The organism is Rheinheimera sp. MM224, assembly GCF_947090785.1.
Lineage (GTDB): Bacteria > Pseudomonadota > Gammaproteobacteria > Enterobacterales > Alteromonadaceae > Pararheinheimera.
Window position 1 is genome coordinate 576,716 of the sequence record NZ_OX352320.1, and the last position, 57,240, is coordinate 633,955.

General features: G+C 46.0%; 56 protein-coding genes and 1 riboswitch (2 of these 57 only partly in view). Of the genes, 31 read left to right on the forward strand and 25 right to left on the reverse strand.

Going from position 1 to position 57,240, the window contains the following annotated elements:
• The 4 genes from OM978_RS02795 to OM978_RS02810 form a co-directional block, all read left to right on the forward strand.
• Nucleotides 1-2,396, forward strand: partial view of a TonB-dependent receptor gene (locus OM978_RS02795; RefSeq protein WP_264345421.1) — the 3' portion only. Its footprint begins 310 nt before the window's first position; 2,396 of the gene's 2,706 nt are visible here — the last part of the coding sequence; the start codon falls outside the window, past its left edge; its stop codon occupies nt 2,394-2,396.
• 68 nt (nt 2,397-2,464) lie between these two features.
• On the forward strand, nt 2,465-3,484 hold the full coding sequence (locus tag OM978_RS02800) for a cupin-like domain-containing protein (protein ID WP_264345422.1): 1,020 nt from the start codon (nt 2,465-2,467) through the stop codon (nt 3,482-3,484).
• Nucleotides 3,485-3,690: 206 nt separating this feature from the next.
• On the forward strand, nt 3,691-4,410 hold the full coding sequence (locus OM978_RS02805) for a SapC family protein (protein ID WP_264345423.1): 720 nt from the start codon (nt 3,691-3,693) through the stop codon (nt 4,408-4,410).
• Between the two features lie 197 nt (nt 4,411-4,607).
• Nucleotides 4,608-5,573 (forward strand): Gfo/Idh/MocA family protein, encoded by a 966-nt coding sequence (locus OM978_RS02810; RefSeq protein WP_264345424.1) that lies wholly within the window; start codon nt 4,608-4,610, stop codon nt 5,571-5,573.
• Nucleotides 5,574-5,663: 90 nt separating this feature from the next.
• On the opposite strand, the gene OM978_RS02815 is transcribed toward OM978_RS02810, so the two are convergent.
• Nucleotides 5,664-8,231, reverse strand: coding sequence for a family 20 glycosylhydrolase (locus tag OM978_RS02815; protein WP_264345425.1), 2,568 nt, complete (start codon nt 8,229-8,231; stop codon nt 5,664-5,666).
• A gap of 348 nt (nt 8,232-8,579) precedes the next feature.
• Between OM978_RS02815 and nagK the strand changes: the two genes are divergently transcribed.
• From nagK to OM978_RS02840, 5 genes are read left to right on the forward strand one after another with little or no spacing between them, the layout of a single operon-like run.
• Complete coding sequence (nagK, locus tag OM978_RS02820) at nt 8,580-9,488, forward strand: N-acetylglucosamine kinase (protein WP_264345426.1); 909 nt, start codon at nt 8,580-8,582, stop codon at nt 9,486-9,488.
• A gap of 37 nt (nt 9,489-9,525) precedes the next feature.
• Nucleotides 9,526-10,524, forward strand: a complete 999-nt coding sequence (gene nagB-II, locus OM978_RS02825; protein WP_264345427.1) for a glucosamine-6-phosphate deaminase NagB-II — start codon at nt 9,526-9,528, stop codon at nt 10,522-10,524.
• Between the two features lie 10 nt (nt 10,525-10,534).
• Nucleotides 10,535-11,647, forward strand: a complete 1,113-nt coding sequence (nagA, locus tag OM978_RS02830; RefSeq protein ID WP_264345428.1) for an N-acetylglucosamine-6-phosphate deacetylase — start codon at nt 10,535-10,537, stop codon at nt 11,645-11,647.
• 57 nt (nt 11,648-11,704) lie between these two features.
• A complete protein-coding gene (gene nagP, locus OM978_RS02835; protein WP_264345429.1) occupies nt 11,705-13,009 on the forward strand; it encodes an N-acetylglucosamine MFS transporter NagP in 1,305 nt (434 codons plus the stop codon).
• A gap of 18 nt (nt 13,010-13,027) precedes the next feature.
• Entirely contained in the window at nt 13,028-14,119 is a 1,092-nt protein-coding gene (locus OM978_RS02840) for an acyltransferase family protein (protein ID WP_264345430.1), read from the forward strand.
• Between the two features lie 44 nt (nt 14,120-14,163).
• On the opposite strand, the gene OM978_RS02845 is transcribed toward OM978_RS02840, so the two are convergent.
• Both OM978_RS02845 and coaD read right to left on the reverse strand, forming a co-directional pair.
• On the reverse strand, nt 14,164-15,579 hold the full coding sequence (locus OM978_RS02845) for a capsule assembly Wzi family protein (RefSeq protein ID WP_264345431.1): 1,416 nt from the start codon (nt 15,577-15,579) through the stop codon (nt 14,164-14,166).
• Between the two features lie 204 nt (nt 15,580-15,783).
• A complete protein-coding gene (gene coaD / locus OM978_RS02850; RefSeq protein ID WP_264345432.1) occupies nt 15,784-16,269 on the reverse strand; it encodes a pantetheine-phosphate adenylyltransferase in 486 nt (161 codons plus the stop codon).
• Nucleotides 16,270-16,375: 106 nt separating this feature from the next.
• Between coaD and OM978_RS02855 the strand changes: the two genes are divergently transcribed.
• The 4 genes from OM978_RS02855 (at nt 16,376) to OM978_RS02870 (ending at nt 20,645) form a co-directional block, all read left to right on the forward strand.
• Nucleotides 16,376-17,035 carry a TetR/AcrR family transcriptional regulator gene (locus tag OM978_RS02855; RefSeq protein WP_264345433.1) on the forward strand — a complete coding sequence of 220 codons (660 nt, stop codon included), beginning with the start codon at nt 16,376-16,378 and terminating at the stop codon, nt 17,033-17,035.
• A gap of 138 nt (nt 17,036-17,173) precedes the next feature.
• Nucleotides 17,174-18,370 (forward strand): glycine C-acetyltransferase, encoded by a 1,197-nt coding sequence (locus OM978_RS02860; RefSeq protein ID WP_264345434.1) that lies wholly within the window; start codon nt 17,174-17,176, stop codon nt 18,368-18,370.
• A gap of 10 nt (nt 18,371-18,380) precedes the next feature.
• On the forward strand, nt 18,381-19,403 hold the full coding sequence (tdh, locus tag OM978_RS02865) for an L-threonine 3-dehydrogenase (protein ID WP_233007590.1): 1,023 nt from the start codon (nt 18,381-18,383) through the stop codon (nt 19,401-19,403).
• A gap of 144 nt (nt 19,404-19,547) precedes the next feature.
• Nucleotides 19,548-20,645 (forward strand): 2Fe-2S iron-sulfur cluster-binding protein, encoded by a 1,098-nt coding sequence (locus tag OM978_RS02870; RefSeq protein ID WP_264345436.1) that lies wholly within the window; start codon nt 19,548-19,550, stop codon nt 20,643-20,645.
• A gap of 354 nt (nt 20,646-20,999) precedes the next feature.
• Here OM978_RS02870 and OM978_RS02875 read toward each other — a convergent pair whose 3' ends face one another.
• From OM978_RS02875 to OM978_RS02900, 6 genes are all read right to left on the reverse strand, one after another.
• Nucleotides 21,000-21,995, reverse strand: a complete 996-nt coding sequence (locus OM978_RS02875; protein ID WP_264345437.1) for a hypothetical protein — start codon at nt 21,993-21,995, stop codon at nt 21,000-21,002.
• 316 nt (nt 21,996-22,311) lie between these two features.
• Nucleotides 22,312-23,286 (reverse strand): tRNA-dihydrouridine synthase, encoded by a 975-nt coding sequence (locus OM978_RS02880; RefSeq protein ID WP_264345438.1) that lies wholly within the window; start codon nt 23,284-23,286, stop codon nt 22,312-22,314.
• Nucleotides 23,287-23,352: 66 nt separating this feature from the next.
• Complete coding sequence (locus OM978_RS02885; protein WP_264345439.1) at nt 23,353-24,225, reverse strand: HDOD domain-containing protein; 873 nt, start codon at nt 24,223-24,225, stop codon at nt 23,353-23,355.
• 105 nt (nt 24,226-24,330) lie between these two features.
• Nucleotides 24,331-25,305 carry a hypothetical protein gene (locus OM978_RS02890; protein ID WP_264345440.1) on the reverse strand — a complete coding sequence of 325 codons (975 nt, stop codon included), beginning with the start codon at nt 25,303-25,305 and terminating at the stop codon, nt 24,331-24,333.
• Between the two features lie 70 nt (nt 25,306-25,375).
• Nucleotides 25,376-25,510 (reverse strand): DUF2256 domain-containing protein, encoded by a 135-nt coding sequence (locus OM978_RS02895; protein ID WP_082335703.1) that lies wholly within the window; start codon nt 25,508-25,510, stop codon nt 25,376-25,378.
• Nucleotides 25,511-25,558: 48 nt separating this feature from the next.
• Nucleotides 25,559-26,023: a hypothetical protein gene (locus OM978_RS02900; RefSeq protein WP_127020041.1), complete on the reverse strand. Its 465-nt coding sequence runs from the start codon at nt 26,021-26,023 to the stop codon at nt 25,559-25,561.
• Between the two features lie 237 nt (nt 26,024-26,260).
• Here OM978_RS02900 and glpE point away from each other — a divergent pair, with 237 nt between their 5' ends.
• Nucleotides 26,261-26,587: a thiosulfate sulfurtransferase GlpE gene (gene glpE / locus OM978_RS02905; protein ID WP_264345441.1), complete on the forward strand. Its 327-nt coding sequence runs from the start codon at nt 26,261-26,263 to the stop codon at nt 26,585-26,587.
• A complete protein-coding gene (locus OM978_RS02910; RefSeq protein WP_264345442.1) occupies nt 26,580-27,428 on the forward strand; it encodes a rhomboid family intramembrane serine protease in 849 nt (282 codons plus the stop codon). Before glpE ends, OM978_RS02910 begins: the two co-directional genes overlap by 8 nt.
• A gap of 21 nt (nt 27,429-27,449) precedes the next feature.
• Here OM978_RS02910 and OM978_RS02915 read toward each other — a convergent pair whose 3' ends face one another.
• Both OM978_RS02915 and OM978_RS02920 read right to left on the reverse strand, forming a co-directional pair.
• Nucleotides 27,450-27,860 (reverse strand): flagellar basal body-associated FliL family protein, encoded by a 411-nt coding sequence (locus OM978_RS02915; RefSeq protein ID WP_264345443.1) that lies wholly within the window; start codon nt 27,858-27,860, stop codon nt 27,450-27,452.
• A gap of 61 nt (nt 27,861-27,921) precedes the next feature.
• Complete coding sequence (locus OM978_RS02920) at nt 27,922-29,073, reverse strand: FAD-dependent oxidoreductase (protein WP_264345444.1); 1,152 nt, start codon at nt 29,071-29,073, stop codon at nt 27,922-27,924.
• Nucleotides 29,074-29,205: 132 nt separating this feature from the next.
• On the opposite strand from OM978_RS02920, the gene OM978_RS02925 reads away from it, so the two are divergent.
• Both OM978_RS02925 and ubiA read left to right on the forward strand, forming a co-directional pair.
• Nucleotides 29,206-29,730: a chorismate--pyruvate lyase family protein gene (locus OM978_RS02925; RefSeq protein ID WP_264345445.1), complete on the forward strand. Its 525-nt coding sequence runs from the start codon at nt 29,206-29,208 to the stop codon at nt 29,728-29,730.
• Nucleotides 29,727-30,593: a 4-hydroxybenzoate octaprenyltransferase gene (gene ubiA / locus OM978_RS02930; RefSeq protein WP_264345446.1), complete on the forward strand. Its 867-nt coding sequence runs from the start codon at nt 29,727-29,729 to the stop codon at nt 30,591-30,593. Before OM978_RS02925 ends, ubiA begins: the two co-directional genes overlap by 4 nt.
• Here ubiA and OM978_RS02935 read toward each other — a convergent pair.
• The 6 genes from OM978_RS02935 to OM978_RS02960 all read right to left on the reverse strand — a co-directional run bounded on the left by OM978_RS02935 (nt 30,588) and on the right by OM978_RS02960 (nt 35,143).
• Complete coding sequence (locus OM978_RS02935; protein WP_264345447.1) at nt 30,588-31,310, reverse strand: PepSY domain-containing protein; 723 nt, start codon at nt 31,308-31,310, stop codon at nt 30,588-30,590. The two genes, ubiA and OM978_RS02935, sit on opposite strands and share 6 nt — an antisense overlap.
• An 81-nt stretch (nt 31,311-31,391) precedes the next feature.
• Nucleotides 31,392-32,018 carry a 2OG-Fe(II) oxygenase gene (locus tag OM978_RS02940; protein ID WP_264345448.1) on the reverse strand — a complete coding sequence of 209 codons (627 nt, stop codon included), beginning with the start codon at nt 32,016-32,018 and terminating at the stop codon, nt 31,392-31,394.
• A gap of 113 nt (nt 32,019-32,131) precedes the next feature.
• Nucleotides 32,132-33,058 (reverse strand): hypothetical protein, encoded by a 927-nt coding sequence (locus OM978_RS02945; protein WP_264345449.1) that lies wholly within the window; start codon nt 33,056-33,058, stop codon nt 32,132-32,134.
• On the reverse strand, nt 33,055-33,702 hold the full coding sequence (locus OM978_RS02950) for a hypothetical protein (RefSeq protein ID WP_264345450.1): 648 nt from the start codon (nt 33,700-33,702) through the stop codon (nt 33,055-33,057). Before OM978_RS02950 ends, OM978_RS02945 begins: the two co-directional genes overlap by 4 nt.
• On the reverse strand, nt 33,677-34,240 hold the full coding sequence (locus OM978_RS02955) for an RNA polymerase sigma factor (protein WP_264345451.1): 564 nt from the start codon (nt 34,238-34,240) through the stop codon (nt 33,677-33,679). The genes OM978_RS02950 and OM978_RS02955 overlap by 26 nt, the downstream gene beginning before the upstream one ends.
• A gap of 156 nt (nt 34,241-34,396) precedes the next feature.
• Nucleotides 34,397-35,143 carry a hypothetical protein gene (locus OM978_RS02960; protein ID WP_264345452.1) on the reverse strand — a complete coding sequence of 249 codons (747 nt, stop codon included), beginning with the start codon at nt 35,141-35,143 and terminating at the stop codon, nt 34,397-34,399.
• Between the two features lie 159 nt (nt 35,144-35,302).
• Here OM978_RS02960 and OM978_RS02965 point away from each other — a divergent pair, with 159 nt between their 5' ends.
• The 4 genes from OM978_RS02965 (at nt 35,303) to OM978_RS02980 (ending at nt 41,092) form a co-directional block, all read left to right on the forward strand.
• The gene (locus OM978_RS02965) at nt 35,303-36,436 is read left to right on the forward strand and encodes a sensor histidine kinase (protein WP_264345453.1); all 1,134 of its coding nucleotides are present in this window, start codon (nt 35,303-35,305) and stop codon (nt 36,434-36,436) included.
• Nucleotides 36,433-37,077 carry a response regulator transcription factor gene (locus tag OM978_RS02970; protein WP_264345454.1) on the forward strand — a complete coding sequence of 215 codons (645 nt, stop codon included), beginning with the start codon at nt 36,433-36,435 and terminating at the stop codon, nt 37,075-37,077. The genes OM978_RS02965 and OM978_RS02970 overlap by 4 nt, the downstream gene beginning before the upstream one ends.
• A 125-nt stretch (nt 37,078-37,202) precedes the next feature.
• Entirely contained in the window at nt 37,203-40,463 is a 3,261-nt protein-coding gene (locus OM978_RS02975) for a PAS domain S-box protein (protein WP_264345455.1), read from the forward strand.
• Between the two features lie 56 nt (nt 40,464-40,519).
• A complete protein-coding gene (locus OM978_RS02980; RefSeq protein WP_264345456.1) occupies nt 40,520-41,092 on the forward strand; it encodes a DUF3833 domain-containing protein in 573 nt (190 codons plus the stop codon).
• Here OM978_RS02980 and OM978_RS02985 read toward each other — a convergent pair.
• Nucleotides 41,089-41,487: a DUF2721 domain-containing protein gene (locus OM978_RS02985; protein WP_264345457.1), complete on the reverse strand. Its 399-nt coding sequence runs from the start codon at nt 41,485-41,487 to the stop codon at nt 41,089-41,091. The genes OM978_RS02980 and OM978_RS02985 overlap by 4 nt on opposite strands.
• Nucleotides 41,488-41,650: 163 nt before the next feature.
• Here OM978_RS02985 and OM978_RS02990 point away from each other — a divergent pair, with 163 nt between their 5' ends.
• A complete protein-coding gene (locus OM978_RS02990; protein WP_264345458.1) occupies nt 41,651-42,283 on the forward strand; it encodes a YjaG family protein in 633 nt (210 codons plus the stop codon).
• Between the two features lie 107 nt (nt 42,284-42,390).
• A riboswitch (cyclic di-GMP riboswitch) is annotated at nt 42,391-42,474 on the forward strand.
• 172 nt (nt 42,475-42,646) lie between these two features.
• On the forward strand, nt 42,647-43,015 hold the full coding sequence (locus tag OM978_RS02995) for a DUF3718 domain-containing protein (RefSeq protein WP_264345459.1): 369 nt from the start codon (nt 42,647-42,649) through the stop codon (nt 43,013-43,015).
• A gap of 52 nt (nt 43,016-43,067) precedes the next feature.
• On the opposite strand, the gene OM978_RS03000 is transcribed toward OM978_RS02995, so the two are convergent.
• Both OM978_RS03000 and rsmD read right to left on the reverse strand, forming a co-directional pair.
• Nucleotides 43,068-43,217: an RsmD family RNA methyltransferase gene (locus tag OM978_RS03000; protein WP_264345460.1), complete on the reverse strand. Its 150-nt coding sequence runs from the start codon at nt 43,215-43,217 to the stop codon at nt 43,068-43,070.
• Nucleotides 43,196-43,663 carry a 16S rRNA (guanine(966)-N(2))-methyltransferase RsmD gene (rsmD, locus tag OM978_RS03005; protein ID WP_264345461.1) on the reverse strand — a complete coding sequence of 156 codons (468 nt, stop codon included), beginning with the start codon at nt 43,661-43,663 and terminating at the stop codon, nt 43,196-43,198. The genes OM978_RS03000 and rsmD overlap by 22 nt, the downstream gene beginning before the upstream one ends.
• A 231-nt stretch (nt 43,664-43,894) precedes the next feature.
• Between rsmD and ftsY the strand changes: the two genes are divergently transcribed.
• The 3 genes from ftsY to ftsX are packed head-to-tail and all read left to right on the forward strand — an operon-like array spanning nt 43,895 to nt 46,583.
• Entirely contained in the window at nt 43,895-44,920 is a 1,026-nt protein-coding gene (ftsY, locus tag OM978_RS03010) for a signal recognition particle-docking protein FtsY (protein ID WP_413691213.1), read from the forward strand.
• Nucleotides 44,921-44,922: 2 nt separating this feature from the next.
• Entirely contained in the window at nt 44,923-45,606 is a 684-nt protein-coding gene (gene ftsE / locus OM978_RS03015) for a cell division ATP-binding protein FtsE (RefSeq protein WP_127020082.1), read from the forward strand.
• On the forward strand, nt 45,603-46,583 hold the full coding sequence (gene ftsX, locus OM978_RS03020) for a permease-like cell division protein FtsX (RefSeq protein ID WP_264345463.1): 981 nt from the start codon (nt 45,603-45,605) through the stop codon (nt 46,581-46,583). The genes ftsE and ftsX overlap by 4 nt, the downstream gene beginning before the upstream one ends.
• A gap of 19 nt (nt 46,584-46,602) precedes the next feature.
• Here ftsX and OM978_RS03025 read toward each other — a convergent pair whose 3' ends face one another.
• The gene (locus OM978_RS03025; RefSeq protein WP_264345464.1) at nt 46,603-47,823 is read right to left on the reverse strand and encodes an EAL and HDOD domain-containing protein; all 1,221 of its coding nucleotides are present in this window, start codon (nt 47,821-47,823) and stop codon (nt 46,603-46,605) included.
• A 212-nt stretch (nt 47,824-48,035) separates the two neighbouring features.
• Between OM978_RS03025 and rpoH the strand changes: the two genes are divergently transcribed.
• Nucleotides 48,036-48,890, forward strand: coding sequence for an RNA polymerase sigma factor RpoH (rpoH, locus tag OM978_RS03030; protein ID WP_233007620.1), 855 nt, complete (start codon nt 48,036-48,038; stop codon nt 48,888-48,890).
• A gap of 67 nt (nt 48,891-48,957) precedes the next feature.
• Here the strand turns inward: rpoH and OM978_RS03035 are convergent, their stop codons facing one another.
• From OM978_RS03035 to gpmM, 3 genes are read right to left on the reverse strand one after another with little or no spacing between them, the layout of a single operon-like run.
• A complete protein-coding gene (locus tag OM978_RS03035) occupies nt 48,958-50,007 on the reverse strand; it encodes a divergent polysaccharide deacetylase family protein (protein WP_264345465.1) in 1,050 nt (349 codons plus the stop codon).
• Nucleotides 50,008-50,010: 3 nt separating this feature from the next.
• A complete protein-coding gene (locus tag OM978_RS03040; protein ID WP_264345466.1) occupies nt 50,011-51,141 on the reverse strand; it encodes a murein hydrolase activator EnvC family protein in 1,131 nt (376 codons plus the stop codon).
• A 32-nt stretch (nt 51,142-51,173) separates the two neighbouring features.
• Nucleotides 51,174-52,715 carry a 2,3-bisphosphoglycerate-independent phosphoglycerate mutase gene (gpmM, locus tag OM978_RS03045; protein WP_264345467.1) on the reverse strand — a complete coding sequence of 514 codons (1,542 nt, stop codon included), beginning with the start codon at nt 52,713-52,715 and terminating at the stop codon, nt 51,174-51,176.
• Between the two features lie 177 nt (nt 52,716-52,892).
• Between gpmM and OM978_RS03050 the strand changes: the two genes are divergently transcribed.
• From OM978_RS03050 to gpsA, 4 genes are read left to right on the forward strand one after another with little or no spacing between them, the layout of a single operon-like run.
• Nucleotides 52,893-53,321: a rhodanese-like domain-containing protein gene (locus OM978_RS03050; protein WP_264345468.1), complete on the forward strand. Its 429-nt coding sequence runs from the start codon at nt 52,893-52,895 to the stop codon at nt 53,319-53,321.
• A 19-nt stretch (nt 53,322-53,340) separates the two neighbouring features.
• A complete protein-coding gene (grxC, locus tag OM978_RS03055; protein ID WP_233007625.1) occupies nt 53,341-53,598 on the forward strand; it encodes a glutaredoxin 3 in 258 nt (85 codons plus the stop codon).
• A gap of 52 nt (nt 53,599-53,650) precedes the next feature.
• Nucleotides 53,651-54,124 carry a protein-export chaperone SecB gene (gene secB / locus OM978_RS03060; RefSeq protein WP_264345469.1) on the forward strand — a complete coding sequence of 158 codons (474 nt, stop codon included), beginning with the start codon at nt 53,651-53,653 and terminating at the stop codon, nt 54,122-54,124.
• A 1-nt stretch (nt 54,125) separates the two neighbouring features.
• On the forward strand, nt 54,126-55,124 hold the full coding sequence (gene gpsA, locus OM978_RS03065; RefSeq protein WP_264345470.1) for an NAD(P)H-dependent glycerol-3-phosphate dehydrogenase: 999 nt from the start codon (nt 54,126-54,128) through the stop codon (nt 55,122-55,124).
• A 360-nt stretch (nt 55,125-55,484) separates the two neighbouring features.
• Here gpsA and OM978_RS03070 read toward each other — a convergent pair whose 3' ends face one another.
• Nucleotides 55,485-57,240, reverse strand: partial view of an EAL domain-containing protein gene (locus OM978_RS03070; protein WP_264345471.1) — the 3' end only. Its footprint extends 2,135 nt past the window's final position; only the last 1,756 of its 3,891 coding nucleotides appear in the window; the start codon falls outside the window, past its right edge; its stop codon occupies nt 55,485-55,487.

A 57,240-nucleotide genomic window follows, 5' to 3' on the forward strand; every position in this document is an offset into this window, starting at 1 on the left:
AAGGCGAGAAAATTACAATTCGTGGTGCAAGTTCTGCGACTAACCGTACCTTATTAAATGGCCAGACGGTAGCGACAGCGGATTGGTTTATTCTGGATAACCCGGGCCGCAGCTTTAACTACACCATGCTGCCATCTGCTCTCGTTTCTGATTTAGAAGTATATAAGTCACCTGTGGCCAGCATCGACGAAGGCTCTATTGGTGGTACTGTTTTGTTACGTACCCGTCGCCCTTTGGCCTTAGAGCAAAATACTGTAAATCTGGCGTTAGAAAGCCAATATTCAGATTCGTCGGAAGAGTGGGATCCACAGGTTTCAGGTTTATATTCCTGGAAAAATGATGACGAAAATTTTGGTGTGCTGGTATCGGCTATTAAACAGGATCGTACTGTAGTGCGTCAGGGTATTGAAATCCTTGGCTGGCCAACCAACGCTGATTTAGATCTGAAAGTTCCAAGTCATATAGGTGTGCCTCGTTTTGAACAGGCGCGTGAACGTGAAACTCTTTTTGTGTCTTTGCAGTCCAGACCAACAGACAGCCTCGATATAGTGCTGAACCTGCTTGATTCTAAAGTAGACGCAAACAACCACAACCAAAACTGGCTGATTTTCCCTAACAACCACGCCGCCGATCTAACGAATACCGTCATAGAAAATGGCAGTGTGGTGGCGGGTGAAATGGCAAGTGGTGGCCAGGCGGCTTACAACTTCATCAACAGGGTTTCATCTACTGAAACAAAATCCTTTGATTTGGATTTGAACTATGTTGCTGATGAGTACGAGCTGCATACTCAGGTTGGTCAAACCAAGGCTAAAGGTGGTACTTACCGCGAAACTTCATGGGAATATACACCAATAGGCGGCACTGGTTATTCCTTTGATTTACGTGGAGACAAGCCATCTGCTTCTACTACAGTAGATGCAACAGATCCTACACAATTTCAGGCGGGCTGGATTTGGGGTGGTTCGAAACCAACAACGGATGAAGAAACTTATGGTCAGTTTGACTTCACCATTCCGGTAAAAGCTGGTGTGTTTAATTCAATTAAAACCGGCGCCAAATATCGTGCTGCAGAGCGGACTCAGGACAGACTGGCGTACAGCTGGCACTGGCCTTCCACTATAGATGCAAGCAGTGGATCACCAAACTACATGGCTTATATTTTCTCAGAATGTAATACCTGGGATAAATGTGGTTTGTATTCAGGCAACACCAGTATTGATGCTGTTGTGAACGGTAATATGACGCAACAATTTTTCCATAACCGTGACGCGATGGAGCGTATTGCTTTTGAAGGCCTCAATGGCTACGCAGCAGATTATGCTCAGCATTTGAATCTGGCCGAAATTTGGGCTGTAGAAGAAGATATCTTATCACTCTATCTGCAAGGTGATTTTGAAGGCGAAGGCTTCAGAGGTAATCTTGGTGTTCGTTACGTCAGCACAGATCAAACTTCTGGCGGTTATGAATTTTCCGGAGAGACATGGGGCTTAGCCACAGTGGTCAGTAAACTGGATCCTTCCAACCCTGACTACCTGACTCCTGAAATTCTGGAATGGCGCACTATCGACAATGATTACAGTGAAGTGCTGCCAAGCATGAACCTGGCATTTGATTTGTCAGAAGAGCAGATCCTGCGTTTTGGTGCTGCCCGTGTTATGGCCCGTCAAAACTGGAATGACATTTCTACTGTACAGACTTATGGTTCATTGAATGTGGCTCAGCCAACAGGTAGTGCCAGTAACCCATATCTGAAACCACAAATTGCTGATCAGTTCGATTTGTCCTGGGAATGGTATTTTGATGCGTCTTCTCTGCTTGCCGTCACTTATTTCCATAAAGATATTAAGAGCTATCGTAGCTTCTCTACCTTTGTGGACCAGCGTTACTGGGAAGAAGGTGATGAGTGGAAAGACGTGACATTTACCCGCCCTGAAAACGGTCCTGGTGGTAAGACAGATGGTATAGAGTTGTCATATCAGCAATCTTTTGGTGATTTTGGTGTGACCGCTAACTACACCTACACCAATGCTGAAAGAGATGAAGAACGTGATCTGACGAAGCCTGGTTCTGGCTTAGTGGAAGGTACTTCAGATCAGATGGTGAACTTAAGCGCTTATTATGAGACTGATGTGTTCAGCACTCGTCTGATGTATAACTACCGTACTGAGTGGTACAAAGGTTTGCATTTCAACGGCGACGAGCTGTGGAATGATGCTTATGGCCAACTGGATGCAAGCTTCACCTACAACCTGACTGAAGCTGTGAGTCTGTCGCTGGAAGCAGTGAACTTAACAGATGAGCAAGTGGTTGAATACAATACAGATGAAGCTCGTTTATTTTCTATCTACGAAAATGGTCGCCGCTTTACAGCTGGTATAAGAATGGCGTTCTGATAGACGCTGTTTGGCAAAAGCTAAAAAGGGGTTAACTATGTTAACCCCTTTGTTTTATGGAGAAAGGTATGCCATCACAGATAAAATGCTGGCAGCAGGTGACAGTTGAGCAATTCAAAACAGAGATATTTCCGGCTGGTCAGCCAGCTGTTTTAAAAGGTTTTTTTAATTCCTGGCCATCAGTGCAGTCAGCTCTTCAGGGCGAATCCCGGTTTTACCAATACATGTCATCACTGGATTCAGGTGCACAGCTTGATACCTTACTCTTAGCTCCACAAACCCGTGGACGTATCTTTTATAAAGATGGGTTGGAGGGATTTAACTATGAAAAGCGTCATTACCCTCTGTCCGCTATTTTAACGCAACTGTTCAAAACCAAAGAACAGCCGGATGCGGTGCGTATTGCGGCTCAAAGTGCGCTTGTCTCTGAATGTTTGCCTGGTTTTATGCCTGAGAATCAGAATCCACTGCTTTCAGAGGCTGTGATTCCGAGGATTTGGCTGGGAAATAAGGTTTTGGTTCCTGCTCACTTTGATGATGCAGAAAATCTGGCCTGCGTGATTGCGGGACGCCGTACTTTTACGCTGTTTCCACCGGAACAAGTGGCAAATATGTATATAGGTCCGCTGGATTACGCTCCTACCGGAACACCTATCAGTCTGGTTGACTTTACAAACCCTGATTTTCAGCGCTATCCGAAAGCACGGCAGGCATTGGAACAGGCTCAGCAGGCTGAACTGGAGCCAGGCGATGCTTTGTATATCCCGGCATTGTGGTGGCATCAGGTAGAATCCACTGGTAGTGTCAATGTGTTATGCAATTACTGGTGGGACGGGTCCATTGGTACAGCAAATAGCCGGCCTTCTCCTTTTAGCAGTCTGTTACATAGCCTGCTGAGTTTCAGGCAACTGCCACCGCAACAACGTAAAGCCTGGCAGGCCATGTTCACTCATTTTTTATTTCAATTGGACGATGATGCTTTCACACATATTCCGCAGGATAAAAAAGGCATTCTTGGACAATCCATTTTTTCCAGAGAGACAGCCATAAAACAGTGGCTAATTAAAGAATTAGAGAAAGCTGAGTAGTGCTTAAAACGTTCATAGCGCATCAGGACTGCACTTCGCAGGCAAAACTACTATTAAATTTTGCCAAAAACTCTGTATTTTCTACTAGTCTCGAAGCAGAAACTGGGGTAAGTTGGGCTCTAAATTTAGCATACATCAGTCTGCTGTAAATTGGTCGTTAACCCACAAAAGGGTTAGATTCGTTAATGATGTAAAAGGTACTATTCATGTCACTGCAAATTGCCCCGCTACAAAAAGAAAAACACGCACAAACAAAAATTAATACTGCCAGTCCATTTGCCTTTGCACAAGAGCAGCACATTCTGCCAGTAGTGGTGCAGGAGTTTGTGCGTATTGGTGCGGAAATGCCGATAGTTTTTATCAAAGACGCTGCATCAGATCGTTTTGATGTTGTGGCTATGCTGGGCTTACAAACCGGCGAAAACCTGATGGTTGCTGATGGCAAATGGCAGGGTTTTTATGTACCAAAAGTATTATGGAATCACCCGTTAATTCTGGCTGATGATCCAGGCAAAGAAGGCCAGCTGCTTGTTGCATTAGTAGAATCAAGCCCTATGGTGAACACTGAAACAGGACATCCATTATTTAATGAAGATGGGTCAGAATCCGATTTCCTGAAAGCCCGCGTTGAAATTATGCGTGAGTTTTTCCAGCAGTCTCAAACCACCAGAATTTTTAATAAAGCGTTGGCAGATTTGGATTTATTGGTTCCTCAGACTTTAACTATCAAGCTTGAAGGTAAGCCACGTGAAATCACAGGTATCTACATAGTTGATGAGAAGAAACTGAATTCACTGTCTGATGAGCAGTTATTAGATTTGAACAAACGCGGCATGATGCCAGCGATTTATGCACATTTAATGTCACTGCAGCAAGTACAGCGTTTAGGTGATCGTGTCAATAAAGCAGCAGCTGTTGCCGCCTGATTGCCCTGAACCCGATCAAGCAGCACCGCAAGTGCTGCTTTTTTTTGCCTGAAAATTGACCTCATCAAACTGCGGTTTATCTTCTTTTTTTGCGTTGTGAGCCTAAGTGTGAATTGCTACTCTGAAGCTATTGGCAATCTTTGCTGTGCGCTTTAAAGCGATAATTAATGAAAGTCCGGAGGTATCAAGTGCAGCAGGTGCGGTGGGGAATTATTGGCTGTGGCAATGTCACAGAATTAAAAAGTGGCCCGGCTTTTAACAAAGTTGAGCAATCCAGTTTAGTGGCCGTGATGCGTCGTGATGCTGCCAAAGCTGAAGATTATGCGAAACGCCATCAGGTACCTCGTTGGTATAGCGATGCGCAGCAATTGATCAACGACCCTGACGTGGACGCTGTCTATATTGCTACTCCTCCTGACAGTCATAAAGACTATGCCTTGCTGGTCGCTGCTGCAGGCAAAATTTGTTGTGTCGAAAAGCCGATGGCGCTGAATACCGCTGAATGTATTGAAATGACAGAGGTGTTTGGGCAAAAGCAGCTGCCTTTGTATGTATCTTATTACCGTCGCTCTTTGCCACGTTTTTTAAAAATCAAAGAATGGCTGGAACAGGAACTGATTGGCACACCACGCCAGGTGCAATGGAGTTTTAGCCGCACACCAAATACTGTGGATTTAGCTGGCCAGTACAATTGGCGCACTGATCCATCTAAAGCTGGTGGTGGTTATTTTATTGATTTAGCCAGCCATGGTCTGGATTTACTCTTGTATTTGTTGGGTGATGTGGTGGACGTGCGTGGTATCAGCCTGAACCAACAAAAGCTCTATGCGGCTGAGGATGCGGTATCTGCGGTCTGGCAGTTTCAGTCGGGTTGTTTAGGCACTGGATTCTGGAATTTTGCTGCGGCTGAGCGTAACGACAAAGTGGTTATTTACGGTAGTTTGGGCCGGATTGAGTTTTCAGTGTTTGAAAACGAAGCTGTACAGTTGTTTACCAAAGAGCAGCAGTTAAGTCTGGACATCCCTCATCCGGAAAATATCCAGTTCTACCATATCCAGGCTATGGTGCAGGACTTACTGCATGGCACAGGCCATCCGTCCACAGGCAAAACTGCGTTAAAAGCCAGCTGGATGATGGAGCAGATACTGAGATCAGAGTTTTAACTCTGCCCCCCAAATCCGGCAGTTAAACTTAGGCTGGTTCCTGCTCCATGGCTTAAGTGTGGGTCAGAGCCGAAGCTCAGACCCTGGTAGCTAATCCAGCTTAGTTACTCTGCTGGTGGCTCCATTTTTGGCTTTAGTTCGCAGCAGTAAATTACTGCGGACTTTCACCGCTTCGGAGTAAGGTAACCAGCTTTGGCCTTGATCTTCACTGTATTCGACCACTAAACCAGGCCAGGCGCTGTTTGCCAGCAATAAGCCGTCTTGCAGCACTGCACCTGGTGGCGGCAGATACAAGGCCACACCAGCTTCTGCTAAACGTGGCAATTCCTTTTGGGTTAAGGTCCAGCCAAAACGTTGCCAGTCTTGTTGTCTGCTTTCAGTGTTGGGTTCTGCACTTTCCCAGTCTGCTTTGTGCCAGGCCCTTTCAGCCAAAGCCAATAAACGTGGATACAACATTTGCTCCAGTTGCTGTGGGGTACGAATGGTTTCAGTCCAGATTTGCCCTTGAATACCTAAAATGTTTTCTGGCTTTTCTAAGGCAGGTAGCTCTTTACCTAACAAAGTTTCCAGGTCATCAATCACCTTACCCTCACGGGTTTTGTCAGCATTGGCATATAAATCATCCGGCATATAACCAAAGACTTTGGCGACATCAGTAAAGCGGGACGCCCAGTAGTAACCACGTTCTTCCGGGTGAGCTTCGTAAGGATGGTCAAAATACAAATGGGTACCATGTGATAACACCACCTGATAACCGGCATTGGCTAAACGATAAGCACGATCGGCCACACCCCATTCCCAGATATTATCCCAAACGTTGGCATAGACTTTATCATTAGCAAACTGCTGACGGTTAAAGGGATTTTTGGCGTCATACATCAAACCATCTTCCCAGCCACCTAAAGTAAGTTGTCGATTAGCCGCTAGTTTGGCCACTTTGGCGACAAAATATGGTTTTAAATCTGCGACTCCTGCAACAGCATTGTCCGGTGTTGCTATCAACTGCTGACAAGCAGGAGATGCAGTCCAGGAACCAGCTCCTGTTTCGTCACCGCCCATATGGAAGGTGCTGAGTTTTAAACCGGCCTGACGGTACATTTGCTGTAGCTCGTAAATGACTTTATCAACAAAAGCATAAGTGGAAGGCAGGCAGACATTGATGGAGTTGTCTGTGTAGTTTTGCACTGTGATGTAGTTGGATTGATCCAAAGGATCAGACAATAAATACTGTGTCGCCTCTGCATCTTTCCCTTGTTCTTTTAGTGTCAGATAACGGGCTTGCATGGCTTTTACCGCAGCTCTGGCGTGACCCGGCATATCTATTTCCGGGATGATTTCAATATGACGAACAGCTGCATATTTTAAGATTTCAATAAAGTCCGCTGTGCTGTAATAACCATTGCCGTTGCCTGATGGAAAAGGACCAGTACCGAGCTGAGTCAGTAGACAGTTGCGTTCGGATAAATCAAAACAGCGTTTTGCGCCAATTTGAGTCAATTCGGGCAAGCCAGGAATTTCAATGCGCCAGCCTTCATCTTCGGTTAAATGCAGATGCAGTTTATTCAGTTTGTAGCGCGCTAACTGATCAATCATGCGCAAGGTCACTGCTTTGCCGTGGAAATTACGCGCCATATCGTAATGCAAACCACGCCAGCCAAAACGTGGCCAGTCCTTGATCGTCAGATTGGGTAAAACAGTGCGCTCGCCTTCAACCGGAAGCAGAGCTAACAAGCTTTGTACTGCATAAAAAGCACCTGCATTATCATTGCCACTTAAGGCAATTTGCTCGTCGTGGATCACCAGTTGATAGCCTTCGGCTTGCTCTTTTGCATCCACAAGGCCCACTGCGATAACAGGTTGGTTATCAGCTGGTTTTTTTGTCGTCAAAGCTAAAGCTAAGCCAGTGATTTGTTTTAATTGTTGCTGCAAATAGCTCGCTTCAGAGGTTAAGCGGCCACTATGGTAAATCACCCAGTCTGCGGTTAGTTTAGTTTGGCCACGCTGATAACTGATTTGTTGCGGACTTGGAACTATGGATAACTGCTCTGGTTTTTCAAAGGCAGATAGTTGCTGCTGATTGAGCACAAAACGGCTTTGACTGGTGGCTATAGGGTATAAGTCTGGTGCTGGATTATTAAAGCGTTGTAGCTGCTCAGCTCTGGTGTAGGGCTCAACAAAACGACTGAAATCTTCAGTATCCGTATTGGCAAAGATTTCAGGTTTTAAGCCTTTGGCGGTCATAAAAGCGCGTGGCATCCAGTCGCTGTAACTGACCATCGACGAAGAGGGGGAAAAAGTAAGGCGCAGTTGCTCGCCTGGTTTTAAGCCTTTAAATTTTTTACCCGGAGTCAGGCTGTGTAAATCGCCTTGTACATGGCTCAGTATCAACCCCTGTTGCTCTACAGCTTCCTGTTTTCTGATCGCATGAAAATACAACACCCAGTTGCCTTCTCCTGCGCTCAGGCTTTGAGATGACTTATTACTCAGAATAAGTTCGACCTGACCTTTTGGGACAGTCGCAGAGGTAAAGTTGCTTTTAACCGCAAACTTTAATTCAGTGTTTTTGGCAAATTCGGCCATTTCTGCCTGAGTAAAAGCCTGAACTTGTCCGCTAAAAAAGTAACTAATACAAAGCCATAGTAGTAAAAAATACTTCATCGCACGCTCCCCTAAACAGCGGTACACTGTACCGCAGGTTATTCCCTGATAAACGACTCTGGCATCTGGCATCTTTTTAAAGTGCAAAGTGACAGAACAATGACAAGGTAGACCTTTTTTAATTGATTGATTTTAAATGTTAATTTACTTATTTTTTTGCTTATTTTGAAAAATTAAGCTCGATTTTTAAACAAGGGTCTTGTTATTTGTCAAAATTATTATATGCTGAATTGAAAAAATGACAACGCTGTCAATTCGGTTTTTGATGAAATAATGGGCAGCAACAGGTGAAAGCTTAATCTTAGTGGATTAACGCTGACCAGCGGACAATGTAACGAGGTTGGTAGGATGACTACAGCAGTAGGCTATGATGGCCCGTTTTATTTAGGTGTAGATGGTGGCGGCAGCAAATGCCGGGTCATTATAGTCACAGAAGACAATCAGGTCATAGGTGAAGGCTTATCTGGCCCTGCGAATCCATTGCGCGGCATGAAAGTCGCCACAGATTCTATTCTGGCGGCCACTCAGCAAGCTTTGACTTGCGCTGGTATGGCTTTTAAAGATATGTCCAAACTCATTGTTGGTGCTGGTTTGGCCGGTGTCAACATGCCTGAATACTATCGTATTTTCTCCGAATGGCAGCATCCGTTTCAGGAATTGCATTTAACCAGCGATTTGCATGTGGCCTGTATTGGCGCACATCAGGGCGGCGACGGTGCTGTGATTATTGCTGGCACTGGTTCTTGTGGTTTGGCTGATGTCAAAGGTCAACTGATTGAAGTAGGCGGCCATGGTTTCCCTTATGGTGATAATGGCAGCGGTGCCTGGATAGGTTTGCAGATGGTACATCATGTGCTGTTAGCCAAAGATTTGTTAGGCCCTCAGACTTTACTGACCGATTTGTTATGCAATGAACTGAAGCTCAGTCAGACCTTGGCTTTGGTCGATTTCTTTATGCATGCCACTCCAACTACTTATGCCAAATATGCGCCTCTGGTTTTTACTGCAGCAGAGCAAGGCGATGCTTTGGCGCAGCAAATAGTGCAGCAGGCAGCCGCTCATATCAGTGCCATAGCCCAGCGATTGTTAAGCATCAATCCACCCCGCTTGTCGTTGATTGGTGGTCTGGCTCACAAATTACAACCTTATCTGGCGTCAGAGGTGCAGCAAAAAGTGACACCTGCTTTAGAAGCACCTGAATTTGGCGCCGTCTGGTTTGCCAAACAACGTCAGCAAAAAGCTCAACGAATTTCTTAACTTGTTTCTTAACTAATTAGCTGTGAGTGATACCAAGATGACCCGAACCATTATGGCGCAGGAAGCTGCAGAAGCACCAAGCCGGATCCGCGAACAATTAGCTGCCAATGCCAGTCGTATTGCCGACATAGTGGCGCTTATCAAACAAAAGCAACCCCGTTATGTCTATATGGTTGGTCGCGGTTCCTCTGATCATGCAGGTGTCTTTGCCAAGTATCTGATTGAAATTGAAATAGGTTTACCTGTTGCAGCAGCAGCACCTTCTATTGCCAGCGTGTACAACAAGCAACTGGATTTAACGGGTGCATTGGTGCTGGTCATTTCTCAATCAGGTCGCAGTCCGGATATTCTGGCTCAGGTGGCGATGGCCAAAGCGGCTGGTGCTTTAGTGGTTGCTCTGGTCAATGATGAAAGCTCACCTTTAGCTGAACAAGCCGATCAAGTGATCCCACTGAATGTAGGCGCTGAAAAAGCTGTAGCTGCAACCAAAAGTTATCTTGCGACCTTAAGTGCTTTATTACAGCTGGTCGCGGCATGGTCTGGTAACAGCCAGTTGCAGGATGCGGTGATTAGCCTGCCAGAGTTGCTGGAGCGTGCCATTGAATTGCCTGCTCAGTTAACTGCACAGTCATTGGAAGGTGTTGAGCATTTAGTGGTATTGGGCCGTGGCCCTGGTTACGCCATCAGCCGTGAAATTGCGCTGAAACTCAAAGAGGTTTGTGGCATTCACGCTGAAGCTTTTTCCAGCGCTGAATTTCTGCATGGCCCTGTAACTTTAGTGAAAGATCAGTTTGCCATTGTTGATGTCAGCATAGCGGATGAAGCCAATGCTGCTCATCAGGCACAAATTGCTGAAGTACGCAGCCGTGGCGCCCGTATTGTGCATTTGCATCATGCTGACTTGTTATCGAATCCTCGGGTATTACCACTGGCTCTATTGCAGCGTTTTTATCTGGATGTCGAAGCTGTGGCTCGCAGCCGCGGTGTGAATCCGGATGCGCCTCCTGGCCTGAATAAAGTCACTAAAACAGTCTAACGAGGTCCTGATGCAACAGATTTCAGTAGCCCGGCTTTTTGATGGCCAGAACTGGCAACAGAATGTGACGTTAAAGATTGAAGCCGGTCGCATTCATTCGATTTTGCCTGCTGATGGTCCAGTCATCTCGGGCACTCTGGTGCCTGGTTTTATTGATGTTCAGGTGAATGGCGGCGGTGGCGCCTTATTTAATACAGATACCAGCCTTGAAGCACTGCGTACTATGGTCAAAGCCCATGCTCAATTTGGCAGCACGGTCTTATTGCCCACAGTGATCACTGATTCTGTGGCTGTGATGCAACAAGCTGCTGATGTGATAGCTCAGGCTATTGCCACTAAAGAACCTGGTGTTTTGGGTGTGCACTTTGAAGGCCCACATTTATCCGTGCCAAAACGAGGTGTACATCCGCAGAACTATATCCGGCCTTTATCCGAAGCCGAGTTGGCGATTTATCGGCGCACCGACCTTGGCATCAAGCTGGTGACAGTGGCGCCTGAAACTATCAGCCCGGACCAAATCAAAGAATTAGTCAAAGCCGATGTCATTGTCTGCTTAGGCCATAGCAATACAGATGCAGCTACAGTGCAGGCTGCTTTGGCCGCCGGAGCTACGGGTTTTACCCACTTATATAATGCTATGTCACCTTTAACTTCGCGTGAGCCCGGTGTAGTAGGGGCAGCACTTGCCGATCCACATAGTTGGTGTGGCGTGATTTTAGATGGTTTGCATGTACACCCACTGGCTGTGAAAGTGGCGTTGGCGGCCAAACCTAAAGGCAAGCTGCTGATCGTCACAGACGCAATGTCACCTGTTGGTACCAGTCAAACCGAGTTTGATTTTTTTGATGGCAAAGTGATTCGGGATGGCAACAAGTTAACCAACTTAAACGGCAACCTGGCGGGTTCTGTGCTCGATATGGCCAGCGCGGTTTCTTATGCTGTGAAAGAGCTTGGTCTTGAGCTGTCAGAAGCTGTGCGTATGGCGTCTTTGTATCCGGCTGAGTTTTTAGGCATCAGCGCGGAGCGTGGGCAAATCCTGGTGGGGGCAAAAGCCGACCTGGTGTTACTGAATGACGAAGGTCTGGTACAGCAGTGCTGGCTGGAAGGTCGTCCTTCTATCTAGTCGTAAAAATATCCAATAAATTCAAAATAATAATTATTAAAGCAACAGGAAGGAATTATGGAAATGACAGTTGAGACTCCCAAGGCGCGCAGCAGTATTGTGCCCATGGCTATAGTGGCCATGCTGTTTTTTGTGCTGGGTTTTGCTACCTGGCTGAATGGCTCTTTGATGCCCTATTTAAAACAGATGCTGCAGTTGAGCCCTTTGCAGGCATCGCTAGTGGTGTTTTCATTTTATATAGCCGTGACTTTTACTGCTCTGCCATCGGCATGGCTGATCCGCAGAGTGGGCTATAAAAATGGTATGGCTTTGGGCATGGCGGTGATGATGCTGGCAGGGCTTTTATATATCCCAGCGGCACAAACTCAGACCTTTGGCTTATTCCTGCTGGCTCAGCTGGTGATTGGTGCTGGTCAAACCTTATTGCAAACCGCTGTGAATCCCTATGTTGTTAAAATAGGACCGGAAGACACTGCCGCGGTGCGTATCAGTATTATGGGTATCCTGAATAAAACCGCTGGTGTTGTTGCCCCTTTAGTGTTTACTGCGCTGATTGTCAGTGGTTTTACTGCACCAGTTGGTACAGCCCTGAATGCTGAGCAAATTGACGCCATGGCAGCCAGTCTGGTGCTGCCTTATCTGGGGCTAGCCGTGTTTTTAGGTTTACTTGCACTGGCTGTGAAGTATTCACCTTTGCCTGAACTGGAAAAAGAGTCAGATACTGGCACTGGCATCGACCAGCTAAAAGCTGTGTTGGCCAAACCTGCGCTGGTGTTTGGTGTATTGTCTTTATTTGTTTATGTGGCTGTCGAAGTGATAGCTGGCGACACTATAGGTTTATTTGCTTTATCCCTTGGGGTTGAACGCTACACTGTGATGACCTCTTATACGATGGCATGTATGGTGCTGGGTTATATCTTAGGCATAGTGTTGATCCCCAGAGTGTTATCACAGCAAAAGGCCTTGGCTGTTTCTGCAATGTTAGGCCTGGTACTGACACTGGCTATAGTGTTAGGTGACAGCAGCTCTTATCTGATTGCCAACGCCTTATTGGTACCTTTTGGTGGCACAGCCTTACCAGATACCTTGTTATTTATCGCTATTCTTGGTTTAGCTAATGCCATCGTCTGGCCTGCGGTCTGGCCTTTGGCTTTATCTGGCTTGGGAGCTTTAACCAGTATAGGTTCAGCTTTGTTGATTATGGGCATCGCAGGTGGCGCTTTTGGCCCGCTGTTTTGGGGACTTGCCAGCAGCACTGGCCTTGGACAGCAGGGGGCTTACCTGGTGATGTTGCCTTGTTACGCCTTTATCCTGTTTTATGCGCTGAAGGGGCATAAGTTAACCAGCTGGAAAAGCTCTTAATTTGTTATAGGCACCTTTATGTCTTCACCACGTTTTTATGCGCTGGATGCTTTACGGGGGTTAGCCATAGCTTTAATGATCCTGGTGAATACACCGGGGTCCTGGCAGCATGTGTATAGTCCGCTGTTGCATGCGTCCTGGGATGGTTTTACCTTTGCCGATATTGTGTTCCCTACCTTTTTATTTGTGGTGGGGGCTGCGATGTTTTATTCGCTGAAAACTACAGTGCTTTCTCAACAGAGTTTCTGGCGTATCAGTAGCCGGGCTTTCAAGCTGATTGCTATCGGTGTGCTGTTGAACTACGTACCTTTTAGTGTGGAGTTGGCCGAGCTGCGTTTACCCGGTGTGTTGCAGCGTATAGGTTTGGCTTATTGGTGTGCTGCGTTATTGGTGTTAAGCGTCAAACGCAGTTATTTGCCTTTTATTGCTGTGGCTTTGGTGTTGTTGTATTGGCTCGTTTTGGTACTGGGCGGTGGTGAGCAGCCTTATAGTCTGGGGCACAACCTGGTACGGCAATGGGATCTGGCCATTTTTGGTGCCGCACATTTATATCAGGGGTTTGGTGTAGCTTTTGATCCTGAAGGTCTTTTAAGCACTTTGCCTTGTGTAGTGGCGGTATTGATTGGTTTTGGCACAGCTTCAGCGTTGCAGGGTAAGCAGCACAGTCACGCGCTTCGGCTATTGTTGTTATCTGGAGTAGCTTTGGTGTTTTTAGCTGCACTTTGGCAATTGCTTTGGCCTGTCAATAAAGCCTTATGGTCCGGCAGTTATCTGGCGCTGAGCAGTGGTTTAATTTTGCTGTTATTAGCTATTCTGGTTTGGTGCATTGATATCAAAGGCTGGACTGCTTTGGCAGAACCTTTAAAAGTTTATGGGACTAATCCGCTGTTTATTTATATCTTGTCCTGGCTCTGGGCAGTGCTGATTGGCCAGCTGATCTTTATTCCAACTGACGCAGGTTCAGTATCGCTGTATCAGTGGGGCTTTGAGCAGTTAGCTTTAGTTTTCCCCGCCAAACTGGCGTCTTTTGTATTTGCTGTGCTGCACGTGATTGGGTTTTGGTACCTGTCGTTGCTGCTGTATAAACGCAATATAGTGATAAAGCTTTAAATGAATGGGGTCGTATGACCCCATTTTACTCTGACCCGCATTCGTTAGAACCTGTATTCCCAGGTGGTGGCTGCAGCCACTTCATCAGCCCCTTCAGCCAGTAATGGCGATTTATCCAGATAACGTAGCTGCAAGCTCAGTAAGCCATTAAAGAATGGTCGTCTGTGTTCCGCTTTCGCCTGCCAGCTTTGTTCACTTTCACCGGCATTGTCATAATAATTAGCCAGATACAGATGGCCTGACCAACTAATACCATCATAGGTCTGGTAATGATAACCGGCACTCAGTACCTTGGCATCTTTGCCATAACCACTGCCAATCACTCTGCCGTATCTGCTGTAACCTTGAGGGTATAACTCGCCCTGATAGGCACAATCGCCTTTCACTACTGAATCAGGGCAATCAATATAGGTATCTGAGTACTCCATATTGACCGTATGAATACCTGAACTATTACCCCAATAACTGCGCACACCAGCCAGTAACAAGGGATTATCTGGCAAATCTTCGGCGTTATCGTCATCGGCCAGTTCCACATAAGCGGTCAGAGGCTGGTTCAACAGATTAAAGTGGTAACTTAAATCTATAGCTGCTCTTTGGTCTGAGTTGGCGTCTGATTCATCTTTATTAACAACCACATCCCACCAGTCGCCAAAACCGTTATTTTTACCCTGACCACCCCATTGACTAACACGGGATACACCCAGCTCCAGAGTGGCAGTAGGTCTGAAGTTAAAGCGTCCACCCCAGTAGCGGGTTTGACTGACTGGACTTTGATGTTCACCTAAACCTATAAAGGTGGTGAAACTCCATGGACCTAACCAGTTAAGCACAGGCAAATCTATCGCATCCCAGCCATGACGACTTAAACGCACAGAAGGCAAAGGTCTGGCATTATTGCTTTGTAACAACGCACTTTGTTGACCCGGCCCCCACCAGGTACTGATCTGATCGACGGACACTACCCAATTCCCCAGCAAAGCAGCCAAATAACTGTTGTCGTAAGTTAAATCCTGTTCAGTACTGCCGTCGTGTAATTTGCGGTAATGCACTTCTGAGCGGCCCGCAAAGATATCATTTTGAAATTCACTAAACACAGTGATGCTGGCTTTTTCTGAATAAGTTTCGCCAAAACTCTGAATGCCCATCTCCTCAGAGTTGGCTTTCAGTTTAATACCAGCGGTTTTGTCACTTTCATTGACATTCAGCGCCTTGCGAACATGAGCCAGAGCAAAAGTCACTTCTTCGCTATAACGGCGATTTGGCACCATAGCCAAATCTTTGGCGATATTTTTCCACATCAATGGATAGGTATTCACAGGTCCACTGATTAAACCTGCATGAGACAAGGTTTGTAGGGACTGGCGCAGGTAATTATCCTGCGTATCCATCCAGGGGGTGGCTTGTGCTGATAAGGCCAGAACAGCCAAGGTAAAAGTACTAAGCTGAAGTTTTTTCATTAGGACTAAAATCCGTGTTTTAAACTAAACTGCGATGAACTTAGGCTTCAATGCCTGCCTGGCATCAAACTAAACCGTGATGAACTTAGGCTTCAATGCCTACCGGGCATCAAACTAAACCGTGATGAACTTAGGCTTCAATGCCTACCGGGCATCAAACTAAACCGTGATGAACTTAGGCTTCAATGCCTAACGGGCATCAAACTAAACCGTGGTGAATTTGTGCTTTAATGCCCGTTCAACATGGGGAGCAACAAAACGGCTGACATCGCCACCATGACGGGCTACTTCTTTCACTAAAGTGGAAGAGATAAAGGTATTTTTTTCTGAAGGTGTCATAAATAAACTGTCTAAATCCGGGTTCAACTGACGGTTCATACTGGCCAGCTGAAATTCGTATTCAAAGTCGGCCACAGCGCGCACACCTCGTAACAGCACCTGAGCCTGATTATTTTTGGCAAAATCGGCCAGCAAACCAGAAAAACCTACCACTGTCACGTTAGGAATATCTGCAAAACATTGTTCTGCAAGTTGCACCCGCTCAGCAAGAGTAAACAGAGGTTGCTTACTGGGGTTGGCCGCAACAGCCACTATTACCTGATCAAATAAAAGTGCAGCCCGTTGTACTAAGTCGCTGTGGCCATTAGTTAAAGGGTCAAAAGTACCGGGATAAATCGCTTTGGTTTTCATCGTTTGGTGCTGATCCCTGTGCTGTAGAACTCGAGACTAGAGTTTTTAATCGAATTGGCGTTACTATAGCAAATTAATAAAAAATAAATAAAAAAGAAATACGCGGATGGACAAGAAGCTACGAACCAAAGACAAGATACTGCAGGCAAGTATTGAGTTGTTTAACCAGCAGGGTGAGCGTTGCATCACCACCAATCATATAGCAGCACATCTGGGCATTAGTCCGGGCAATCTGTATTACCACTTTCGCAATAAAGAAGACATAGTGCGGAATATCTTCCGCGAATACGCTAAGTTGCTCGACAACAGACTGCAGCCTCCAAGCCAGCCGTCAGAAGCATTGGACTCGCTAGCTCAATATCTTGATGTGGTGTTTGAGCTGATGTGGCGTTTCCATTTCTTTTACGCCAACCTACCGGATATTTTGTCTCGGGATCAAGCGCTGCAACAGGATTATTTAGCTGTGCAAAAGGCGGTGCTGGCAAAAGTCATTTCAGTATTGAGTGCATTAAAAAAGGCTGAAGTGATAGCGATAGATGATGCAGACATCGCCAATTTTGCTCACACCATCAAACTGGTGGTGACTTTCTGGATCAGTTATCTAAAAACCCAGGAGCCACAAACCACCATGAACAAAGAGCAGGCTTATCTTGGTGTGCTCAAAGTACTGTTGTTATTTAAACCTTATGCCACAGCTCATGCTCTGCCACGTATAGAAAAATTGCAGCAGCATTATCAAGCTTTGTCCGGTGATCAGAGGCTCTAAACTTGTTAGTGGCAACAATTTGCTACGCAACTAATCCGATCTGCAGCCTTTTCTGACAGAAAAGCGCTGCATCCCTTGCGCTTAGTGATTACAATACGGCGGTTTTTACCAAGTCCCTCAGCCTTTCTGGAGAAAGTTATGCGAACGACTCCTTTCCTTGCACACTTACAACAACAAATAGAAGACGTAAAAGTGCAGGGCCTGTACAAAGCTGAACGAGTGATAAGCTCTCAGCAGCAAGCTAGCGTGACCGTAGGTCATGAACAGGTTTTAAATTTTTGCGCCAATAACTACTTAGGTTTAGCCAATAACCCGGAACTGATTAAAGCCGCTCAGCAAGGTCTGGATTCACACGGTTTTGGTGTCGCTTCTGTGCGTTTTATCTGCGGTACTCAGGATATTCACAAAGAACTGGAACAAAAAATAAGCGGCTTTTTAGGCACTGAAGATACTATTTTGTATTCCTCTTGTTTTGATGCCAACGGTGGTTTATTCGAAACCATTTTAGGTGCTGAAGACGCGGTAATTTCAGATTCGTTAAACCATGCTTCTATTATCGATGGCGTGCGTTTATGTAAAGCCAAACGCTATCGTTATGCCAATAACGATATGGCCGAATTAGAAGCTCAGTTGAAACAAGCTGATGCCGATGGCGCCCGTTTTAAACTCATTGCCACAGACGGTGTGTTTTCAATGGATGGCGTGATTGCCGACTTAAAATCCATCTGTGATTTAGCTGATAAATACAATGCACTGGTGATGGTTGATGACAGTCATGCTGTAGGTTTTGTTGGTAAAAATGGCCGCGGCACCCACGAATACTGCGACGTGCTGGAACGTGTTGATATTATCACCGGCACTTTAGGCAAAGCCTTAGGTGGTGCTTCAGGTGGTTATACTTCTGGCAAAAAAGAAGTGATTGAGTGGTTACGTCAGCGTTCACGTCCTTATTTGTTCTCTAACTCTTTAGCGCCTTCTATTGTTACAGCCTCTATTAAAGTGCTGGACTTACTGGCAAACGGTGATGCGCTGCGCGCTAAATTATGGGAAAACGTCAGTTATTTCCGCGAAAAAATGTCAGCTGCAGGTTTTACGCTGGCAGGCAAGGATCACGCTATTATTCCTGTGATGTTAGGTGATGCCAAAGTAGCAGCTGAAATGGCGCGCCGTATGCTCGCTGAAGGCATTTATGTAGTGGGATTCTCTTTCCCTGTAGTGCCAAAAGATCAGGCGCGTATCCGCACTCAGATCTCTGCCGCACATAACAAAGAACACCTGGATAAGGCTATCAGCGCCTTTATTCGTATTGGTAAAGAAATGGGCGTAATTGCCTGAGGACGCCATGATGAAAGCATTAGCAAAATTAAAAGCAGAACCGGGCATTTGGCAAACCGAAGTGGAAATGCCAAAAGTTGGCCCGAATGATGTTCTGATCAAAATCAAAAAAACCGCTATTTGTGGCACAGACGTGCATATCTACAAATGGGATGAATGGGCACAAAAAACTATTCCTCATGGCATGGTAGTGGGGCACGAGTATGTCGGCGAAGTAGTCGACATGGGCTCTGAAGTCCGTGGTTTTACCAAAGGCGACCGTGTATCAGGTGAAGGCCACTTAGTTTGTGGTTTCTGCCGTAACTGCCGCGCCGGTCGTGTGCATTTATGCCGCAACACCATAGGTGTAGGCGTCAACCGTGAAGGTTCTTTTGCCGAATACCTGTCTATTCCGGCTTTTAACGTCTTTAAAATTCCGGACAATATTCCGGATAATATCGCTGCTATCTTCGATCCATTTGGTAACGCAGTGCACACTGCTTTATCGTTTGACTTAGTAGGCGAAGATGTACTCATCACAGGCGCTGGCCCTATCGGCATTATGGCTGTAGCGGTCGCACGCCATGTAGGCGCCCGCCATATCGTCATCACAGATGTGAACCCATACCGCTTAGAGTTGGCGCGTAAAATGGGTGCGACCCGTGCTGTAGACGTCAGCAAAGAAGATTTAAAAGACGTGATGAAAGAGCTTGGCATGACCGAAGGTTTTGACGTAGGTCTGGAAATGTCAGGTGTGCCTTCGGCGTTTCGTGGCATGTTAGACACTATCAATCACGGCGGAAAAATTGCCATGCTGGGTATTCCACCTTCAGATATGGCAGTGGACTGGAACAAGGTGATTTTTAAAGGCCTAGTGATCAAAGGTATTTATGGTCGTGAAATGTTTGAAACCTGGTACAAAATGGCCAGCTTAATTCAATCAGGCCTGGATTTAAGCCCAATAGTCACCCACGAAATGCCAATGGAAAACTACAAGGAAGGTTTTGAGATTATGTGCTCAGGCCAGTCCGGTAAAGTGATCCTTAACTGGTAATTTGACAGGGGCAGAGCTTTGCTTTGCCCCTGTATCCCTCTCTCTGTTTCACTCTATGTTCTGCTATTGATTTCCCACTTGGCAGCCTAAATGCGATCTGTTATCATTTGATAATCATTCTTATCTGAACTCACTACGGCTCCAATGATCGCCCTGACTTTTGCTCTGCTGTTTTTGACATTCTTCTTATTTGGCCGTGGTTATTGGCAGCATATTGCTTTGCCAAAACTACAGAACCAGCGTTTGAAATTGCAATTGGTGCGGGTAAAACGTCAGGGTCAGTATCTGAAGTTATGGCTGCAGCATCCGGATGGTTTGTTATTACCCAAAGCCAAAGCGGGCCAGCATATCCTATTGTATGGCAAAGACTTACAGGGAAAACCTGTCAGTCGGGCTTATTCATTGGCGCAGGATTGCAGCCAGCAGCGTTATTACCAACTGGTGATAAAAGCTGAATCGGATGGCCGTTTAAGTCAGGCATTATTCCAGCATTTAAAAGTGGGTGATTTAGTCGAAAGCTCTTATCCACGTGGACATTTTTTATTAAACCGCTCGCGCCAGCCGCTGGTGCTGGTAGCTGGTGGTGTTGGTATTACGCCTATGCTGGCCATGGCTTATGCCGCTATCCGGCAAAAACGTCAGGTGTTTTTGGTGTATCAGGCGCGTCGTCTGGAAGATATAGTTTTTTATCCGTTACTGCGCCGTTTGCCCCGCTTACAACTTCGTATAGCTTTGACCCAACCGCCAACTGACTGGCAAGGCTTTAAAGGCCGCATTGATGCAGGTTATTTATATAAGCTGGCAGGCCCGCAGGCTCAGTATTACTTCTGTGCTTCTGCCAAAATGGTAGAGCAGCTGATTTATGACTTGGGCATTTTAGGTGCGCAGCATTGTTATGCCGAGTTTTTTAGTGCTTCGGCAAGCGAGCAAAGTTTCCCTATTGAAATCAATGGTGTATTTGCTGACAGTCAGGGCCATAAATCAGTGCTGGACGCTATTCTGGCTGCAAGAGTTCCACTGAATTACGACTGCAAAGGCGGTTCTTGTGGTCTTTGTAAAGTGCGGGTTGTGAAAGGTGAATACCAGCAAGTGCTGGAACCCAGTATCAGTTGTGGTGTCGATGAAGTACTGGCTTGTTGTATTCAGCCTACTTCGGCTTTGGTGTTGAGTGCGGATATTCAGACAGAAGATTTATCGCCAGAGCAGTCGGGTGGCCTGGAACCTGCTGCAACCAGCCATTGATGTATACCGCAAAACTTTTTCCTACTGGCTGTTCTTTCTACCTTGAGATTTAAAGCTTTCGCCTTTGGCGAGATACTTTGCTTTTGCTTCGCCAAAAGAAAGTATCCAAAGAAAAGGCGACCCCAGGTCGCAGCGAAAGCCCGGCCCAAAATCGTGCGTCCAAGGCGGCTGGGTAACTCGCTCGTCGCTACCGACTCCTCACTCAAACACTCCCAGCCTTAAAACCTTGGCCACCCAATTTTGTCCGGCTCGCGCCCTAATGGGGGATTTGGTGCCAGTAGTTGGTATGGCCTTTTCTGATTGGCAGCTAAGAGCGAAAAACTGTAGTTAATTATCGTGATTTTTCTAATGAGATTAGCGAAGATCTACCAAAGTTGCTATGTCAGTCAAAGGGCCAAGAAAAAGCTTACGGTCTTGATTTGACAAGTTTTCACTATTGCGAATAACAAATCGGTATTCTGATTGGTAAGCAAATTTGAAGGATTTACAAAATGGAAGGTCTTCAGCTTTGATAGCGTAACTGTCAAAATAGGGATCTACGTAACGAACATTTCCGCATTCGAGCTTCATTTTGTTTCTTCGCAAATCTTTAGTGGTATGAGTGAGTCGTTTATAAAACTCGTCAGGGTTATGAATAATGACAGCAGCCTCAGCATTCCAATCTGCAATCATTCTGTAATTTATTGCATCAGTTAAACATAGAACCAAGTAGTCTGGTGAAGTCACTGTATATTCAAGTGACTTCATATAACTTATACCTGATAACCCTCTAAGGATTTTTGCGGCATCTTCCGCGTCAGATTTGCTCAGATAGCGTGTAAGCGTTAACTTCAATTCATCATCTTTTATCGAGATATTTTCCTGCATCTTATAAGCTGAAGCACTTTGCAGAAAAAGGCCGCCATCATTTATGAGTTCGTCCATAAATTGATAACTTGAGAACCGTAAAAGTAATTTTTGTGACTCATCGCAAATATGACCTTTCAGTACTTTTATTTTTTCGGCTACCTCCTTGCTTGGTTTTATCATGACATTTTTGGTTGTATCCCAAGGATTCTTATACTGCCCTGAAGATACACTACCGTGCCGCAACGCTGTTTCGGCGAAAACATCAAAAATACGCTTAAACATATTTGGCTGCTCTTTAATACACAGCTGAACCATACTTTCGTGATCAAGTCTTAGGCAGTTGTTCAGCAAATGAACTAAACGTTCCGAAAGGGCGTTGTCGGGCATGGAAGATAGATATCGGCTGCTTTGTAAGTAATGCTTTATTGCGTCACCCAAGGTAAAATTTTTTAAATCCAATTCTCGAATCAGCCAAGTGACAATCCAATTTTTACAGTACATCGATTTCAGTTTAGTTACAATAATTTATAGGTACAGCTAATAACTGAGTACACTGCGAATACGGGCTAACTCGTCCAATAAGTATTAGCAACATCCAGATAGGAACTAGAGATAATCACAGCGAGTATAATCTTGGCAAGGTACGGAATGACCGCTTCTGGCACAAAGTGAAGATACAAAGGATCTCAGGAAACGGCCGGACAACTGCGTTAGCAGACCCTGTCCAGCAGGGAAGCTGGACAGGAGCCTACATGGATGTATTTACGGCGTGTCTGCGTTGTAGTTGACCGCGCCGTTTGAGTCAAATCTCAGCGGGTCAATGTTCGGAGAGATCTGAAATCTGATGTAAAGCCCCACGCAAAGTTGCCACTAAATCCGGTGCTTTTTGTTGTAAACGCAATTGCTGGAACAACACTTCGGCTTCGACATATTGCAACTTCAGGTAGCTAAACCACTGTTTAATCCGGTTGGAGTAATACAGGCCTTTATCGCCTGCTATCTCGTAGTCTGAATACTGCAACAATAGCTCCAGTACTTGGGGCCATGGCATTTTCTGGTGAGTGCCATTGGCAAAATGCTGTTTGATATCGCGGGCTAAGCCAGGGCTGGCTAAAGCACCACGACCTAACATTAAATCCGTACTGCCGGATTGCTCTAAACATAAAGCTGCATCTTCTGGTGTCCAGATTTCGCCATTAGCCACTACATTCAAAGGTATGGTTTGGCGGATTTGTTTGATCCAGGGCCAATACGCAGGTGGTCGATAGCCATCACTTTTAGTGCGGGCGTGTACTGTCAGCTCGCTCGCTCCAGCTTCATAAATCGCGCGGGCGTTGTCGAGTGTCAGGCTGGTATCGTCAAAACCTAAACGGATTTTTGCTGTGACTGGAAACTGGGATGGTACTGCATCACGCACAGCTTTAATAATCTGGTACAGAGTTTCGGTTTCTTTTAACAGCACAGCGCCGCCGCGGCTTTTATTGACCGCTTTGGCCGGACAGCCAAAATTCAAATCGACACCAGGAGAGCCAAGTTGCACTGCACGTACTGCGTTTTCGGCAAGCCAGGCAGGTTCCTGACCTAATAACTGCACTCGCACAGGCACACCGGCTGGTGTCACTCCACCTTGTTTTAATTCAGGGCAAATACGGGTAAAAACCCGGTTGGGCAGCAGTTGGTCCACCACCCGGACAAATTCAGTGATGCATAAATCAAAACCACCAATACGGGTTAACATATCCCGCATTAAATGATCCACCACACCCTCCATTGGGGCTAATACAATACGCATCTTAAATAGAACTCTGATTAGTGGATAAAGGCGTTATAAAAACAAAGGGAGCCTAAGCTCCCTGTCTCAAGCGTGGTATCTATTCGGCACACCTTGCTGCTGCAGGTAGTCGCCTAAATCATGCAGGGCCAGTTCGTCCAGCTCCAGAATATCCAGAATAGTGGCTTTATGGTGCTCCCATTCCTGATCCATATCTAAATCCAGCAAAACTTTGTTTTCATCTGTCATATGCTCAGCCAGTTTCAGTAGAGCAAACAAACGTTTTTCGTAGATATCATTGGACGCCAGAATTAGTGCATGGCTGTGGTGATAGGCAATCACATTGGTCAGCTCAGGTGCTAAACCCCAGGATTGAGCAATCATATAACCCAGCAGTTCGTGGGTGGTCTGGAAATTCTGATCTTCAGCGTCAGACATACTGTAGCCTGCTAAATGAGCTTGTTTCAGCACTTTGGCATAATCTTTAAACTGGCTGCTAATCAACAGCATACCGGCATTATGGAATAAGCCTAAGCTGTAGGCATCGTCAGCACAATCAGTACCATAACGCAGTTGCTGTGCTAACAAAGTCGCAGCATTGGCCACATTGCCGGCACTTTGCCATAGCTTTTCAGTGAAGCGGTCAGTCCGGCCTTCGCTTAAGGTAAAACGCAACACCACAGAGCTGACTAATTTTATCACCCGTGTTAAGCCTAAAAACTTACAGGCATGTTCTACCGAACTGATTTTACGGCGCAGCCCAAAATACACAGAGTTCACCACTTTGAGGGTGAAGCCTGCAATACCCAGATCCTGATTGATCAATTCAGCAATACGCTTGATGTTCGGATCATCACTTTCAATTTCTGCTTTGATACTCAATAAAACAGTTGGCTGAGGAGGAATGGTAAAGCCACTTAACGCTTTTTCTACCTCGGCCATATTAATTGCTTTTGCCATGCTGCTATTCCGGCGAACTGGGTGATGAAATAAAGTGCATATAGTAAAAGGCCTGCGCCTAAAAAGCAAAACGGGATCTGCAGATGCCTATCAGATAAGGCTGTTTTATACCTTTTTCAGTTGTTTTGTCAGCTTCTTCAGCTCGTCCTCAAATCGATCATCATCTTGCTGTGGTTTTTTAATCTGCTGAAACAGATCCTGGGCTTTGCCTTTTTGTTTTTGGATCAGGTAAATCTGCGTAAGGCGCAGCTGTGCCCAACCGAATCTGGCATGGTCGCTGTCCTGATAAAAAGCCAGATATCCTTCTAATGCTTGTTGTCCTGTGACAGGATCTTGTTGCTCTGTGGCTGCAAGCCGACCCAATTGGTAGTAATAACTTTGTTGCTCTGACAAATCCGTCGCTGCAGCTGCGGCTTTTTGATACTGGGTAAAAGCAGTGGCATGGTCTTTATTTAAACTGAGTAAATTGGCATAGGTACCCAGCAGCGTGGCATGGTCTGGCTGCAGCTGTAATTGTTGTTCTAAGAGTTTCAGCGCTTGTGACAACTGATCGTCCTCCAACAACACATCTACTGTGGCCAACGTACCTTCTGGCTGAAGTTTTGCTGCCAAAGCTTTGGCCAGTTTTTCTGCTTCTTCGGTATCACCTCCTGCAATAGCGGGGGCCTGCAAATAAAAGCCGATCAGGGTTTGTTGTGCTGCCAGGTTGGCCGGATCGGCTGCTACCGCCTGACGCAAAAAAGCCAGACCAGCCTTGGCGTATGAGCCTGCAGACAAAAAGCTGCTGTCTTGTGCCAGATTCAACTGATTGAGCCCGGCCAGTCGCAGCAACTCCGCATCATTCGGATACTGCGCCAGTGCTTTATCCGCCAGCAGTTCTGCTTGTTTTGATTGGCGCAAGCCCAGCATGGTTTTTAACTGCAGGACCAGCAGGTCTTTGTTGCTTAGATCGGTGACGGGGCCTAACTGGTGTTGTAACAGAGTAAATTTATCCCGCTCCAGCAACTGCTCATAGGAGCTTAAATCGCTGGCGGTGAGAGTAAAACTGCTTAAAGCGGCAACCAAAAACAACGTTTTCATTTGGAGATCCTGTGAGTAAGTTAACGCTTATTTAACAGGTTCAGGTCGTTGTAACACAATAGGCCGAAGGTCACTTTTTACGTCTACAACGCTCTGAGCAGTACTTCACTTCAGGCCAGTTTTTTTGCCATTTTTTCCGCCAGCTAAAAGCTAAACCACAGCAGGCGCAGATTTTTTGAGGAAGATGTAATTTGTGATGGGTCATACAGGCTCCGTTTTGTCAGATTACGGAGCCCTGAGAGAAAAGGATCGATTAAGAGTCTAAATAAGGACGGCCTGACATCATTTGTTTTGCCAGTTGCGATTCTGCTTCGGCGTCATTCAGTTCCAGTGTGGCAAATTGCACATCAAACTGAATTAAATCATCGTCCGGTAACATCTGGGCTATCAGTTTGTCTGGCACCTGACCCACCTGACGATAAGCGTTTATAGCCACCTGGGCTGCTTGTTCCATCAACTGAAAAAACTGCCCCAAGGGGAACTGTTGAAATATTTCGGCATCCAATTGCGCCCAGCCTAATAAGTCACCACTGATACTGCCATCGGCATGATCGGTAAATAACATAGACACTGCCGGGAAAGGTGGGTTTTCACCCGATTGGTAGTTGTCCAGATCCTGCTCGTCAAATACCAGTATAAAACCAAATCCCGGGCAGCCTTCGGCGTCCATATCATCAAAAGCAGGATCGTAAATTAAATACAAGGGACTATCTGACATGAGTACTCTGTTTCCAAACCAACAAGGCGCGCTATTTTACCTAAGCTTCTGCCTTAGCTAAAGCTGTAATTGTTAACTTGGTGTTTTAATGCGGTATTTAGTAGCTTTGGGCTGTTTATTTCTTCGTCAATTCTCTGCTGTTCAACGGATCTGATGCAGGCTCTGGTACTCAACATAGTCTGGCTAGGCTACAATCGCGGCATTCATTTGAATTTGAAGTTGTAAACGGAGTGACCTATGAGTGAGTTCAGTCGTATTTCAGTAGCGACAGCGCTGGAGCAAATACAGCAGCATAAAGCAGTAGTCGTCGATATTCGTGATGAGCAAAGTTATGCTTCTGGTCATATTGCCGACTCTTTCCATTTAACCAACGGCAGCCTGAATCAGTTTATACAACAAACTGAATTTGAAACTCCGGTGGTGGTAGTGTGTTATCACGGTAATTCCAGTCAGGGCGCTGCTCAGTATCTGGCACAACAGGGTTTTGAAACTGTATTCAGTATGGATGGCGGTTTTGAAGCCTGGCGTCAGCAATTACCTTTTGTCACAGCTTCCCATGATTAAAATTGGTGATTTTGCCTCTTCTGCTACAGCTCTGAGTCTGGCTGATTATTGTAAAAATCAGCAACTGGATGTCAGTGTGGTGGTGCATTCTGCAGAGCAGGCTGAGCTGTGGTGTGCGCCAGAGCACGCGCAGCAGGTGTTGGCTGAGTTAGAGCGATTTTTATTGAATCCTTACGCCGATCGTTATCAGGCTGCGGCATGGGACAGAGCTGAAGTGGTAGATTCTGCTTCGGGATCAGCAGGTTTGGCTGGGTACTGGCAACAGCTATGGGCCAAAGGTGGCTGGTTCACCCATATGGTCTGGTTGTCCACTTTGCTGGTGTATGGCTGGCAACAAATTGATCCCTGGTCTGCTTTAGCTGCGTTGCAGCTTCAACCTGAACTGGGCTTAAGTTTACAGCAAGGCTGGCGTTGGTTTACTCCGGGCTGGTTACATTTTTCAGGCTCTCATTTGGTGTTTAACCTGATTTGGGTCTGGTATTTACTTGGGCCGCTGGAGCTGAAGTTAGGCCGTATTGTGGCTATCAGTCTGACCCTTATTGTGTTGCTGCTATCCAATCTGACGCAGTTTTTAATGGTCGATGCTAACTTTGGTGGTATGTCTGGTCTGGTGTATGGACTCTTTGGTTTTTATTGGATATGCGGTTTATTAAAACCCAATTGGGACCTGCAAATCAGTAATGGTTTAGTTGGCTTTATGTTGATTTGGCTGGTGATTGGATTTTTTGATTTACTGTGGATTTCGATGGCGAACTGGGCGCATCTGGCAGGTTTGTTGGCTGGAATTCTGTGCGCTTTATTGCTTATTGTTGCAAGTAAAGCACTCACCGTACAGCGCTGACAGTACGGTGAGTCAGGTTTGTTAGTGGTACAGGTATTTAGTAAACAATACGTCTTTTAAAATATCCTGACCTGTCTCTTTTTTCAGAGTATCACGCAGCTGATTCAATATTTTTAACCGTATTTCTTCGCGGCCTGTTAAAGACTTAATAGTGTCAGCGTTCTCGCGGCCGAAGGCGGCAACAATTTTATCCAGGATCAGTGGTTCGTGATGCGTCACCACTTCCAGATATTTTTTGTCCATAATCATCAATTCCATGGTTACCCGCACATAACCCAGCTCTTCAGTGGTTGGGGTGACATAGTTAGTGACTATATCCGGGTCAAAACCAAAATAAGCGTAACTCGCCTTCATCGGCGTATTGGCTTCATCCTGAGCCCAAAGATTTTGACTTAACAATAAAAAAACAAAACAAGTCAGCGCTTTTTTCATCCGGTTTACTCTTTCATTTTTATCAAACATTCAGAAAAGGATCTTACCCGAAGGTCGGGCGTTAAGCTATCAATGCTGGCATTTCTTTTGCCAGTCGTAAGCGTTGTGCCACCATTTTTCCGGTTAAGGCAAAACCGAGTAACACCCCTGCTGGGTTTTGAAACTTCGCCACCCAGTCCAGTTCTTGTCCCTCCAGAGTCCATTCACCTTGCTGCTGCGGTGCTGCTGGCCAACTGACAACAGGCAAAGCTGACGACTTAACAATGACAGGCATGACAGGAAGTTGTACTGCAGTGTTTTGTCCTGTAAGAGTTAAAGCCAAAGCTTTAGCTGATAAACTAATAGGCTGAATATACATCAGGTTATAACCACATACTTCAGCACAGTCGCCCAAAGCATAGATATCAGCAGCCGAAGTTGCCAGAGTTTGGTTCACCTTTATGCCTTTTCCACATTTAATACCTGCTTGTATCGCAAGTTGTAAATTAGGCTTTAAGCCGACAGCTGAAAGTATCAGTTCTGTATTCAAACTCCGGCCATCAGCTAATGTCAGCTTCAGTTGCTGTTCGGTGAACTCAGCATCTGCGATAGCCGAACCCCAATAAAATTCAACCCCAAGCTTTGTTAACTGCTGTTGCAACACTTCCCCCAATTGAGCGGGTAACAGCTGAGCCAAAGGCTGTTGCTCAAGGGCTATCACGGACACCTGAAAACCAGCTGCTGCTAAATCATTAGCATATTCGATGCCAACTAAACCTGCGCCTAACACAGTGATTTTTTGTTTGCCTAAGCTTTGCTGCAGGAAATTCTGATAATCGGTTAGGTCATTGACGGACCAGACCAGGCCCGCAGTGGCGGCAGGTAAAGGCAGTTTGACTGGACTGGCACCTGTCGCTAATACCAATTGCCGGTACTTTATAACGCCTTTATCTGTATGCAGTTGGTGTTGTTCGGCGTCAATCTGTTTCGCATGGCAATGCGGCCAAATCTCTATGTTCAGTTCATCTGCCATTTGTCCTGCAGTTTTTTGGATAAAATCTGCGGCACTTTTTTGTTTGCTAAAGCCGTTGGATAACAATGGTTTGGAGTAATAATCTGCGCTGTCACTGCTGACAAGGCAAATACTGCGATCCGGATCCAGCTTACGTAACTCTTTGGCAAGGCTATAACCGGCGTGGCCGGCGCCAATAATTAAGGTATGGCAATAGGTCATAAAGTGAGGAATGGTAACAATATCATATCGCTATGGTAATCAATTTCCCGCCCAAAGGCATTACATAGCTTACGTACCAATACGATGGCAAAATTGTTATGATGCGCGGCAACTTGGTTGCAGTTTAATTTTATGCACAGCACAGACAGTCTTTTTCAACTCAATGCCTTGTGGCAAAACGCCATACAGCTGGAATTACCGGCTGCCCTCGAACCTTGGTTGCTGGGGCAGGGGTCGCTCACGGCTCAGCTTAAAAAACGCTGCCAGGATTTCAGACTGGAGTTGGTGACTGAACATTGGCAAACACTGCCGGATTTTTTGCAGCAGCAATGGCAACAACCCCAGGGTCTAAAGCGGGATGTTGTTTTGTGGTGTGATGGCAAAGCTTGTGTCTATGCGCAAAGCTGGTTTCCTGAGTCCACACTGGAACAAATGGAGGCTTTAGCCCGATTGGGTTCACAGCCTTTAGGTGAATATATTTTTCAGCATGCCAGTTTAGAGCGTGGCGTTATTGAAGTGGCTGTGCTTGACGCAGGACTCTTGTTGCCTGTGGTTGGTCCGCAGCAAGAGTTGTGGGCCAGACGTTCCATCTTTTCGGTGCAGCAACAGCCCTTGTTGGTGCAGGAAATCTTTTTACCCGGAGTGCTTGAGCTATGAAATGGCAGTTGCAATGGCAGAATTGGCCTTATTACCGCCAGTTAATGCGGCTGGACCGACCTATTGGCATTTATCTGTTGTTATGGCCTACCTGGTGGACCTTGTGGCTGGTGTCTTCCGGTCTGCCTGATTTAACTTTGCTCGCTGTATTCAGCGCCGGAGTGGTGCTGATGCGATCCGCAGGTTGTGTGATTAACGACTATGCTGATCGCAATTTTGATGGCCATGTTGAGCGCACCAAAGCGCGGCCTTTGGCGGCAGGATTGGTCAGTAGCGGCGAAGCATTGCAGCTGTTTGGATTACTGCTGCTGTGCAGTGCAAGTTTGCTGCTGTTTTTAAGTCCAGCCACCCAATTGTTATCTTTGGTGGCTGTTGCTCTGGCTATTCTTTACCCTTTTATGAAACGCTTTACTTATCTGCCACAGTTTGTTTTAGGAGCTGCCTACAGCTGGGGTATGCCTATGGCTGCTATGGCCGTTACAGGTAGTATTCCGCTATGGATTTGGTGGTTGTATCTGGCTAATTTAGCTTGGACTGTGGCTTTTGATACCTTTTATGCCATGGTCGATATGGACGATGATAAAAAGATTGGCGTTAAATCCACTGCGTTATTGTTTGCCCCCTATTGCCATCCTATTATCGCTGTATTGCAGCTGCTTTTTTTAACCTTAATGGTCTGGGTAGGCCAGCAGAATGGCATGGGCTTGTTTTATTATGCGGCCTTGTTTTTGGTCTTGCTCAGTTTTGTCCATCAGCATTGGCAGGCTAAAACTCAGGGCAGGGCAGGTTGCTTGCAGGCATTTTTAAATAACCATTACAGTGGTTTATTGCTTTTCGCTGGTATAGGCCTGGATTTGTTATAAGTCGCTGCGCTTTTTTCGTCGCCATGGCAATAACAAAGCCCCAGTCAGGGTAAAAAATAACGCTGTAGCAGAAAACACAATCAGTAGTGGATGGTTAAAATCTTCTCTGTCTTGGTAATCCATAATATGTAGCATCCAGACAAAATCGAAGATACGCCAGTTAGTGGTGCGTACCGACAAAAGTTTGCCTGTGTACTCTTCCAGATAAAAGCTACTGCCTTCCTCATCTGCAAACTGCACTTGCCATAAAGGCGCAGCTAAGTGCCTGACTTCAAAAGGTGCTTGTTGCAGGCGCTGTATTTTGTCTATTTCAGCAGTGCCCTGATACTGACGTCCCGCTAAGTCTTTTACCTGAGCTTCTGTTAATGGAGCTATCACTTCAGCTGTTAAGGCAGAATAATACAACTGTTGATTGCCTTTACTGAATTGATAAACAGGGGTAGTGCCTTGTTGGCTGAGTTTCAACTGATGATCGGGGAGTTGCTGTGCCAGCTGCGCAGGAGATAAAGCCTGACCCCAGGCTGGTATAGGCAGAGCCTGACGCAAATGTTCGCCTCGTACTTGCTCTATAGGTAAAAGGCTCATCACCAGACCACTGCCAAACCAGAAAATCAGTTGCAGCAGTAACACCCAGCCAAGATACTTATGTACTCTGCGCCAGAACGACAAACGAGCCAATGACGAGAGCGGTGACACCCGGGACGAAGATAAGAACACAGGCACTGTTTCCGATTTTTTTTATTATCTTGCCTCGAAGCAAAGCGTAGTGCGAGTGTTTTATGGGATGTTTTATGCTTTTTACTCTGAAGGATCAACCTGGCCCTGAATGCTGCTGTTATGTCGAAACCAGCCAGCAATGCTGTAGCGGGTTTGTGCTGCTGGTAACACTTCATGTGGAAAGCGACAGCTTTCAAAAATCACCAGCGTGCCAGCTTTTGGCTGTACTTTAGTTAACAGTTGATCCTGTTCGTCATAGAGCACCAGCTCGCCGCCTTGCTCTACTGTATTCAGATAACAAACACTGGATAACACACGATTCGAACGACCAACAAAAGCATCCAGATGTTTCTGATAAAAGTCGCCTTGCTGGTAGCGGGCGTAATGCGCTTCAAAATCTATTAAACCTAAAAAGCAGCGTTGGTTCATATCCTGTTGCAATAGTGCCATCTGCTGTAAATACTGCTGCTGCACTGAGTTAGCTGTACTTAGCCATGCCGTATGATCGCGCCTTACTTGCTGATTTAGCTGATGCTGACCCTGACGTCCCACTCCTGCTGCGGTCAAACTTTGCTGTTGCACGTCCTGATACAACTGCCAACATAAGTCAGCCGGAATAGCCTGTTCCAATATCACATAGCCATGCTGATAAAAAGGGCAGGCTATCTGTTCCAGCCAGTGTGTTGAGGTGGGCCATTGATAGGACATAACAACTATTCCGCTCTGTTTCATCATGAAATTGCGGCTTTGTACGCCAGAAGCTGAACAGCTGTCAAGACAACACAGAGCCTCTCTGCTGTGTTGTCTTGAGGAGGAAGTTATTAATACTGGTAGTAGCTGGCTTTCTTCAATAAAGCAGGTGCATCAATTTTTCCTGTAACACACTGGTTAATATCGGATTTTTTTACCACCCAGTAGTGATCTTTGGCATTGTCACGGCCTGATAAGCTCAGTTGAAAAGACACAAACTCCTGCTCTTTTAAATCCCTTAAACTGGCACCGTAATCACACAAGGTATTACTGAATACCTGACCCACTTTAGCCACCAATTCAGTCTGGCGCTGCGCTGCCAGCTTTTGTTGCTCAGCGCGTTTTTTATTGTATTCCAGCTCTTGCTCTGTCAGATTTTTTTGCAACTGTGCCAGCTGAGTTTTCAGTTGTTCTGACTTTTGGTTAATTTCGGTCAGCTTCTTTTGCTGATCTGAATCCAGCTTACTGACTTTGGCTGAGAACTCGATATCGCGTTTTTCCCGCTCGTAATCCCGTAAATCACGCTCTATATCACGGCGCTCTTCCCGCAGATCCCGCAGTTTTTCACTTTGATCCTGCTGTTGTTCTGCCATGGCCTCGGCGGCTTCAGCCATTTCTTCCATAGCTTCTTCATCAAAGCTAAAACTAAAGCTGTTGCCGTTCTCCGAGATGCTGATGGAGTTTGCCACGTTGGCTGCAACCGCTACCCCTGAACCTGGTGCTGGAGCCATAGCTGGCATCGGTGGCATAGGAGGCATGACAAAATGCCTTAACCAGCCACTGTTACTGTCGACCCGAAAGGCTACCCCTTGCCCAAACAGATAGCTGTGCTGAATGCGGCCTATGCTGGAATGTTCTTCGCCGCCTAAGGAGCTTTGCAGTATATCCTGCATAATTTTCAGGTTTTGTCCGAGTTTGGCGTTCACTTCTGTGGCTGCAAAACTGTTGCTTGCGATAATAAGGCCTGCCAACAAGGAGACTTTGCTGAACATCTTCATGGTTTTCTTACTCCACTACGTTGTTGATCCGGGTTATAGACAGCACTGGTATCCAGTCTGGCCTGGCTTGGCTGGTAATTTTCCTGCCAGTAGTGCCAGTCAGACTGACGTTGCTGATTCAGGTATTCCACCAGTTCCAGCATGTCGGTGCGTCTTTCTTTGGTTTGTTGTTCGGTTAAATAATCCTTCAGCAAGATCAGCTGCGAAGCTTGCTGTTGCACATTGCCCTGTAACTGGGTCTGAATATAATCCTGTTGCTCTTTGCGATAGCTTGCGAGCAAGGTTTCCAGTTGTTGTTGCTGCATTTGTTGTCCGCCACGCCAGCTTAATGTCAGGCCACCGTCCTGCATTTGCATTTCCAGCGGCGACAAGCTGACAACTAAGGCCAGTACTGAAAAGGCCACACTTAGTTTGGGCCACCAGTTGTTGCTTTTAGCCGGGCGCTGCCATTGCTGTGCAAACATCGACATGGTGTCGATTTCCGGCACCGGCGCAAAAAACGGTGCTTTAGCCTGACGCTGAATCATCTGCGCTGTCTGGAAACGGCTATACCATTCACTATTCTGGTCCAGTTGCTGTTCGCATTCGCTGGCCGTAATTTTTCCGGCCAGCCAGGCTTCAAAAATTTGCTGACTGTTCGACATCTGTTAACTCCAACTGCGTACGCAGTTTATCTAAGGCCGCATAAAATCTGGATTTGATGGTATTGCTCGACAGCGCCAACTGATCGGCAATTTCATCAAAAGTAAATTGCTGGTAAAACCGCAATTCCACGACGAGTCGTTGCTCAGGCGGCAAGGATCGTAACTGTTGTTGCACCAGCCGCTGTGTATGCTGGCCATACAGTTGTTGTTCAAAGCTTGGTGCTTCATCATCATAAAAATCGTGATCGTCAGTAAACTCTGTGGTCGCTTTACGTCTACGGAGCATATCCATGGCTCTGTAGTTGGCTATGCCAAACAACCAGCTTTTAAACGAGCTGTCACCACGGTACTGCGCCAGATTCCGGCAAAGCACCATCAATACATCCTGCAATAAATCGCGGGCGTCGTCGGGCGAACCCAATAAACGCAGGCCAAAATAATACAGGGGCGCCTGATATCTCGACACCAATTGCTGCCAGGCTTTGGCATCGCCGCCTATGGCTTTTTCTATTAAGCTCTCGTCGCTGCGTTTAAACACTTTTGATCTATTTTGAAGTTGTATTGATGATAAGTCGTATCAGGTCTGAAAATAGTTTGCCTGATTTGACAAAAAAGCAGGAATATTTTTGAAGAGTTTTTAAGTGTATAAATATAAAGGAGAATTTCTGAAGAAATTCTCCTTGGTTTTTTCAGGTTATGACGCTGAGCTTCTTAAGGGCTGTGCTAAGCGGCGTTTAAACCAGATAGTAGCTGGCACACCTATCAGGCTTGGGATCAGCCAGGGCAACATCATCCAGTGGCCTGTTAATAACTCGGCAAATAAAGCACGGCCACCGAAGGCAAAAAATGCGGTGTAAGCAGCAATGCCAGAACCAATCATGGCGGAGGCGTGTTCTATTAACCAGCGGTTGGCTGTGACAGTTTTGGTATGCAGGTAGGCCAGAATACTAAAGCTGGTCACTAGCGAAATACCTGCAAATACCATGACCAGCGGCATATTAAACAGAAAACCTTGCCAGGCTGCATAGGGAGCCACGACCACAAGCAACCAGACCGGAGCCTGATAACTCCAGTGCTTAAGCGCAGCGCGGTTTTGTTTGCATAAAAGACTGCCAGTTGCATGACGTATGGTGACCCAGGTCAGCAGGCTGAGTAGAAACAAAAACAGGTTAATCATGTTAAAAAAAGCCAGTTTTCGCTCTGAGATCTGGCCATCCACCATCAGACCTGCACCTTTAATTCCAATTGGATCAAACCACACCATACTGGTCATCACCAGACCACTTACAGCTACAGCTTTCATAATATGACCATAATAACGGCCTGAGTTGCGATGCAATGAGCTGCCTTTACGGCTTAACATGGGTAACCAGAACAGTAGCAGTGCAATTACACCCAATACAATATGTAGTTTTAATAACAGGCTATGTAGCATTAACATGATCATTCTCCCTTTAGCAGATGCATTCAGACTAAAACTTTGGCTGTGTTTTCGCAGGTGCCATAAGTAAGGATTTTTGACTGTGACTTTTGGCCTATTGAGCCGCCACTGAAATCAGGCATACTTCAAAACAATGTCATCAAGTTCAGTAAAGCGGTAATGAAACTAAAAAATTCAATAGCATGGGATGTAGTGGCCGGGTTATTCACCTGGTTGTTGGTTTTTATGCTGAGTTTATGGCTGATGTGGCCTAATGAAAAACTCTGGTCTTTGTGGCCCTGGGTCATACCGTTATTTTTGCTGAACGGCGCATGTTTTTATTGGGTGACCCGAAGCGACGAACGCAATGGACCTTTACCCCCTCTGGTATTGTGTTGTTACCTGTTGCAGCTGCTGACAGCTTTGGCACTGAACTGGATGCTGCCGCTGGGTTATCTGGCGATCCTGAGCATTATTTGGGTGTCGGTCTTGCCTTATCTGGTGTCGATGCGAAAAGCCGTGTTTATTACTATTGCCGTACTGGGGCTTTGGTATGGTGTGGATTCTGCTCTTGAGCAAAGTTCTATGTGGATCACCGGACTTTTATTCAGCAGCTTTCACTTTTTTGCCTTGTTAATGACTCATCAGGCCCGTTCTGAGCAACGTGCCAGGCAGGAATTACAGCACAGCCATCAGCAATTGCTGGCGACTCAGGATTTGCTGATGATGGCATCACAACAACAGGAACGAACCCGTATAGCCCGTGATTTGCATGATGTGTTAGGCCATCATTTAACGGCTTTAACTATTAATTTGCAGGTAGCGGGGCATTTAACTGAAGGCGAAGCGAAAGCCAAAGTGGATCAATGTCATCAGATTGCCAAACTGCTGCTATCCGATGTGCGTGAATCCGTCAGTGCGTTGCGTGAGCATCAGCAGTTCTCCATTTATCAGGCGTTGGAGAAGCTTCTGACCGCAGTTCCCGGCGTAAGAGTGCAGTGGGATTGTCCGCAGGATGCAGAGCTTGCTGATGTGAAAGTAGCGCAGCAATTGTTGTTGATTGTGCAGGAGGCTTTAACCAATACCTTAAGGCACAGTCAGGCTACTGAGTTTTATTTATCTGTGAAACCTGTAGATGGCTTTTTACAGCTGACTATGTATGACAACGGCAAAGTGGCTCCAGACTGGAAACCTGGTAACGGTTTAACTGGTATGAAGGAGCGGGTTGCTTCTTGTGCCGGTACTCTGGTGTGGCAGATCAAAGACAACCACTTTCATTTACAGGTAATTTTACCTTCAGGATTACAGCTATGACGTTGCGAGTGTTGTTGGTTGACGATCAAATGCTGATCCGTCAGGGCATTAAAAGTTTATTACAGCTGTCCGGTTTGGTTGAGGTCGTGGCCGAGGCTCCGGATGGTTCCACTGTGGTGGAATTAGTGCAGCTGCATCAGCCGGACGTAGTTTTATTGGATTTATCTATGCCTAAAGTCGATGGCATAGCCACACTGGAGTTGTTAAAGCAGCAGCAACTGAAAACACCTGTACTGATTTTAACTACCTTTGAAGAGCATGATCTGGTGTTAAAAAGTATCCAACTGGGTGCCAAAGGCTATTTACTCAAAGACGTGTCGCTGGAGAGCTTAGTGTCGGCCATTCAGACGCTGCAGCAAGGCGGCACCTGTTTTCAAAGCACTATTACAGAGCGTTTATTGTCGGGTCTGAATCCGGTCAGTAATTTTCCCCGTCCAGCTGCTATTGAAGAGTTATCTGACAAAGAGCTGCAAATTTTACAGTTGATGGCGTCGGGTTATGCCAATAAAGAAATAGCCAGTGCGCTTTATAAATCTGAGGGGACAATAAAAAATCAGATCTCCAGTATTTTGGCTAAATTAGGGGTGCGAGACAGAACCCGTGCAGTGTTATTGGCTTTGGAACTAGGCTTGATCCACTAGTGTTGTCCCACACATACGGAGTTGCAGATAAATATAGATAAGTAGCTGATTTAACTTGCAGTAGTTCCAAATAATGCCGCTATACTGGAATTGTCTACAGGTCAGAGCCGGAGTTTTTTGTTTCTATGCGGTTAAAGCGCCCTTCACACAAAGGAATGTCCCTGCGGCTCTTTTTTACAGTGCCTGTTTTATTGTTATTTATCTTCACTGTAGGTTTGGTCAGTTTGATTTCTTATCTCAATGGCCAACAAGCCGCCTTGCATTATGGTCAGAAACTGGCAGACCAAATCAGTCTTCGTATTAACTCCCATTTGCAGTATTTGCTGGAAGTACCAAAAACTGTGCTGGATTCAGCCTTGCAGTCCATCGACACTGGCATGTTGGATTTGAAATCAGAGCAGGATGTAGCCCGCTTTATGGCTGTACAAATCCGTACTGCGCCTTATTTAACTTACGCTTCAGTGGGTTTTGCCAATGGCCGCTATCTTGGTGTCAACCGGGACGCAGCGAATGGTCTGCTCACTTTAATCAGTTCGATGCAACAGCAAGAGTTAATACGGGTGCGGTATACGTTACAGGAGTCGGGACTACCAGGTGCAGCACTCGAGCAGGCGGTACCCTATGATGTCAGAACCCGTAGCTGGTTTCAGCATGCGGTGACGCAAGGCAAACCAGCCTGGTATCCCATCTATAAATACCAGTCTTATGATGGCCTTGGGGTTGGACTGTCGGCTCCGGTGTATGGCAAAGGCGGCCAGCTACAGGCTGTTGTTGCAGCAGATATCAGTTTACGTCATCTGGAGTTGTATTTGCAGGCTCAATCAGTGGAGCAGCAGGGCCTGATTTTTATAACGGACCCTAAAGGCTACTTGATCGCCTCCTCGACAAAGGCGGCTTTATTATCCGATCAGGGTGCGATGGTTCATCAACTGCTGGCCAGTGAAAGTGAAAATTCATTGCTACAAAGCGCCGCACTTATGCTGGATCAGCAAGGTGAATCAAAAGGACAGTTGCAGTTTGAACACGCGAGTCAGCACTATCTGCTGAACGTTACAGAGTTTAATGACCCGCTTGGGTTAACCCTGCGCATAGTAGTAGTGATACCGCAGCAACAATTAATGAGTTTTGTTGATGAAAACTCCTTGCAGGCATTATGGCTAATTCTGCTGGCGGTGATAGTGGGCGCTTTGTTGATTTTTGTTTTAAGCCGCAAGCTGGTACAGCCTATCGAAGCCTTGCACCGACGTGCCGATCTGTTAGCCAGTGGAGACAGAACGGACTTTAATCTTTATCAAACCCCGGTATTTGAACTCAATGGGTTGATCCATTCCTTTGACGTAATGGCGAGCAAGCTCAGCGATGCTTTTGTACAGCTAGAGCAAAAAGTAGAACAAGGTACAGCCTCTTTAGATCGTTTATCACTGGTGGTCAGCCGAACTAGTAACGGTGTTGTGGTGACGGACTCTCAAGGTCATATTGAATGGGTCAACCCTGCTTTTGAGCGCCTGTCCGGTTGTAAAGGCAGTTATTTAAATGGCAAAACTATCACGCAGGTATTAGCTCAACAAAAAACAGAAGCGGCAGCATTGCAACGGATCCATCAAGCGATCACTGCAGGTTCCGGCTACTCCGAAGAGTTATTTTGGTCCAGTGCTTCGGGTCAAACCTGCTGGCTTAGTCTGGAATGTGATGCAGTTTTTGGTGAACAAGGCCAGCTCACAGGCTTTGTGGTGATCTTCCTCGATATCAGCAGCAGGAAAAAGTCCGAGTCGGAAGAAAAAGATAGTCAGAGCCGCACAGCCCGCCAGCGCAGCACTTTAGCTCAACTGGTGGTAGACGATGCGGTTGCAGCAGGGGATGGTCTGGCTTTTGCCAAAAACCTGGTGCGTGCAACATCTTTAGCCATAGTCTGCAGCAGAGTCAGTGTCTGGATGTTGTCCGAGCATGGCGATGAAATGTTTTGCTTGGCACTACACCAAAGCGAGGGGGATCCGCAACTGGGGCAACTGCTGCTAAGGCGAGCCGATTATCCGCATTATTTTGCTGCTGTGGCTTCACGCGGCTGGATATGTGCCAATGACGCTATTCATGATCCAGCAACCAGTGAGTTTGCTGAGGTCTATCTGAAGCCTTTAGGGATCAGCTCAATGCTTGATGCCGGCATTATTATCGCCGGTAAGGTCGTTGGAGTGCTTTGTCTTGAGCATATAGGACCCAAAAGGCAATGGCACTCAGACGAAGAAGCTTTTGTCAGTGCTATTGCTGCTGTGATGGCACAAACCTTATCTGTGGCGCAGCGCAAAGATGCGGAACAAATCAGTAAGGAGTATGCACAGCACACTCAAACCATTTTAAATAATGTGGTCGATGGCATTATTACTATTGATGAAAATGGCCGTATTGCCAGTATGAACCCAGCTGCCCAAAGCTTGTTTCGCTGCAAAGCTGAAGACTTTTTGGGGCATTATGCGACTAACCTGTTGCCACCACTCACCAGGCAATTACAGGATTCACAACAAGCTTATTTGCCAACTCCTGGAATTAAACCTCTGCTGGGGTGTAACCGCGAGCTGGACGGATTACGAGCCGATGGCAGTATCTTTGCTATGGAAATGGCATTGTCAGTGATGCGTCGGCAAGGACGGCTGATTTATATCTGTACTGTGAGGGATATCAGCGATCGTAAACGGATAGAGCGATTAAAAAATGAGTTTGTCTCTACTGTTAGTCACGAACTGCGTACGCCTTTAACCTCTATTACCGGCGCTTTAGGCTTATTACACGGCGGAGCCATGGGCGATATGCCTGATAAAACTACGAGTCTGATTGGCATCGCCTATAAAAATTGTCAGCGCTTAACTTTGCTGATCAATGATTTGCTGGATATAGAAAAAATAGCAGCAGGTAAGATGCAGTTTGATCTGAAAGCGGAGCGGGTGCTGCCTTTAATCCAACAAGCCTTGGATGCCAATAAAATGATGGCGCAAGAGCGGCATATCTATTTAAGTGTTCAGACGATGAGCACTGACGCCAGTATCAGGGTAGACGCCAAGCGGTTTATTCAAGTGCTATCAAACTTTTTAAGTAATGCCATTAAGTTTTCACCTGCTGCTGCCACTGTATTGGTTGAGTTGAGCCTGAGCGACCAAATGGTGCGTATAGCAGTCATAGACCAGGGGCCTGGTATACCTGAAAAATTCCGCGACCGTATTTTTCAGCGTTTTTCTCAGGCTGATGCATCAGATACCAGACAAATTGGTGGCACAGGTCTTGGGCTTGCGATTTCTAAAGAACTGGTGCACGGCATGAACGGCGTAATTGGCTTTGAATCTGTGGAAGGTGAAGGTGCTACTTTTTATTGCTGTTTTGCTTTGGCGCAGGACTGAGCCAGAGTTTGAATCGTCGCGTATAACTCTTATCTATCATTAGAGGAGCTTCTGTTATGCGTTTTATTGCTTTGTTTGCGCCACTGTTACTGTGGGGCTGCAGCCATCAGGTTCAGGACTATCAACAACAAACCCCGACTTTTCATTTACCTGATTATTTCAGTGGCTCACTCAACGCTTACGGCGTAGTAAAAAACTGGCAAGGTAAACAGAGTGTGCGCTTTGAAGCCCAGCTCTGTGGCCAGTGGCAAGGTAATAAAGGCACTTTATTCGAGTTATTTCATTTTAGCGATGGCCGGGTAGAGCAGCGGATTTGGCAATTGGCTGTGGACAAAGAAGGTAAGGTCACAGGTTCAGCGGCAGATGTGACAGGCCAGGCAACAGGTCAACAGGCGGGTAACACCTTATACTGGGAATATGTGCTGCAAATCCCGGATGGGGATGGCGTGATAGAAGTCAAAGTAGAAGACTGGTTGTATCTGGTTACACCAAAACAGCTGATGAACCAGTCCACTTTGTATAAGTTTGGTCTACCGGTGGGCGAAATTATTTTATCCATCCAGCAACAGGACAACAAAGCCAGTTGCAGCGCTTTGGAACAACAGCTGGCAAAACTAAGAGCAAGTTAAGCCTGCTCTTGCTCCATACTTTCCAGTTCTATTTTTATCGCGTTACAGGAAATCTGAATTTCGTATAAGGACACCAATAAACTCAGCATTAAACTGGCCAGACTGGCGCCAAAAGCGATCTGGCCGGCCAGACCCCACTGCATAAACAGAAAAAACATCGACAAGGTACAAAGTACAAAGCTAATAACGCCCCAACGCTGCATAGAGCGAATTAAAAACATCCGTTGTCGTAAGTTTTCAATCTGACGTTTGGCCATATCTCTGACTTGCCCGCCTTCACGGGTATTCAACTGACGAATAAGCTGGGCCAGTACTAAAAACCTGTTGGTATAGGCCAATAACAGCAAAGAAATTGCTGGAAACAACAAAGCAGGGGTAGTCATGGTCATCAGCATAAAGTCACCTGTGTTCAGAGTGGAGAAGGATTGACTAAGATTCTGATCATATTCGCATTAGTGCTGTGCTGGTAGTACACTGGACAAAAATAACAGTGTTTTCTGTCAGCCTGGGCTTGTGTATGATGCGCAGCCAGAGCGACCAGACCAGAACGGATTGAACATGAAACAAAAAGCAAACAACTTCCAGAATATGCGTGAACTAGGTTTTTATCAGCAAGCGGCTATAGCAGCGACTTTGCTGGAACGTATGTTGCCTAATTATCAGCTGTTTAGTGAAGTGACAGGCTTTGGCGACACCAAGTTATGTCGCGATATTCTGAATCTGGTGTGGGAATGGCTTTTTGTTAAGAAGGTCAAAATTAACTTTGAGCGTTTATGCAATGAGTTAGAGCTTGCGACACCAGATCAAAGCCAGTTTGATATGTTTGGTGTTTATCCTGCTATTGATACGGCCACAGCTTTGGATTCTATGCTAAATGGCATTTTGTCACAGGATGCGACTGAGTTTGTCAACGTTGCCAAAATTTCTCAGGCTTCAGTTGCCCGCTTAATAGAATATCAGGCTGAAGATATCGACATCACCACTGAAGCTGAATTGAAAAAGTGGGTACGTGATCATGAACTGATGGAATATGAAATGGATTGTCTGTCCGAATTGATTGAGCTGGTGACACCATTAAATGATGGTTTCCAACGTGAGCAAGTGCAAATGCTGAAAGCCTGGGTACGTGAACAAGGATTAAGCAATCTGGGTATGGAGCTTGTTCCTGAAACTCAAAATTCAGACGGCTAAAAGTCTTGCAGTCTGAATGAATAGTTCTTTTAGAGTCAATACTTTAACTTTGTTAAAAAGCGTTAAAATTCCTCTTGCATAAAAAGCAGTCACTGCTTAAAATGCGCGCGCTCGAAAGGCAAGTCTCCCGAAAGGGAGTACACGCAAAGCTGCAGATCTAAGGGGAAACCTACGATGGCTGGGCTGCCGTAATCTGATGATTACGTAGGACGCATCTACGCCAGTTCGCTGGTATCAAAGCTCCTCCTTTCGTGTTCGCTGATAAATAACAGCAAACATGTTGTTATTGAAGTTTCAGCCTGTTTTTTTACAGACCAATCAGCCTGATCTTTAGATCAGTGTTAGCCAACACCGGAGCTTGTTATGAAATTTAAATTTATTGCTGTAATCGCCATCGCTGCTGTTCAATTTGTTGCACCAACTGCCTCTGCAAATGACCAGATGGTTCAGTCTATCTGTGCATACGTGGCCGATAACAACAAAAACGACCTGCGTAAGGCTTTGTCTGATAACCGTATGCGTTTAAAAAATGTTTATGATGGTATCACCTGCGATGGTTTACCTTTAGTTCGTCATGCTATTAAACACAATGCAGCTGACACAGCTGAGTTCATCATCAAGCAGTTACCTGGTAGCCAGGTTGCTAAATCAGGTGATGTAGAGTGGGCAACCAGCAATGGTTTTGCTGCTTCTCCAATCCTGGAAGCGATCAAAGCCCGTAGCGCAAGCTAATCGAATTTTTATATGGAAAAGGCGCCTGATGGCGCCTTTTTTATTTTCGGGTTTAAGGTTGTTGCCAGAGCCGGTAAGCTAATTGCCCTGCCACTTTCTCTTTTAATAACAGCCAATCTGCAGGCAGTTGATCCAGCGCCAGTTCTTTTTCTGTTTCCAGATAAATCAACGCACCGGGTTTCAGCCAGCCTTGTTCTGCCAAAGCTTTGCAGCAAGGGAGCGCCATGTCTTGTCTGAAGGGGGGTCAATAAATACTAAATCAAACTGACGCTGCGCTGGTTTTTGTAACCACAACAACGTATCTGTCTGCAGAACTTCGGCCTCTGTGCTGCCCAGACTTTTCAAATGTTGTTTGAGTAAGTTCGCTGCTTTGGCTTCTTTTTCCAGCAACAAGACAAAATTAGCATAACGCGATAAGGCTTCTAAGCCCAAACTACCACTACCTGCAAAACAGTCCAGTACAGTGCTGCCTGCCACATCCTGCATCAGCCAGTTGAATAGCGTTTCTTTGACTCTGTCTGAAGTTGGTCTTAGTCCTGCGGCATCTAACACAGGCAAGCGCCGGCCTTTCCATTTGCCACTAATCAGCCTGACAAAACCTGGCCCCTGATGTGCCGGAACTGTACTGCGGCCCTTTGCTGTTTTCATTGAGTATTTTTGTCCTGCATCTTAAAGATGGTACTATATGGGTCAATTTTACCTTAGTTTTCGGATCTTCAGGCAGCGACCTTTATGACAAAGCAAAATAAACTCTTCTCCTGGCTTGGTTTTGGTAAAAAAGCTGAGGCTGCAGCTGTTGAAACTACAACAGAGCAGCAAGTACAACCTGTGGAACAACAGACAGAAGTCGTTCCTGTAAAAGAAGTGTCAGATGTGCCTATGCCTGATCCTGCGCCAGAGGTTGAAGCGACTCTGCCGGTTTCAACTCCAGCAGAGATTGTCACGGCTCCTGTCCCAGCTCTGCAACCTCAGCCTGCCGAACGTCCTGGTTTTTTTGCCCGTTTAAAACAAGGTTTAACTAAAACCAGCCAGAATTTAGGCAATGGTTTAGCCAGCCTGTTTTTAGGTAAAAAAATTGATGATGATTTATATGAAGAATTAGAAACCCAACTGTTGATGGCCGATGTCGGTGTAGATACCAGTCAGAAACTGATTAAACAACTGGTGCAACATGCGGATCGTAAACAGTTAAAAGATGCCGATGCCTTATTCGATAAGCTGCAACAGGAAATGGCATTGTTGTTGGATGAAGTTGAGCAACCTCTGCAACTGAAAGGCGCTGATGGTCCGTTTGTCATTCTGATGGTGGGTGTTAATGGCGTAGGTAAAACCACCACTATTGGCAAAATGGCGCAGCAGTTTAAGCAACAAGGCAAATCAGTGATGTTAGCCGCTGGTGATACCTTCAGAGCTGCAGCTGTGGAGCAGTTGCAGGTTTGGGGGGAACGTAATGCGATTCCTGTGATAGCCCAGCACAGCGGTGCTGACAGCGCTTCGGTAATTTTTGATGCTTATCAGGCAGCCAAAGCCCGTGGTGTCGATGTATTGATAGCCGATACCGCCGGTCGTCTGCAAAACAAAGCGCATTTAATGGAAGAGCTGAAAAAGATTGTCCGGGTGATGAAAAAAATCGATGCCAATGCGCCACATGAAGTGATGCTGACACTGGACGCTGGTACAGGACAAAATGCCTTAAGTCAGGCACGCTTATTTAAAGAAGCAGTGGATATTACCGGTATCAGCTTAACCAAGCTCGATGGCACGGCCAAAGGTGGTGTGATATTCGCAATCGCTGATCAGTTTAAATTACCTATCCGCTACATTGGTGTGGGTGAGGGGATAGATGACTTGCGGGTATTTGATAGTAAAGATTTTATTAAGGCATTGTTTGCCAGGGATCTCTGATTATGTTGCGTTTTGAGCAAGTGACAAAAAGTTATAGCGGTGGTTTTGTAGCGCTCGACAGGGTTAGTTTTCATCTGGAAAAAGGCGAAATGGCCTTTTTAACAGGGCATTCAGGCGCGGGTAAAAGTACCTTATTAAAACTGATCAGCCTGATTGAGCGTCCAAGCACAGGGAAAGTGTTTATCAATGGTGTGGATTTAAGCCGGGTGAACAAAGGTCAGGTACCTTATGTACGCCGTGATATTGGTATGATTTTCCAGAACCATAAGCTGTTGATGAACCATAGTGTGTTCGACAATGTGGCCTTGCCTTTAGTGATTGAAGGTTTCAGCGGCAAAGACATGACCAAGCGAGTGCATGCAGCTTTGGATAAAGTTGGGCTGCTGGATAAGGTGCGTTGCCTGCCTCACACTTTATCTGGTGGCGAACAACAACGGGTTGGTATAGCCCGAGCCGTGGTTAATCGCCCACCTTTATTGTTAGCAGATGAACCCACAGGGAATCTGGATCCTGATTTATCTAAAGACATTATGAACGTATTCGAAGCCTTTAATCAGGTCGGCGTGTCTGTGCTGATTGCCAGTCACGATTTAAGTTTATTAGCCCGGATGCGTTACCGCACCCTGACCTTAAAAAATGGTCGCATGATCAACGATGGCTTAACGTCCTATGGAGCCGACGAATGAGTATTTTATTTCAGGGCCGTGCGACAGGGGCTACCGCGGTGAAGCAAAGCTTGTGGAACAGATTTGTGATGTTTTGGGTGCATCATATTCGCCAGGCTCTGACCAGTTTAGGTGAAATATGGCTGACTCCGGCTTCGTCATTATTAACAGTGGCTGTGCTTGGCGTTAGTTTAACTTTGCCTGTCACTTTGCATTTAATGGTGAAAAACCTACAGCAGGTCAGTACCAGTGTGGATCAGGCTGCGCAAATCAGCTTGTTTTTAAAAGCGGACACCAATGAAACTCAAATTGCAGAACTCATAGCTTTGCTGCAAGCCAACCCTGAAGTGGCAGATGTGCAGTTTATTGATAAAAGTCAGGCTCTGGCTGAATTTACCGCCGAGTCTGGTTTTGGTGATGCGTTAAGTTACATCGAAGACAATCCGTTACCTCATGTGATGCTGGTCAGTCCAAAAAATACCTCCAGCGTAGCAGCTTCGGCTTTGCTGACGGCGCTACAGCAAGAGCGTTATGTTGAATTAGCGAAGCTGGATATCGGCTGGTTAGAGCGTCTGGATGCAATTGTTAGCTTAGTGCGTCAGGTGGCTATTGCTGTGGCTTTGCTGTTGATGGTCGCTGTGCTTCTGGTGGTGGGTAATACCATTCGATTGATGATCCTGAATAAAAAAGACGAAATTGAAGTCATGAAGCTGGTGGGAGCTACCAACAGTTATATCCAGCGGCCTTTTTTATATACGGGCATTTGGCTTGGTTTTTTTGGTGGCATCCTGACGTTTTTAATCGAAGAAGTACTGCTGTGGTGGTTAAAGCAGGCGATCGCCAGTGTGACTCAGTTGTACGAAAGCAGCTTTACTTTACAGCCGCTTAGTCTTGCTGAATTAGGTTACTTATTACTGGTTGCTGTCGCCCTGGGCTTTATTGGCTCATTTTTGGCCGTGCGTCGCAATATCAGCCAGATTGAGGCGACAGGCCTTTAACTGAGTTGAGTAACGGGGGTTAATGCTGCTGCACCGTCAGCAATCGTTGCCCCCATTCCACCGCTTCAAAGTACACCAGATTTAAATCTACAGTCTCCGGTACCATACGGGATGACAGTTCAGTTTGTTGTTGCCACAAGCCATGTTCAAAAGTCCGTTCAACCGTCAGATAATCGGCCAGTACCCCTTTATTTTCCAGCAGCGCTGCTTTTATTTCAGGTAATAAAGGCAATTGTGCCAATAGCTCTTCCAGCGGTTGCTCCAATAAAGCATCCACCAAAGAAAATAAACCTGTTAAAAACGCCGCTGGTGGGTTTTCTGTATCACCGCGAATATTGGCCAGGCGATCACAGAATCGTGCGCGGATCAGCGACATCACTAGCAGCTCATCAGATTGACCTTCTGCCAGATTAGCCAGTGCCAGTAGCGAGATAAACTTTTTCAGCTCAGCTTCGCCCATATACACCATGGCATGTTTCAGCGAGCCAATACATTGCTTGCGGGCATAATGCACACTGTTAATAAAACGCAGCAGCTTGTACGACATATCCAAATCACGTTCTACTATGGCAGCCAAACCATCATAGTCCAACCGTACTTTGCTGGACTCGCTGATCAGAGCCAACAAATTCAGTTTGTTACTTCCCAGTTGTTTATGCTTCAGCATTTCCGGGCGGGCAAAAAAGTAACCCTGATATAAATCAAACCCCAGCTGTTTCAGTTGTGCGTATTCATCTGCTGTTTCTACCTTTTCAGCCAACAGAGTGACCGGGTATTTAGCAATACGGCGCAAATATTTGCTGATTTGCAGAATGTTAAACATCTGCACATCCACTTTAATAATACTGACGTAAGGTAAAAACACGTCCCACTTGGCATCAAAATCATGATCGTCCAATGCCAGGCGATAGCCCATTTTATGCAGCTCTTTGCAGGCCGTTAGCAGTTCATCACTGATAGGCACAGTTTCGAGAATTTCGATTACCATACTGTTCGGATCAATAGAAGTAGGGAAGTGGTGAATTAAAGTGTCAGCTGAAAAGTTAATAAAGGCTTGTTTGCCGCCAGTGATTTTTTCGACGCCAAGTAAAAGGTGATGTTGCGTAATGAGTTTAGAGGTCGCTTCATCGGCATCAATATTAGGGAAGCAGTTGTCTACGCCATCCCTGAATAACAGTTCATAGCCTGTTACGGCTTTTTGACGATCAAAAATAGGCTGACGGGCGACATAACAGTACATAAAGTTGGCCTTGAGTGATTTTTGTTTTTTTCATTAGCACATATCGCAAGTTCTAAATTTATCATATAAGAAAACTCAGCCTTTATATATGAATTGATATTATTAAAAATTAGGGCTTATACAATTCGGGTCTTAAAACCAGAAAATTTTTTTAGCACTCTCCATCAAAGAGTGCTAAGATTTGACCCAATCAAGCGATTAGGGGAAATTACATGACTCAGGCTTCACAAATGATGAATCTGACAGTGGCTGGAAGTGGCAGCCTAGAAGCTTACACTCATGCGGTAAGTACTATCCCAATGCTCACAGCAGAAGAAGAACGTTCTTTAGCTGAAAAATTACAGCAAGACGGTGATTTAGAATCGGCTCGTGTGCTGATTATGTCTCACCTGCGCTTTGTGGTGCATATTGCCCGCAGCTACTCAGGTTATGGTTTGCCAATCAGCGACTTAATTCAGGAAGGTAATATAGGCCTGATGAAAGCAGTAAAACGTTTTGACCCTACAGTGGGTGTTCGTTTAGTGTCTTTTGCAGTGCATTGGATCAAAGCTGAAATTCACGAGTTTGTGCTGAAAAACTGGCGTATTGTCAAAGTGGCAACCACCAAAGCACAACGTAAGCTGTTCTTTAATCTGCGCAAAGCCAAAAAGCATTTAGGCTGGTTCAGTAAAGAAGAAGTGCAAAACGTAGCTGATTCGTTAGGTGTTCCTGTGCACGAAGTGCTGGAAATGGAATCCCGTATGAGCAATCACGATATGCCTTTTGATGCTTCGGATGATGAAGACGAAAGCAATTACACTGCGCCGGTATTTTATCTGCAGGATAAAGGCTCAGATTTAGCCAATCGTATTGAAGAAGACCAGTGGGATAATGCTTCAGTGGATCGTTTGCAGGCTGCTGTACGCACGCTGGACGACCGTAGCCAGGACATTATCCGTGCCCGTTGGTTAGATGATCAGAAATTGACGTTGCAGGAATTGGCTGACCGTTATCAGGTGTCTGCTGAGCGTGTACGTCAGTTAGAGAAAAACGCGATGAAGAAACTGCAGGCTGCAATGGCTGCTTAACGCTTCTTCCTTGTTAAAAAGCCCTGACATTTCAGGGCTTTTTGCTTTTTATCTGCAGCATTGTTAGTTAAAAACTACTTCCTAACTGATAAAAGGGCAAAGACTTCACTGGTTTTTTAGCCGGCTCTGGCAAGTTCCAGGGTTTTTGCATGAATACCGGAGCTGGTGTAATCACGGCTAAAGTCAAAGGATTCAGCAGCTCTGGTATATCCCATTGCTGGCTATACATGGCAATAATAGCGGCGGGCTCTTCGATGGCAGGCATAAATACCGGTTCTGCAATCTCTGCTTTTACTGGTGTATTCATTGGTGTGTTCTCCATGTCGTTAACATGTGCAAGCTGCACCGGATCCCGTTCAGGTAAAGATAAAGGTAGGTCCGCAGTTTGTGCTGCTGTCATCACCTGATAATCAGCAGGCAGCAATGCAGATAACTTCACTACTTCAATGCCTTGTGTTGCTAAATCGGCTAAATGCTTTTTCAGATAGGCGTAAGTTTCCGGATAAGGATGGCCAATAGCTATCGCATACTGATGTTGTTTGGCTAGCTTGATCATCAGCTTAAATTGCTTATCCAAGGCCGGGTAAGAGCGGTCGTTATCCAAAAACACCTGACGGGTCAGCAATGGCATCTGGTGTTTTTTTGCATAAACACCAGCCTGACTGCGGGCTGTGGTTTTACTGTCGAGGAAAAATAACTGACGTTTGGCAATATACCCCAAAGTCCAGTCCATCACGTCGGCCTGTTCTGTGAAGTAACTGCCCATATGATTGTTGACGCCTATAGCGTAAGGCACATCAGCAAAAGCGGCTTGTAATTTATGCTCAATTTGAGAGCGGCTCATGGTGATTTTTAACGCATTTTTACTTAAATCGGCACGACGTGCAGACTCCATTGGCATATGCAAAATCACATCACGATGCTTCTGATAAGCAGCTTTAGCCACTGCGTTGCTGTGTGTTGTATGAGGGATCACGGCAAAGGTCAGATCATAAGGTAATTCCAGCAGCTTGTAGTCAATCTGATGGTAACCAATATCATCAATCACAATAGCCACTTTGGCGGCAACAGAGGGCAAACTGCAAAGCGCAAAAGCTAAGCTTAATAGATACTTCATTTACTAAGATCCTGCGCGTTTCTGTAACCAGGTAATAGGGTTAATTGCTGTGCCTTTTTGCCGGATCTCAAAATACAATCCGGCCTGAGCCTGACCACCACTGGCTCCGACTAAAGCCACTGCTTCACTGGCATTAACTGCTTCACCTGGTTTTTTTAATAAGGTTTGGTTGTGGCCGTAGAGGCTCATCACACCATTGCCATGGTCCAATACGATCACCCAGCCATAACCTTTTAACCAGTCGGCATAAATAACCTGACCATCAGCCACTGCTTTTACTTTTGAGCCTTCAGCTGCAGCTATTAATATGCCACGAGAGCTGACACCGGCCAGACGTTTTTCACCATAGCCCTGTAAAATATCGCCTTGCACAGGCCAGGGTAATTTGCCTTTGGTTTTCGGCAGATTGATACGTTTTTTTGCAGCAATAGCTGCAGCTTTTAATTTACCTAAGGTGTTCTGCAGGCTTTGTTCGTTTTGTTTCAGGTAGTCCAGTTGCTGTTCCTGATCCGTCAAAAAGCTCTTCATTTTTTTCACTGAAGCCAACTGACTGGTTTTTGCTTCTGTCAGCTCCTGCTGTTGTTCTTTCAGCTGTGCCTGTAATTCTTGCTGTTGTTGTGCTTTATCCTGCAACTCCTGCTCAACTTGTTTTAATGCTTCGGCAGTCTGTTCAATTTTTTTGATCTGCTGCATACGGGCTTGATTCAAATACTGATAATAAGTCAGTACCCGCTCCAGCTTATTGCTGTCTTGCTGGTTCAGCAGCATCTTGGTGTAATCATGCTCGCCAGTAATAAAAGCGCCTTTGAGCTGCTGCGCCAGCAAGGACTTTTGCAGCTCAAAACTTTGCTGTAGTTGCTGCTGCTCTAATTCCAACTGCTGTTGTTGTTGCTGTACTTTGGCAAGTTCTTCATTACTTTGTCGAATTTGCCGTGCCAGCTTGGCCAGGGATTGATCAGCTGATTTCAATAAATCCTGAGCTTTGGTAAAAGCTTTTTGTTGTTGCTTCAGTTCTTTTTCGGTTTTCTGAATTTGACCTTTGAGTTGCGACAGCTCCTGCTGCACCTCTTTTTGATCCTGAGCTGCGACTGTTGTCGTGCCTAAACAGAGCAGCAGAGCTAAGCTCTGCTGCATCCTTACTCTATAGTTGACGAATCGTACTGGCATTAATTTGTCTTCATCAGAATTTTACCTGTCATTTCAGCAGGGATAGGCATATCCATTAAGTGCAGCATAGTTGGAGCTATATCACTTAAAATACCACCTGGCGTCACTGCGGCATTTCGGCCAACATAAATCAGTGGCACAGGATCGCTGGTGTGGGCGGTGTGAGCCTGACCAGATTCCGGATCCATCATTTGCTCAGCGTTACCATGGTCGGCGGTAATTAAACATTCACCACCCACTTGCTGTAATGCTTCTACCACACGGCCAATACAGTGATCGACTGCTTCAACTGCCTTAATAGCCGCAGATAAAATACCTGTATGACCGACCATATCACCATTTGGATAATTGCAGATGATTACATCAAACTCGCCGCTATGAATGGCGCCCACCAGTTTGTTGGTCAGTTCGGTGGAATTCATTTCAGGCTGCAAATCGTAAGTGGCTACATTAGGGGATGGCACCAGAATACGTTGTTCACCATCAAATACGTCTTCACGGCCACCACTGAAAAAGAAGGTGACGTGGGCATATTTTTCAGTTTCTGAAATACGTAACTGAGTTTTCTGATGTTTGGCCAGCCATTCACCCAAAACGTTGTTCAGGCTTTCTGGTGGGTAAGCACAAGGTGCTTTAATATCAGCAGCGTATTCCGTCAACATCACAAAGCTTGCCAGTTGCGGCTGATACTCACGGGCAAAACCTGTGAAATCGGCATCAATAAAAGCACGACTGAACTGGCGGGCACGGTCGGCACGGAAGTTCATAAAAATCAGACTGTCGCCTTGCTGCATTTTGATCACATCACCAGCAGCATTTTTAATGGCCGTGGCTTTGACAAATTCATCATTTTCATCACGACTGTAGGCAGCTTTTAGTGCATCCACTGCAGTAGTGGCTGTAAATAAAGCCTTGCCCTGAGTTAACAAGTCATAAGCCGCCTGCACACGATCCCAGCGTTTATCACGGTCCATCGCAAAATAACGGCCAATCACAGAAGCAACCTGACCCACACCTATAGCTTTAAAGTGATCTTCTACTCGTTGCAATGAGGCTTCAGCACTGCGTGGTGGGGTATCGCGGCCGTCTAAAAAGGCATGCAGATAAATTTCAGTGGCGCCTTGTTGTTTAGCTAAATCAATCATCGCAATAATATGATCTTCGTGACTATGCACACCACCTGGCGATAACAAGCCCATCAGATGCACAGCTTTGCCATGGCGCACAGCAGCCTGTGTCGCTTCAACCAGCACTGGGTTGGTAAAGAAATCACCATCCTTAATTGCTTTGGTAATGCGGGTAAAATCCTGATACACCACACGGCCTGAGCCTAAATTGACATGACCTACTTCAGAATTACCCATCTGACCATCTGGCAAGCCGACATCCAGACCAGAGCCTGAGATCAGCGTATGAGGATACTCTGCCCATAACTTGTCCATTACTGGCGTATTGGCTTGTAAAATGGCGTTGGACTCACGTTCTTCTCTGTATCCCCATCCATCCAATATCAGTAAGACTAACGGCTTTTTCGGCTGCATGTATTTAGCTCCGTATCTTGTTGCTTGATCATCGTTTTGATGGCCTATCTTACCTTGTTTTTCCTATGAAAACAGTGACGAAATAGTACGGATAGGGCTTCAATGCTGCATTCTTTTATCAAACTAGGTATACTCGGCCGCAAAGTTTTGCTCCTGAAATGAAACAGAATGGTGTTTATGCAGCAATATATTGATTTTTTAAGTAATCATCCGTACCTGACCGCCGCTTGGGTGGCTTTATTTTTAGCCTTAATCGTCAGTTGGATTAAATCCTTAACCTCTTCGGTAAAACAAATTACCCCAACTCAATTGACACTGATGGTGAACAGAGAAGATGCGACTGTCATCGATATCCGTGCTGACGCAGACTTTAAAAAGGGTCATATCACTGGTGCCCGTCAACTGACAACGGAACAAATCAACACTCAAGCTGTTGCAGGACTTGAAAACAAAAAAGACGCACCCATCATAGTAGTCTGTCAGGCAGGTATGTCTGCACAAGGCGCAGCCGCAACATTGACCAAACAAGGCTTCACAAAAGTCTTTGTTTTACAGGGCGGCATGAATACCTGGACTGGTGCAAACCTGCCTGTGGTTAAAAAGTAAAACGTAAGTCGGAGCCCAGATGGCACAAGTCACTATTTACACTAAGGCCTATTGTCCTTATTGTGTTCGCGCTAAGGCATTATTAGGCCAAAAAGGCGTGCAGTTTGACGAGATTAAAATCGATGAACAGCCAGAGTTGCGCCCAGCCATGATTGAACGTGCCAATGGCCGTACCACAGTGCCGCAAATTTTTATTGGCGATACTCATGTAGGCGGTTGTGACGATCTTTTTGCACTGGAAAATGCCGGAACTTTGAATGCGATGCTCTCTGCCTGATTGCAGTGAGCTTTCCAGCTATCACTAAATATTATTAAAACTAGGATTTATCATGGCCGAACAACAAGCCGCTGAACAATTTGCCATCCAGCGTATTTATGTTAAAGACATTTCTTATGAGTCACCTAACGCGCCGGCAATTTTCCGTAAAGAGTGGCAGCCAGCTATTCAGTTAGACTTAGATACCCGCAGCGAAAAGTTAGACGACAATACTTTTGAAGTAGTGTTATCTCTGACTGTGACTGCTCGTCTTGAAGAAGAAGTGGCGTTTTTATGTGAAGTGCAACAGGCTGGTATTTTCAGTGTGCCAGTGCTGGAAGATGCACAAATGGCGCATATGTTAGCCTCGTTCTGCCCAAACATTCTGTTCCCTTATGCCCGCGAAGCTGTGTCTAACCTGGTGAACCGCGGTACTTTCCCACAACTGAATCTGGCACCTGTAAATTTTGATGCCTTATTTGCTCAATATGTGCAAAAACGTCAGGCTGAAGCTCAGGCCCAGCAAGGCGTGACACAACATTCTTAAGATGAACGCTGCAATTGCTGTGTTAGGGGCGGGCTCGTACGGGACCGCCCTTGCCATTTCACTGGCGCGGAATGGTAATCCAACCCTGTTGTGGGGCCGGAACGCGGACGATATTCGCGTGATGACCGAACAACGGATGAATCAGCGGTATTTGCCGGACATCCGCTTGCCTGATTCTTTGGCTGTGACTGATGATCTGGCGTATGCGGTAGGTTCATGCCGGGATCTTTTATTGTCTGTGCCCAGTCATGCGTTTGCCGACACGCTAAGACAAATTAAACCTTATTTACAGCCTCATGCTCGTGTAGCCTGGGCTACCAAAGGTCTGGAGCCGGAAACTGGTCGTTTGCTGCAGGATGTGGCCAAAGAGATCCTCGGCGAAGAAGTCTCCTTAGCTGTATTGTCAGGACCAACTTTTGCCAAAGAACTGGCCAAAGGTTTGCCAACAGCTATTTCGTTGTCTTCTACAGATCCTGAATTTATTACTACCTTATCCGATTTGTTGCATTGCACTAAAACATTCAGGGTCTATACCAATCCTGATTTTATTGGCGTGCAACTCGGTGGTGCTGTGAAAAACGTCATCGCCATAGGTGCCGGTATGGCTGATGGGATTGGCTTTGGTGCTAATGCCCGTACCGCTTTGATTACCCGTGGTTTAACGGAAATGTGCCGTTTAGGTTGCGCCTTAGGTGCGAAAAAAGAAACCTTTATGGGCATGGCGGGTTTAGGTGATTTAGTTTTAACCTGCACCGACAACCAATCCCGTAACAGACGTTTTGGTTTGTTATTAGGTGAAGGTAAGGGTGTTGAAGAAGCCATGACGACCATAGGTCAGGTGGTGGAAGGTTATCGTAATGCCAAGGAAGTCTTTAATCTGGCGCAACGTGTTGGTGTGGAAATGCCTATAACAGAGCAAATTTACCAGGTGTTGTATCAGGGCAAAGATGCCCGTTTAGCAGCGATGGATCTACTAGGCCGCGAAAAACGCGACGAATAATTTCCCCGTCGTATTTGGCGCCGCAGCGTTGTTGACCGCACTCTCTCGCCCCAGTCGCATAGGACAACTATGCTCCTGGGGTCTCGTTCCTTTGTCGCCTAGCTGCAACACCAACTACTTAGGGTAAACGGCCGTCGTCCTTGAAGCTGCAGCTTTGTTGCCTGCACCTGCTTTTAAGGTAAGAGTATCGCCCCAGTCGCATAGATTGCTATGCTCCTGGGGTCTCGTTCCTTTGTCGCCTAGCAGCAACACCAACTACTTAGGGTAAACGGCCGTCGTATTTGACGCCGCAGCTTTGTTGGCTGCGTGCTTTCGCCCGAATTGAATTGGAATTTGAGACGTGCGGGGCAAGCCCGGCCCCTACCTCTGGTTTTCGCTTTTCGGTTCTTTATCCAGCAGCAAAGCGATTTGCTCAGCTTGCACTGGCGGACTGAATAAGTAACCCTGAACAACTTCGCAACCCATCACATGCAGCAAATAGGCCTGCATTTCAGTTTCGACACCTTCTGCAACTACCGCAATTTTCAGATAGCCTGCCAACCGGATAATGGTGGAGGTGATATTACGGTCTTGCTCGGATGTATCCATATCCTTGATAAAAGCCCGATCAATTTTTAAGGTGTCGATAGGGAAACGTTTCAGGTAACCCAACGACGAATAACCTGTACCAAAATCATCCAGCGCCAGCGTAAAGCCCATGGCTTTCAATTGATGCATCATTTCAAGGCAATGATCTGCATCACGCATCATGGCTGTTTCGGTGATTTCCAGCTCAAGCAAACTGGCATCCAGTTGATAGTGCTGCAGTTCTTGTTGTAAGAAATCCAGTAAATCAGGTTGCTGTAGTTGCTGTACGGACAGATTCACCGCAACCCGACCCCGCATCCGGCCTTGTTGTTGCCACTGCTGAATTTGGGCGCAGACCTGACTGAATACCAGACGGTCCAACTGAATAATCACGCCATTTTCTTCGGCAATAGGGATAAACATCACAGGGGAAACCAGACCCCTGGCTGGGTTATGCCAGCGGCATAAGGCTTCATAACCCACTATGGTATTGCTGCCAACATTGTATTTAGGTTGATACACCACTTTAAATTCGCCCTGACTGATACCACGCCATAAATCACTTTCCAAAGCCAGGTATTCAGGAGTGCGTTGCAGCATCTTGTCATTAAAGAACTGGGCGTTGTTGCGCCCCATTTGTTTGGCATGATGCAGGGCCGTATCAGCGCTTCGCAGCAATATATCTGAAGATCGACCATCGTCGGGGTAAACAGCTATACCAATACTGGCGGTCAGAGTGATCTCCAGATCGCCAAGCGACAGCGGCTGACGGATGTGTAACAGCAATTGGAGGCTCAGGCGGTTTAACAACAGATCAAATTGTTCAACACTAAAATGGGATGGCACCAGAATGGCAAACTCATCCACGCCTAATTTCGCCAGAATATAGCCAGACGGCAGTTGTTTTTGCAGGCGTTCAGCCACCATTTTCAGCAACTGATTGCCGCTATCATGACCTAATGAATCGTTAATTTTGGCGAAGCGATCTAAATCGACCAGTAACACGGCAAAGTGTGGAAAACGGCTGCTGCAGCTGTAAAAGGCTCTGTCCAGATGCTCCAAAAATAAAGCACGATTGGGCAACTGGGTCAGTGGATCTCTGGTACTGAGTTTACGCAACTCACGTTCATTCAGTTTACGATTAGTCACATCGGAGAAGATCGCAAGATAAAGTTTCGGTTCCTGCGCGCCTTTACCTGACAATAAAGTGATAGCTAATGACAAAGCAAAACTATCACCATTGGCTTTTTTACTCCAGACTTCACCACGCCAGAAGCTGAATTGTTGCAGCTGTTGCACTATGGTTTTTAGCAGCTCCGTCTGATGTCCTTGAGCTGTGTACAGCTGTAAGGTTTGACCTTCCATCTGTTTGGCATCAAAGCCCGTGATCTGGCAAAAGGCCTGATTTACTTTTTCGATACGCAGTTGCTCGTCACCTAACCAGACAGCATCCTGAGTATTGTCGAACAGGGAGCTGATCATTAACTGCTGCTCAAGCCTCTGATGCAAGCGGTTTTGATGCACACGGTAGCGCCATAACAACAAAGCA

Coding starts and splice junctions, on each gene's coding strand:
- OM978_RS02800 (WP_264345422.1), top strand. CDS start 2,465: ATGCCATCACAGATAAAATGCTGGCAGCAGGTGACAGTTGAGCAATTC.
- OM978_RS02805 (WP_264345423.1), top strand. CDS start 3,691: ATGTCACTGCAAATTGCCCCGCTACAAAAAGAAAAACACGCACAAACA.
- OM978_RS02815 (WP_264345425.1), bottom strand. CDS start 8,231: ATGAAGTATTTTTTACTACTATGGCTTTGTATTAGTTACTTTTTTAGC.
- nagK (WP_264345426.1), top strand. CDS start 8,580: ATGACTACAGCAGTAGGCTATGATGGCCCGTTTTATTTAGGTGTAGAT.
- nagB-II (WP_264345427.1), top strand. CDS start 9,526: ATGACCCGAACCATTATGGCGCAGGAAGCTGCAGAAGCACCAAGCCGG.
- nagA (WP_264345428.1), top strand. CDS start 10,535: ATGCAACAGATTTCAGTAGCCCGGCTTTTTGATGGCCAGAACTGGCAA.
- nagP (WP_264345429.1), top strand. CDS start 11,705: ATGGAAATGACAGTTGAGACTCCCAAGGCGCGCAGCAGTATTGTGCCC.
- OM978_RS02840 (WP_264345430.1), top strand. CDS start 13,028: ATGTCTTCACCACGTTTTTATGCGCTGGATGCTTTACGGGGGTTAGCC.
- OM978_RS02845 (WP_264345431.1), bottom strand. CDS start 15,579: ATGAAAAAACTTCAGCTTAGTACTTTTACCTTGGCTGTTCTGGCCTTA.
- coaD (WP_264345432.1), bottom strand. CDS start 16,269: ATGAAAACCAAAGCGATTTATCCCGGTACTTTTGACCCTTTAACTAAT.
- OM978_RS02855 (WP_264345433.1), top strand. CDS start 16,376: ATGGACAAGAAGCTACGAACCAAAGACAAGATACTGCAGGCAAGTATT.
- OM978_RS02860 (WP_264345434.1), top strand. CDS start 17,174: ATGCGAACGACTCCTTTCCTTGCACACTTACAACAACAAATAGAAGAC.
- tdh (WP_233007590.1), top strand. CDS start 18,381: ATGAAAGCATTAGCAAAATTAAAAGCAGAACCGGGCATTTGGCAAACC.
- OM978_RS02870 (WP_264345436.1), top strand. CDS start 19,548: ATGATCGCCCTGACTTTTGCTCTGCTGTTTTTGACATTCTTCTTATTT.
- OM978_RS02875 (WP_264345437.1), bottom strand. CDS start 21,995: ATGTACTGTAAAAATTGGATTGTCACTTGGCTGATTCGAGAATTGGAT.
- OM978_RS02880 (WP_264345438.1), bottom strand. CDS start 23,286: ATGCGTATTGTATTAGCCCCAATGGAGGGTGTGGTGGATCATTTAATG.
- OM978_RS02885 (WP_264345439.1), bottom strand. CDS start 24,225: ATGGCAAAAGCAATTAATATGGCCGAGGTAGAAAAAGCGTTAAGTGGC.
- OM978_RS02890 (WP_264345440.1), bottom strand. CDS start 25,305: ATGAAAACGTTGTTTTTGGTTGCCGCTTTAAGCAGTTTTACTCTCACC.
- OM978_RS02895 (WP_082335703.1), bottom strand. CDS start 25,510: ATGACCCATCACAAATTACATCTTCCTCAAAAAATCTGCGCCTGCTGT.
- OM978_RS02900 (WP_127020041.1), bottom strand. CDS start 26,023: ATGTCAGATAGTCCCTTGTATTTAATTTACGATCCTGCTTTTGATGAT.
- glpE (WP_264345441.1), top strand. CDS start 26,261: ATGAGTGAGTTCAGTCGTATTTCAGTAGCGACAGCGCTGGAGCAAATA.
- OM978_RS02910 (WP_264345442.1), top strand. CDS start 26,580: ATGATTAAAATTGGTGATTTTGCCTCTTCTGCTACAGCTCTGAGTCTG.
- OM978_RS02915 (WP_264345443.1), bottom strand. CDS start 27,860: ATGAAAAAAGCGCTGACTTGTTTTGTTTTTTTATTGTTAAGTCAAAAT.
- OM978_RS02920 (WP_264345444.1), bottom strand. CDS start 29,073: ATGACCTATTGCCATACCTTAATTATTGGCGCCGGCCACGCCGGTTAT.
- OM978_RS02925 (WP_264345445.1), top strand. CDS start 29,206: ATGCACAGCACAGACAGTCTTTTTCAACTCAATGCCTTGTGGCAAAAC.
- ubiA (WP_264345446.1), top strand. CDS start 29,727: ATGAAATGGCAGTTGCAATGGCAGAATTGGCCTTATTACCGCCAGTTA.
- OM978_RS02940 (WP_264345448.1), bottom strand. CDS start 32,018: ATGTCCTATCAATGGCCCACCTCAACACACTGGCTGGAACAGATAGCC.
- OM978_RS02945 (WP_264345449.1), bottom strand. CDS start 33,058: ATGAAGATGTTCAGCAAAGTCTCCTTGTTGGCAGGCCTTATTATCGCA.
- OM978_RS02950 (WP_264345450.1), bottom strand. CDS start 33,702: ATGTCGAACAGTCAGCAAATTTTTGAAGCCTGGCTGGCCGGAAAAATT.
- OM978_RS02960 (WP_264345452.1), bottom strand. CDS start 35,143: ATGTTAATGCTACATAGCCTGTTATTAAAACTACATATTGTATTGGGT.
- OM978_RS02965 (WP_264345453.1), top strand. CDS start 35,303: ATGAAACTAAAAAATTCAATAGCATGGGATGTAGTGGCCGGGTTATTC.
- OM978_RS02970 (WP_264345454.1), top strand. CDS start 36,433: ATGACGTTGCGAGTGTTGTTGGTTGACGATCAAATGCTGATCCGTCAG.
- OM978_RS02975 (WP_264345455.1), top strand. CDS start 37,203: ATGCGGTTAAAGCGCCCTTCACACAAAGGAATGTCCCTGCGGCTCTTT.
- OM978_RS02980 (WP_264345456.1), top strand. CDS start 40,520: ATGCGTTTTATTGCTTTGTTTGCGCCACTGTTACTGTGGGGCTGCAGC.
- OM978_RS02985 (WP_264345457.1), bottom strand. CDS start 41,487: ATGCTGATGACCATGACTACCCCTGCTTTGTTGTTTCCAGCAATTTCT.
- OM978_RS02990 (WP_264345458.1), top strand. CDS start 41,651: ATGAAACAAAAAGCAAACAACTTCCAGAATATGCGTGAACTAGGTTTT.
- OM978_RS02995 (WP_264345459.1), top strand. CDS start 42,647: ATGAAATTTAAATTTATTGCTGTAATCGCCATCGCTGCTGTTCAATTT.
- rsmD (WP_264345461.1), bottom strand. CDS start 43,663: ATGAAAACAGCAAAGGGCCGCAGTACAGTTCCGGCACATCAGGGGCCA.
- ftsY (WP_413691213.1), top strand. CDS start 43,895: ATGCCTGATCCTGCGCCAGAGGTTGAAGCGACTCTGCCGGTTTCAACT.
- ftsE (WP_127020082.1), top strand. CDS start 44,923: ATGTTGCGTTTTGAGCAAGTGACAAAAAGTTATAGCGGTGGTTTTGTA.
- ftsX (WP_264345463.1), top strand. CDS start 45,603: ATGAGTATTTTATTTCAGGGCCGTGCGACAGGGGCTACCGCGGTGAAG.
- OM978_RS03025 (WP_264345464.1), bottom strand. CDS start 47,823: ATGTACTGTTATGTCGCCCGTCAGCCTATTTTTGATCGTCAAAAAGCC.
- rpoH (WP_233007620.1), top strand. CDS start 48,036: ATGACTCAGGCTTCACAAATGATGAATCTGACAGTGGCTGGAAGTGGC.
- OM978_RS03035 (WP_264345465.1), bottom strand. CDS start 50,007: ATGAAGTATCTATTAAGCTTAGCTTTTGCGCTTTGCAGTTTGCCCTCT.
- OM978_RS03040 (WP_264345466.1), bottom strand. CDS start 51,141: ATGCAGCAGAGCTTAGCTCTGCTGCTCTGTTTAGGCACGACAACAGTC.
- gpmM (WP_264345467.1), bottom strand. CDS start 52,715: ATGCAGCCGAAAAAGCCGTTAGTCTTACTGATATTGGATGGATGGGGA.
- OM978_RS03050 (WP_264345468.1), top strand. CDS start 52,893: ATGCAGCAATATATTGATTTTTTAAGTAATCATCCGTACCTGACCGCC.
- grxC (WP_233007625.1), top strand. CDS start 53,341: ATGGCACAAGTCACTATTTACACTAAGGCCTATTGTCCTTATTGTGTT.
- secB (WP_264345469.1), top strand. CDS start 53,651: ATGGCCGAACAACAAGCCGCTGAACAATTTGCCATCCAGCGTATTTAT.
- gpsA (WP_264345470.1), top strand. CDS start 54,126: ATGAACGCTGCAATTGCTGTGTTAGGGGCGGGCTCGTACGGGACCGCC.